Source organism: Photobacterium sp. GSS17 (assembly GCF_028621875.1).
GTDB lineage: Bacteria > Pseudomonadota > Gammaproteobacteria > Enterobacterales > Vibrionaceae > Photobacterium > Photobacterium ganghwense.
The window spans coordinates 3,400,888-3,457,675 of the sequence record NZ_CP117517.1 but is presented as its reverse complement, the minus strand read 5'-3'; the positions used below and the strand labels follow the sequence as shown (position 1 = coordinate 3,457,675).

Sequence of the window (56,788 nt, the reverse complement as noted above, 5' to 3'; positions counted from 1 at the left end):
CTTACTACCATCTGGGCTTCTTCTATTACTTTATTCCGCTGTATTTTGTGGTGCCCTTTTTCCGCTACCTGGTCCAGCATAATGACCGCCTGGCCGTGATTGCGATGACCAGTCTGTGGCTGGGTATTACTGCGTTGTTTTTGTTTAAGATTGACGGGCCGTGGAGCCAGGAGCTGGTGCTTTACAGCGGGTATTTGCTGCTGGGGTACTGCCTGTTTCAGTACCGTTGGCCGCCGGTAGGATGGTTAGTGGTGCTGGGGTGCGTTGCTCTGGTGCTCACGGCTTACATGGTGATCAGCCACAGTTTTGCCAATGGGGAATATACGGTGGGGCGTTGGCTGTCGTATAAAACCCTCAACACGGCGTTGATTGCTGCCATGGTGTTTGCCTTGGGACGGCTGGTTGCGGAGCGGATGAGTGAAGGCTGGCTGGATCGGATAGCGTTTATGAGCCGGTACAGTCTCGGTATCTATTTGTTGCATCCGATCTTTCTGTGGCCGGTCAGGGCGTATGACTGGTACTTTTTCCCGCCGGTGATCATGATTCCCCTGCTGACACTGATCATCACTGCACTGGCGCTGGCGGCGAGCTGGTTGCTGGCCCGCAGTCCGAAAACGGCCTGGCTGGTCCCTTAGGGGACAGCCAGGGCAGGGCATCCCATCATGGCATGGCGGTAAAAACCGAATCAGGGACTCAGTCGCGCTGTAACGCAAAATGCAGAAAAGTCAGCCCTTTATAGGTCATGGTACCGCGGTCTCCGGGATTGAGGGCATGATAGTAATGCACGCCAACCATGAATTCCCGCTTGGGGCCGCCTTGGGTCGGCTGAACGTAAATCCAGTATTCTTCCTGCTCGTCTCCGGGCGGGGCACCAATGATCGGCACACTCTGCTTATCCAGTACGGTGACTTCAATGCTGCGCTCCGGGGCGTGGGCGCCGAGCGTATGGCGGCGGTACGACAAAATGAAATAGCCGACGGCGATGATCAGCAGGGCAATCAGGCCCACAATGACCGAAACAGGCATCCAGAATCTCCATGATAGCGGTGGGATACCCTGCATTATTCCCGATGTTGCCGTAGGCGAGTATGGCGTGGCGGGCAAAGCGTGATCCGCGCCGAAATGTTCATGGCATCAGGCTGTTGGGGAAGGTGTTTGGAAACCTGTGATCCCAAGCCCGCGGGGGAAGAAAACGCGCCCGCCAGGCTTTGTTTTACCGCCAACTCGCGGTAAGTTAAAGCCAGACAGTAAGAGGAAGTGTCTCATATGGCAAATATAGAGTTAGTAGTGACGCGCTCACGGCGAATCGAGCGGTTGCTGCGTGAGCATTATCATGCGGAAGGGAAAGGGCTGCATCAGCTGATTAACAGCTGTGAAGAACGCTTGCCGCATGAAATTGTGCCCAAGCTGCGCTTTATTGCCTCGGTTCGCAATAAGACCGTACATGAAGATGGTTATCAGCTGGATGATAAAAAAGGATTTATCGCGGCGTGCAAGGCGTGTGAAAAAGAGTTGACGCCTCGCAGCGGGCGCTTTGTCTGGAGCGTTGCAGTGTTACTGGTGTTAGGGGTGACGGCGCTGGCGTTGTGGTTCTATTCATTGCATTGGCATCATATTGATTTGACGCCGTGATGGTTGATGATCGGCTTGCGTGATGAGGCAAGCTTGTACAGCGACAGAGCAAGGTTCTGCCTCCGATTCAAATAAAAAAAGGTGCCTTCAGGCACCTTTTTTTATGAAAATTTTCTGCTTAATAAATCACAGGCAGCGTCATTAAACCGACAACCACTGCGATCATCATAAGGCCTTGTTTTTGAGAAGAGGTGAACATGGTAAGGCTCCTTTTTGCTGCTAAGTGAATTTGTATGACTTAGATTAACATCCATTTTATCGATTTCACAAGTGAAATTGTCATATTGTTGTCATAAAAATAATTTATGTAGCCAGGCTTTGGTCTTTATTTGCTAACAAAACGGTGTGTTTTAAGGTGTTTAAAAAACAAACCAAGTGAGGGTGGTGTTTTTAAATAAATATAAGCAATTGATTTTTATTGTGTTGTTATTGGTTTTTTACCGTATGCTGACAGGTTGAATGGGCTTTTTATTAAAAACGTCAGGATATGGCAGATAGGTTTGTCAGGGCTTGGTTAGCGATCTTAATTTTAAGCTTTGTGAGAAAAGTTGAAGCTGGAAAGGCAGACGCTGTATGTATTCTCGCATCTTTGCCAGTAAATTATGCTGGCTAATGGCAACAGGGGAGAGTTTGTCAGGTTAACGTTAGCTGAGCGTGCCTGAGAGACTTTTCTTTGGAGATTTTTTCTTAACAATATGAAAATAATAGAAATTATATTTGTTTTTGATGTGTATGGACACTGTTCAAAAGTCCATTTCTCGGTGATGAAAAATCGTTAACACGTCGCGAATTGTTGCAAAAAACAGGCAAACGTTTGCTAATTCAGCTTGTAATCAAATGGCAAGAAAATGAAAAAAGATGTCCAGTAAGAAGTGTGATAAATATGATTCGGAGCTAGTTATTGACCCTCGCCGCTAGACAATCCCCTTTCAGCTCCTAAACTGTGCCATGCCGTTGACAGGCCCGATGATTTAAAAACATACAACTATAATGACGGTGACTCTATGTGGGTGTGGTTAGCCATTGCTCTTTCAGCGCTTGCGCACATTACTGCTTCATATTACGGCCCTCGCTGGCAGTTTTATTTGTTTAAGCCCTTCACTATTTGCTTGCTTGGCGTTGTAGCCTGGCAATCCGGCGACGGCAGTTTCTACCATGGTGCGATCATGGCCGGACTGATGCTGTCGCTGGTCGGGGATATTTTCCTGATGTTGCCCAAAGATCGCTTTGTGCCCGGTTTGCTTAGTTTTCTTCTGGCGCACTGTGTTTACGCGGCTGGCTTCTGGAGCCAGCTCGATGGCGGTATGGTGTGGTGGTTGCCCGCGATGCTGGCGGCTGCGGGTGTGATCGTGTTTCTGCTTTTACTGCCATCGCTGGGTACCTTGATTGTGCCGGTTGCCGTCTATATCGCGGTGATTGTGATGATGAGCTGGGCGGCCGGGGAATACTGGCTGACAACGCGCAGTTTGCCGGCGATGCTGGCTTTGCTGGGGGCGTTGATCTTCATATTTTCCGACATCTGCCTGGCCATCAACCGTTTTCGCGGCGAGTTCCGTTCGGCGACAACCATGGTGATGACCAGCTATTTTCTGGCGCAGTCGTTGTTTGTCGCGACCTTGATGGTCTGATCCTGCCCTCTCATCATCTATCCTCTTCTTAGCATCCTTTTCTTAGCATCCTTGCCCGCTGGATGAGTTCATCCGGTGGGCAGGGTTGGTTGAATCAACGCGTCAGCTTGACCGGTCTGCTCTCGGTAGAGAGGAGGAAACGATGGACGATATCTGGTGTGAAGTGTACCGCGCGGCCAATGTCCTGGAGGCTCACAGCCTGAAAGGGATGCTGGAAAGTTCGCGTATTCCGGTCCGGTTGCAGGGCGAAAGCCTGAGCGCGGCGGCCGGAGAGCTGCCGGCCGATGTGCTGGAAGTGGGCATTTGGGTGCCGCAGTCATGCTTGATCCCGGCTGCCCGTTTATTGTCTGCCTACGAACAGGCCGAGCAGCCCGGTTGGTGCTGCCCCCGGTGCGGCGAGCAAAACGGGGCTCAGTTCGAACTCTGCTGGCAGTGCGGGCACGATAGAGATGCCTGAGACGGATAAATCAAAAACATTCATTTAAAATGCAATTAATTGTTGTGGGTCAAACAGCCCTTGCTCACCCGGTTTTACAATCAGGCCAGTTCTTACTTTCGGGAGAGTTCCATGACCACCATTCATGCCCATGAAGTCATGCATCTGTTGCTGGATACCGAGACACCTTACACCGAGGAAACCCTGGCTCAGACCGTGCGGAACAAATACGGTGCTGACGTGCGCTTTTACACCTGTAGCCAGCAGGATCTGACGCTGGATGCCTTACTGGCATTCTTGCTGGAACGCCGTAAGGTTCTGCGTGACGGGGAGTTTTTGACGGCCAACCGCGAGCGCATGTGCAATCACTGATCAGATAATTTTGTGAGTGAGGTGGCAAATTTATCGCCACCTTATTGTTCGTTTGTTATACTCTCCGTCCATCGTTCAGCTTTCTGGCTGATCGTTCTGCGTTCTCTTTATTTCTTTCATTAAACACGCTGTCTGAGGTCTGCTCTGTGGAAATTATTTCTGCGGCGGTGATGCTGTTTCTGATCATGGATCCGCTCGGTAACTTGCCGGTGATGTTGTCGATTTTACGACACATCGACCCGAAAAGACGACGCTTCATCCTGATCCGTGAATTGCTAATTGCTCTGTTTATTTTGCTGCTGTTCCTGTTCGGGGGACAGAAGATGCTGAACTTTCTTCACGTCTCTACCGAGACGGTCAGTATCTCTGGCGGGATAATTCTGTTTTTGATCGCGATTCGGATGATCTTCCCGCAACCGGGTGGGGTCACCGGGCTGGCGGCGGGCGAAGAGCCGTTTATTGTGCCGATGGCAATTCCGATGATTGCCGGACCGTCGGTACTGGCGTCGCTGCTGTTGCTGTCGAACCAGGAGCCGGGCCGAACCTTTGACTGGGTCATTGCCGTATTACTGGCCTGGGGAGCCTCGTTTATCATTCTGATGTTCTACGAGGTGTTCAACCGGGTGCTGGGCGAGCGGGGGCTAAAAGCGGTCGAGCGCCTGATGGGCTTACTGCTGATTATGATTTCGACCCAGATGTTCCTGAACGGGATCCGCGAGTTTTTCACACTGTAAGCTCGTCTGAGCCGCGTACCGGACGGACAAAAAAAGCGAGGCGGCGGCCTCGCTTTTTTTATGCTTTTCGCTGTGTCAGATCACACGGAGTCCGCGCGTGCATGGTCTCGAGGCGCTGACAAGCGGTAATCACATCATGTGCTTGCGGCGGATATCCAGCAGCGCAAAGATACCGAAGATGAGGATCGACCATTTTTCCCAGCGCGACATCGAGATTTTATCGCCGAACGCTCCGAGGAAAATCAGCATCTGCAGGCCATGCATCATCAGCAGGAAGCCGGTCATAATATAGAGGGCCATCGCGGCCACACCCGGGAACGGGTAAAAAATGTTCACCAGCAAAACCAGCCAGACGAAACCAATGGCAGCCTTTGCCAGTAAAATCAGTGCTTTCATGCTTCCTCTCTCACAAATAAACGGTAACAGACCTGACCGGCCGTTTTTTCTCGGTGCAAATGCCAGTTTGTCGGAGTCGGCAGTTCACCCAGCTCTTTTTCTGCTTCAATATAAATCATGGCGTGGGGAGCCAGCCATTGTTGTTGCTCGAGCAGCGAAATGACGTCGCTCAGGAGATCTTTGCGAAATGGTGGGTCGATAAAGACCACATCGTACGGCGTTCCCGGCTGCTTGAGGTGGGTCAGGCTGTCGGTCTGCACCACTTTGGCATTGTCGGCGCCCAGTGACTGGCGGTTTTTCTCCAGTTGTTCGGCGGCTTTTTTATCCAGCTCCAGCATGGTGACCAGTTCGGCACCGCGGGACAGGGCTTCGAAACTCAGGCTGCCGCTGCCGGTGAACAGATCCAGACAGCGGGCATCCGGGATATCCGGTGCCAGCCAGTTAAACACCGTTTCTTTGACACGATCGGTCGTCGGGCGCAGCCCCTCAACATCATGCACGGGGAGTTTCCGGCCACGCCAGCGTCCGCTGATGATCCGCACGAAGCCATCGCGGCGGGAAGTGGGCGACTTTTGCCCTGATTGTTGTCTGCGTCTCGTCATAGATTTCTTCGACCGTTGAGAAAATGTTAGTATACCCAAACCCTTTCGCTGTGTGCGCGCAAACGAGCGCCTGCGAACAGGGACAGGGTGAATCAGACCCTGATACGTAGGCCGCAAATTGTACCAATCAAGCGCTAGGATTTGCCAATGGCAGAAAAGAAGAAACGCGGATTATTTTCGTGGCTGGGTTTTGGCTCTGAAGAGCAGACCGAGCAAACAGCACAGCAACAGGAACACCCGTCACACGACGAGGCAGCAAAACAGGCACCTGACGATTCAGTCGAAGCGAAGATTGTCGCTGAACCTGAGAGCGGGACAATAAACGCGGACGCTGACAAAGCGGTAGCGCACGACCATCCGGCCGAGCCGGACGCCGAAGCGGAGAAGCCACGGGAAGCCGCGGCGGCTGAGGCCGTTGCCGAGCAACCGGAGCCGGAAATCGAAGCGGTCGTTGAGCCAGAGGCGGCAGAGCACGCCCCGAAAGCCAGCCCCGATGCCAACGCTGCGCTTGCCGCAGAAGCCGACACCACGGTCGAGGCTGAGTTGCAGGGCGAGCCAGTTGCTGAGACGGCTGCTGAGACAGCGACCGAGCCGGCTCCAGTGGTACTGGAACAGGAGAAGCCAAAGAGTGAAGGCTTTTTTGCCCGCCTGATGCGCGGCCTGAAGAAAACCAAAACCAATTTCGGTTCGGGGTTCTTTGGCCTATTCCGCGGTAAAAAGATTGATGACGACCTGTTTGAAGAGCTCGAAGAGCAGCTGCTGGTCGCGGATGTCGGCATGGACACCACGCTCAAAATTATCGAAAACCTGACCGACAAAGCTGATCGCAAAGATCTGAAAGACGGTGAGGCGCTGTACGGCCTGCTGAAAGAAGAGCTGGCCGACATGCTGACCAAAGTTGAGCAGCCGCTGGTGATTGATACCACCAAAAAGCCGTATGTCATCTTGATGGTCGGCGTGAACGGGGTCGGTAAAACCACGACCATCGGTAAACTGGCCAAGCAGTTCCAGAGCCAGGGCAAGTCAGTGATGCTGGCGGCGGGCGATACGTTCCGTGCCGCGGCAGTGGAGCAGCTGCAGGTTTGGGGTGAGCGAAACAACGTGCCGGTGGTGGCCCAGCATACCGGGGCTGACAGTGCCTCGGTCATCTATGACGCCATCGAATCGGCCCGCGCCAAGCAGGTGGATGTGGTGATTGCCGACACGGCAGGCCGTCTGCAGAACAAAGGCAACCTGATGGAAGAGCTGCGCAAGATTGTCCGGGTGATGAAGAAAGTCGATCCGCACGCGCCGCACGAAATCATGCTGACCGTGGATGCCGGTACCGGCCAGAATGCGATCAGTCAGGCGAAGCTGTTCAGTGAAGTGGCACCGGTCACCGGGATTACCCTGACCAAGCTGGACGGAACTGCCAAGGGCGGGGTGATTTTCGCCATTGCCGACCAGTTCAATATTCCAATCCGCTACATTGGTATCGGGGAAGGGATTGAGGATCTGCGTCCGTTTGCCGCAGACGAATTTATTGAAGCGCTATTTAGTGACGAGGAATAAATTGTGATCCGGTTTCAGCAGGTAAGTAAAGCTTATCGGGGCGGACGTCAGGCCCTGCAAAAGGTCGATTTTCATCTACAGCCCGCAGAGATGGCGTTTTTGACCGGGCATTCCGGTGCAGGTAAGAGTACCCTGCTGAAACTGATTTGCGCCATTGAACGGCCGAGTGACGGCAAAATTATGTTTAACGGGCACGACATTACGCGGCTCGATAACAAGCAAATCCCGTTCTTGCGCCGCAATATCGGGATCATTTTCCAGGATCACAAACTGCTGATGGACCGCAGTATTTACGACAATGTCGCGATGCCGCTGCGGGTAGAGCAGGTCAGTGAAAATGATATCAAGCGTCGGGTTTCTGCCGCACTGGATAAAGTCGGCTTGCTGGACAAGGCACGCTGTCTGCCGGTTCAGCTCTCTGGGGGGGAGCAACAGCGGGTGGGCATCGCCCGGGCGATTGTGAACAAACCGCTGATGCTGCTGGCCGATGAGCCAACCGGTAACCTTGATGCTGCGTTGTCACAGCAAATCATGAACTTGTTTGAAGAATTCAACCGGGTCGGCGTGACGGTACTGATGGCAACCCACGACACTTCGCTGCTGTCGACCCGCAACTATCGCCGCCTGGATTTGTATCAGGGACAGTTGAGGGAGATTCCGTATGGCGCGTAATACCACCGGTTTTTTTGCTGTCCACAAGCAGCAATGTAAGCAGGCACTTACTGATATGATGCGTCGCCCGTTGGGGAACTTCCTGACCCTGGCGGTGTTGGCTTTCGCCCTGACGCTGCCAACCACGTTTTACCTGTTCGCCAAGAACCTGGTATTGGTGGGTCAGGCATGGCAAAACCCGACGCAGCTCACCCTGTATTTGTCGCCGGCCAGCAAAGGCACAGCGGCGGAAAATTTGCGGGATGAACTGGCAAAGTGGCCGGAAATCGCTTCCGTAGACTATATTTCTCCCCAGCAGGGGATGGAAGAGTTTCGCCAGCAGGCTGGCTTTGAGCAGGCACTGAGTCTGCTCGATGATAACCCACTACCTGGGGTGCTGGTGGTGGAGCCGGGGGCGCAGTGGCAACAGCCAGAACAGGCGACGCAGCTGGCTTCCCGTCTGCGGTCGCAGGCCATGATCGATGAAGTGCGGCTGGACAGTGACTGGTTACAGCGGCTGGTGGCTATCAAGCAGTTAGTGGTGACTCTGGCGATGGTGATCTCCGGCCTGATGTTGATGGCTGTGTTCCTGATTGTCGGCAACACGCTGCGGCTGCAGGTGCTGAACCAGCGCGATGAAGTGCAGGTCATGAAATTGGTCGGGGCGACCGACAGCTTTATTTTACGGCCGTTTCTCTATACCGGGGTCTGGTACGGAGTGATTGGCGGCGCGGTGGCATGTCTGCTGACACTGGTGATTACCCTGCTGCTGGATTCGGCGGTCACCTCGCTGGCGGGGCTATACGACAGTCGCTTTCGTCTGGTCGGCCTGGGCTGGGATGAAAGCCTGATTCTGCTGATGCTGGCAGCGTTCCTTGGCCTGCTGGCTGCCCGCTTGTCGGCCGCGCGGCACCTGAAAGAAATTGAACCTGTCTGACATTTTTCGGTCTATAAACTGGGTTAATTGGGCTGCTGACTTGCAATAGTGATCAATTTCTGGGCATTATTGCGTGTTAAAGCTATTTCTCATTGGTAACACACGAGGTTTATTGGATGACACAAGAGATGACATCAATGGCTCTGGTTTCTGCAGATAGTCTGGAAAGTTACGTCCAGAGCGTCAACAGCTATCCAATGCTGACGGCTGAGCAGGAGCGTGAGTTAGCTGAGCGTCTTCACTTTGATGGTGACCTTAACGCCGCGAAGGCGTTAGTTATGTCGCATCTGCGTTTTGTTGTTCATATTGCGCGTGGCTACTCAGGCTATGGCCTGCCAATGGCGGATCTGGTTCAGGAAGGCAACGTCGGCCTGATGAAGGCTGTAAAACGTTTCAACCCGGAAGTGGGTGTGCGTCTGGTGTCGTTTGCCGTGCACTGGATCAAAGCGGAAATCCACGAATATGTGCTGCGTAACTGGCGTATTGTTAAAGTCGCCACCACCAAGGCGCAGCGCAAGCTGTTCTTCAACCTGCGCAAGGCGAAAAAGCGCCTGGGCTGGTTCAATAATGAAGAAGTGAACATGGTTGCTGAGCAGCTGGGGGTTGACGCCAGCGAAGTTCGTGAGATGGAATCCCGCCTTGCCGCTCAGGATGCAGCGTTTGAAATGCCAACCGAAGATGACGATCGCGATACGGCCTACAGTGCGCCGGTTTACTACCTGGAAGACAAGTCTTCAGATCTGGCTCGCAGCTTTGAAGACAACAACTGGGAAGCGCATGCGAACAATCGTCTGTCGACGGCCCTGGCGAGCCTGGATGAGCGCAGCCAGCACATTGTCCGTGCCCGTTGGCTGGATGATAACAAAGCGACTCTGCAGGAACTGGCTGAGCATTACGGCGTTTCTGCCGAGCGGATCCGCCAGCTGGAAAAAAATGCGATGCGGAAACTGAAAGAAGCCGTGGGCGAATTTGCCTGAGGATCCGCAAAAACTATCCACAAAATGTGAGCCACAAAAACCAGCCTCAGGCTGGTTTTTTTATGCCTGAAATCTGGAAGATAGGTCACAGAAAGCTTCCAGGCTGGAATAATTTTCACAAAGTTACCCACAGCTTTTGATCGGATCCGATCTACATATAGTGGATCCTTTTTTGTCAAAACACATTATCAACGCTATTCACAGTTTTTTCCACAGCTGGTGGTAAAGTGTACGATAGCCGGGTGGGCGAAGTGAATGGGGTATCCTCAACCCTTGTGATTGCTGGGGTGGAGCACGGCGGATGCTCCGTAATTACCCTTATTTTTTCGATGGGGTTGTGAGTAACTTGGTGAGGTACAATAGTCGCAGCCGGGTGAGGGGGATGGCGGGATCCCAAACCGGACGATCATCACACTAATTGCGTGACGCGAAGATCCTGCCATCTGATCGTCAATGATAGAGAGACAGTGAACCTTATGGATCAGTTTGAACATATTTCAGTCGAGCAGGCTTTCGAGCTTCTGAATCAGTCTGACAGCAATGCCGTTCTGGTGGATATTCGTGATCCGCAGTCTTTTGCCCTGGCCCATCCGGAGGGCGCATTTCACCTGACAAATGATACAATGGTTGAATTTATGAACCAGGTGGATGTTGAGCAGCCGGTGATTGTGATGTGCTACCACGGGATCAGTAGCCAGGGCGCTGCTCAGTACCTGATCCACCAGGGTTTTGACTGTGTGTACAGCCTCGACGGCGGTTTTGAAGCGTGGCGTCGCCAGTCATATCCGTGTGTGCAGACTGCGTAACGGCGTCATCCGGCCGGCGTAGTATCTGCCCGCGCCGGGGCTTGAACCGGTGCGCCAACTTTGGAGAGTGAGATGCATCGCTTAGCCGGAATCAACAATCCCCGCCAGGCTCAGGCCTTTATTGATTATATGGCCTCCCGCGGTATTACCCTGCTGCTGGCCCCCGAGCCGGAAGGGCAGTTTGCCATCTGGCTGGAAGACAGCCAGCATTTGGTTGAGGCAGAGGCCGAGCTGAATCTGTTTCTGGCCAATCCTTATGATAAAAAATACCTCGGTGCCTCCTGGGATGTTGCAGAAACGCGGACCGCGCGGTTTGATTACCGCAGTCCCAGCATGGTAAAGCTGATCAAATCTCAGGCAGGGCCCTTTACGCTGACGGTGATGGTCGCTTCTATCGGGATTTATATTCTGTGGCTGCTGGGGATGCAGGCACCGCTGTTTTCGCTGATGCATTTCCCGCTGATGCAGGGCGATGAGTGGCAGGTATGGCGCTTTTTCTCCCATGCCCTGATTCATTTTTCCATCCTGCACATTGTGTTTAACTGCCTGTGGTGGTGGATTCTCGGCGGCCAGCTGGAACTGCACAGCGGCAGCAGTAAGCTGATTCAGATTTTCCTGATTTCGGCCTTGGTTTCCGGTTTTGCCCAGTTCTGGTTTCATGGTCCGAATTTCGGCGGGCTGTCCGGGGTGGTGTATGCCCTGATGGGTTACCTGTGGTGGCTGGGCTGGCTGGCACCGGAGCGGGGATTATCGATGCCGCGCTCTTACGTCACTTTCATGCTGGTGTGGCTGGTGCTGGGCTTTGCCGATATGTTCGGCATGTCCATTGCCAATATGGCTCACCTGTTCGGCTTGTTCAGTGGCTGTGCGTTGGCCCTGTTTGATGCCAAGCTGGGGCGCTCGCACGCGCAGTAGCCCCGGATTTTTGCCCCGTCCCAACTAAGGTGAACACCGTCGGTGTTCACCTTTTTTGTTGAAAGCGCAATCAGTGTCATAAAGCGAGAAGAAAATGCTCGTTTTGGTCGGATGTCACGAAGAATAAACCCTCGTATTTGATTTCATTCACATTTTACAACCTTCATTAGAGCAATAATTTGCCTGATTTGAGCGTTATTGAGTATTTTCGCTCACCTTTGTACTCGTTTGTACCCATACCATCGCTAAAACAAGACAATAAGGATCAACTTATGTTTGGGATTTTTAAACCGGCTTTGCATCAGGCGCGATTGCCTGACGCTCAGGTCGACCCCGTATACAAACGCATGCGCTGGCAGCTGTTTGCCGGGATTTTCATTGGTTACGCCGGCTATTACCTTGTCCGCAAAAATTTCAGCCTGGCCATGCCGTACCTGATTGAAGAATATGGCTACAGCCGTGGTGACCTGGGTGTTGCTCTGGCGGCGGTATCTATTGCTTACGGTCTGTCAAAATTCCTGATGGGTAACGTTTCTGACCGTTCGAATCCGCGTTACTTCCTGGCGGCGGGTTTGACGATGTCAGCCATTGTCATGCTGTGCTTTGGCTTTATGCCTTGGGCGACCGGCAGTATCGCGGCGATGTTTATCCTGTTGTTCCTTAACGGTTGGTTCCAGGGGATGGGTTGGCCGGCCTGTGGGCGGACGATGGTGCACTGGTGGTCGCGCAAAGAGCGGGGCGAAATCGTATCGGTCTGGAACGTGGCCCACAACGTGGGTGGTGGCCTGATCGGTCCGATGTTCCTGTTGGGCCTGTGGGCGTTCAACGATGACTGGAGATCGGCGTTTTACGTACCGGCCTTTTTCGCCTTGCTGGTGGCGGCTTTCTCACTGTTGGTAATGCGCGATACGCCGCAATCATGTGGTCTGCCGGCGATCGAAGAGTACAAGAATGATTATCCGGACTCGTACGACGTTTCTCACGAAAAAGAGATGACGGCTAAAGAGATCTTCTTCAAATACGTTTTCAATAACAAACTGCTGTGGTTCATCGCAGTGGCAAACGCCTTCGTTTACCTGATCCGCTACGGCGTGCTGGACTGGGCACCGGTCTACCTCAACGAAGTGAAGCACTTCACCGTGGATAAGTCTTCTTGGGCTTACTTCCTGTATGAGTGGGCGGGTATCCCGGGTACGCTGCTGTGTGGCTGGATGTCGGATAAATTCTTCAAAGGCCGCCGTGCCCCTGCCGGTATCCTGTTCATGGCGCTGGTGACCGTTGCGGTACTGGTGTACTGGTTCAACCCGGCGGGTAACCCGGCGGTTGATATGGCAGCGCTGGTGGCAATCGGCTTCCTGATTTACGGTCCGGTTATGCTGATTGGTCTGTACGCTCTAGAACTGGCTCCGAAGAAAGCGGCAGGTACAGCAGCAGGTCTGACTGGTCTGTTCGGCTACCTGGGTGGAGCCGTCGCGGCGAACGCGATTCTGGGCTACACCGTAGACCACTTCGGCTGGGATGGCGGCTTCATCGTACTGACCGCTTCTTGTGGCCTGTCTATCTTCTTCCTGACCCTGGCGCTGATTGGCGAAAGCCGCCTGCACCGTGAGCGTCTGGCAGAGCAAAACGCGTGATTGCGATCGCCATCATTGGCATCTTGATGGCACCCTAGGTAATATGGCAAGGCTCCGCAGTCGCGGGGCCTTGTTTTTTCCACGCTGAACAGCATAGCGCCCGACCGGAGTGAGATTCTGTTTGGTAAAAGGAGCCGCGTCAGCAGTGAAGCAAAGCAAACGTCATCAGGAAATCATCGATCTTGTGAAAAACCAGGGCTACGTCAGTACCGACGACCTGGTTGAGAGATTCAGTGTCAGCCCACAGACTATCCGTCGGGATCTGAACGAGCTGGCTGCCGAAAATAAAATCCGTCGTCACCACGGTGGCGCTACCATCCCTTCCAGTTCGGTGAACACCTCCTACAGCACACGTAAAGTGATGCAGTTGAATGAAAAAGACAATATCGCTCAGGCGATGGTCCAGCATATTCCGGACGGAGCGACCCTGTTCATTGATATCGGAACCACGCCGGAAGCGGTGGCACGGGCCTTGTTGAACCACAATGATCTGCGGGTTGTTACCAATAACCTGAACGTGGCCAGCATCCTGACCGGTAAAGATGACTTCCGGGTCATTCTGGCTGGCGGTGAAGTCCGTAACCGCGATGGCGGGATTGTCGGCGAAGCCACTCTGGATTTCATTTCCCAGTTCCGTCTTGATTTCGGCATCCTGGGGATCAGCGGCATCGACTTTGACGGCTCGTTGCTTGATTTTGATTACCACGAAGTGCGCGTTAAGCAGGCGATCATTGAGAACAGCCGCTGCGTCATGCTGGGGGCGGACCACACGAAATTTGGCCGCAACGCCATGGTTAACCTGGGCGATATCAGTCAGGTTGATATGCTGTTTACCGATCAGCCGCCACCGGCAGATCTGGCGAAACGGTTAGAAGAGCATGAAATTCATGTCGAAGTCGTGAGCTGATTTTTTCGCTGACTGCGCAAAGGAAAACGGGCTGCCCATTGGCAGCCCGTTTTTTTTCGTAAAAATGCCGTCATGATCATGAATCTGTCATTTATCGAAAACAACAATGATGATCTCGGTCAAACGATCCGCTATTATGTTCGTTATCGAACATTAACGCGCGAATTTGAACTTTTCAGTATTCGGATTGCTCTCCCTAGAGGTGGTGACATGGCAGCAACAACAGAAGTAATGGACCTGATCGTCGTGGGTGGCGGCATTAACGGGGCCGGTATCGCCGCAGATGCGGCAGGACGTGGCCTGAATGTCGGGTTGTATGAAGCGCAGGATTTTGCGTCGGCAACCTCGTCTGCCAGTTCAAAGCTGATCCACGGCGGCCTGCGCTACCTGGAGCATTACGAGTTTCGTCTGGTCGGCGAAGCACTGGCCGAGCGTGAAGTGCTGCTGCGAAAAATTCCGCACATTGCCCGTCCGATGCGCTTTCGCCTGCCACACCGCCCGCATCTGCGCCCGGCGTGGATGATTCGTGCCGGCCTGTTTCTGTATGACCATCTGGGCAAACGTACCACGCTGCCGGCCAGCTGCGGCCTGAAGTTCGGTGCCGAATCTGTTCTGGTACCGGAAATTACTAAAGGCTTTGAGTATTCCGACTGCTGGGTGGACGATGCGCGTCTGGTAATCCTCAATGCGATGGAAGTGGCTGAGCGCGGCGGGGAAGTCCGTAACCGCTGTAAAGTCGAAAAAGCCGTGCGTGAAGACAATATCTGGCGGGTGACCATTCGTGATCAGGTGAGTGGCGATACGTTCGAACGTTGTGCCCGCGCCTTGGTAAACGCTGCAGGCCCTTGGGTGAAAACCTTCTATGATCAGAGCCTGGAAGCGCGTTCACCTCGTAATATCCGCCTGATTAAGGGATCGCACATTGTGGTTCCGCGCGTGCATCAGCAGGAGCAGGCTTACATCCTGCAAAACGAAGATAACCGGATTGTGTTTGTGATCCCTTATCTGGACCGTTTCTCTATCATCGGCACCACCGATGTAGAGTACAACGGCGATCCGCGAGAGGTGGCCATTGATGACAACGAAATCGGCTATCTGCTGAACGTGTATAACAACCACTTCAAACACAAGCTGAAGCGTGACGACGTGGTCTGGACCTACAGCGGCGTCCGTCCGTTGTGTGATGATGAATCTGACTCTCCGCAGGCGATCACCCGCGACTATACGCTGGAGCTGGAGCAAGAAGGGAACGAAGCGCCGCTGCTGTCTATTTTCGGTGGCAAGCTGACGACGTACCGTAAGCTGGCAGAGTCGGCGATGGTGAAACTGGCACCGTTCTTCCCGCAAATGGGTCAGCCCTGGACGGCATCAGCCTGCCTGCCGGGTGGCGAAGCCGGGTTTGACGGCGTGGCACGGGCTCAGGCTCTGCGTCAGCAGTACCCCTGGTTGTCGGCACTGGCGGCAACCCGTCTGGTGACCAATTATGGCACCCGCGTGGTTCATATCTTTGAGGGCGTAAGCAGCGAAGCCGAGATGGGACAGCATTTTGGTGAAGGATTCTACGCCCGTGAGCTGGACTACCTGATGCGCAGTGAATTCGTCCAGCACGCTGAAGATGTCCTGTGGCGACGCAGCAAGCTGGGCCTGTACCTCAGCCGCGAGCAGCAACAGGCTGTGGCGGATTACATCGCCAGCCATGCGGCAGCCAAAGCGGCCTAACCGCGGCTGATATCAGGACGGATGGGCTCAGAGCCAGATTCGTCCCCGAGTAAAAAAGGCGCCTCAGGCGCCTTTTTGTTTGTCGTCATTGGTCTTTGAATCAGCGATCAGCTGCCGACTCCGCTGGCCGACATTACTGGTACAGGTACTTGGTAAACAGTAGTTCGGTCAACAGTTTCTTGTTGGTTTCCATGATCAGCAGCTCATTGACGCGGTTCAGGCATGCTTGGCGAATTGCCTCTCGTCCGGCCAGCGATTTGATTTTGGCCTCCGGCTGCTGGCCGATAATGCTGATAATAGCATCGCGAATCAGCGGGGCGTGATGCTCCACTTCTTTAATATTGGCCGGATCGGCCACCATCAAATCCACCTGCAAGCGCAGATAGCCAATCTTTTTTCCCTGGGTGACGTAATTGGTCGTAATGTCCGGTTCCAGGGTGTAATAGGAATATTGCGGGGTAATCTCAGCCGCTTCCTCAGCGAAGGCCGAGGGCATAAACAGCGGGGAAGTCAGTAGGAACAGGCATCCGGCGCAAAGGGTTTTTAGTTTTGATGACATGGCGTTATCGCTATTTTCAGGCGTTGGTTTGGGATCTTTCGATCGTAACGATATTCGTACCGGTTACAGCTTGCTACAATAGTGTTTCTTCATGGTAATCAATTAACCTGGAACTACCAAGCCCCGCACGGGAAGATTGGCTGGTTTTTATTGGAAAAATGTCGCAATTCAAGCAGTTGTATAAACCCTTATTGGCCAGCGCCCGGTGGCTGGCACCGGCAGACGCCAACATTGAGGACACTGAGTTTGGGCATTGGCTGCTGGAGCCGGACTCATTGTCGCGGCGTTTCGAGCGCCATTGTGAGCAGTTTACGGTGTCGCTGGTGGAGCAGGCACCGATCGATCGTGAACAGTTAACCCCCGACGAGCGTGCGCTGGTTGGCGATACTGCTTGCCTGGTACGTAAGGTTGTCCTTAAAGGGGACGGTGTTCCGTGGGTGTTTGCCCGTACCTTGATCCCGGAATCCACTTTGACCGGGCAAGAGCAAGATTTAGCGCAGTTGGGTGAAATGCCACTCGGTTTTCGGGTGTTCACCGATCAAAGCGCCCGCAGAGATGCCCTGGAAGTGGCAAATGTGGGGACGGAGGCTGAGCCTATCTGGGCTCGTCGTTCTCGACTCTGGATCAACGATAAACCGCTATTGGTCGCGGAGCTGTTTTTGCAGGAAGCACCGATTTATAAGGAGACCGTACCGTGGAAATGACCAAAGCCAGAGCCTATTGGCAGTTGGCGCGTTTTGACCGTCCGATTGGTAGCCTATTGCTGCTGTGGCCGACGCTCTGGGCCCTGTTTCTGGCCGCTGACGGCATGCCGAATTTGCATGTGACGCTGGTGTTTGTGCTGGGCGTGATTTTTATGCGCGCGGCCGGTTGTGTCATTAACGATTATGCCGATCGTAATTTTGATGGTCATGTCAAACGCACGGCGCAACGCCCGTTGCCGTCCGGCGCGCTGTCGGAGCGCGAGGCGCTGGGGCTGTTTGGTCTGCTGGTGCTGGTTTCTTTTCTGCTGGTGCTGACCATGAATTCCCTGACCATTATGTTGTCGGTGGTGGGGCTGTTGCTGGCGGCGGCTTATCCGTTTATGAAGCGCTATACCCATTTGCCGCAGCTGGTGCTGGGAATGGCGTTCGGCTGGTCAATTCCGATGGCGTATGCGGCGCAGTCTGGTGAATTGACACCGCTGGCCTGGGTGCTGTTTGTCGCCAATATTCTCTGGACGATTGCGTACGATACCCAGTATGCGATGGTTGACCGGGATGACGATCTGAACATTGGGATCAAGTCGACGGCGATCCTGTTTGGCCGGTTCGACAAAATGATTATCGGTGTGCTGCAGCTAGGCACTTTGCTGCTGTTGATCGCGGTGGGTGTCATGCAGAACCTGTCGCAGAGCTATTACTGGTTCCTGCTGCTGGCCTCGGCCCTGTTTGTGTACCAGCAAATGCTGATCCGTGAGCGTGAGCGTGAACCGTGTTTCAAAGCGTTCCTGAACAACAACTATGTCGGCATGCTCATCTGGCTCGGCATCGTGATCAGTGTCTGCCTGTAACGCAGCGGCTATAACAACACATCAGTAAGCGCCTTCGGGCGCTTTTTTTGTCTGCGGCAAATGCAGCCAGCCTGGGCGGTTAAAAACGGTCGGGTGAGGAGTGCTCTTTTTCTGTGCCACCGGTCGTAACGGGCACGCTGAAAAAACCAACGCTTGTGGTATCCGCAAGCTTTAGGGCAGCCATAGGCCAATTGCCCGTAAACCTGTGCATGGGATCTCTTCGGGAGATAATCGACCTGTTTACATACATCAGTATGTACACTTAACCAATTGAAATTAAATGTGAATTAGAGAACGTGATCAGCTCGGCAAGCTTTTGGGATATGGGAGCCTAAAAGCTGTACAGTCGTTCAGTTCAGCTGAGTAGATGATTCGGTGTGCGGACGATGAGATCGGTATGGCGATGGCTCAAGTTAAATGAAGGCCATATGGCAGGGGCTTGAATAAACAAAGGCTGCCGAAGCAGCCCTTTCATTTTAATGTGACGTTCTACGTATAGGTCTGGATGGCGCGATGTCCGGTACCGAACATCGCGGTCATTGGCTTAGAGTGTCAGCAGGTTCAGGCACCAGGAGCGGCTTCTTCGATGTCGATACGCTCTTCGCGGTTCATCACGGCCTGAATGGTCAGCTTCACTTCCGGTGACACCAGATTGGTCAGCAGACCGGCGAGCTGGTCAACCGGCTGACTTACCACATGGCAGTCTTCGTTGAGGTAGCCTTCCGCACGCAGGGTTTTAACCAGGGTCGAGAATACCCCTTTGTCGAAAAATTCCGGTGCATTGATACCGTGCAGACGGCTCAGGCGCTGTGCCATCATCTGACTTTGTTGTTCCAGATCGCTCTTCATCAGTTCCGGCTCTGAATTCAGCAGCGTCAGGGCGATGGCATAGCGCTGCAGGGTTTCAGAGATGGTACGGGCCAGCAGATGCAGCGGGCCGATCCGGCTGTTATTGAGGGTAATGACCTCACCGTCACGCAGGATCAGGCGCTGGCGAGCCAGCTCATCCAGCAGTGATTCCACCACGGTTGCCAGCTCTTCCTGCTGATAGCGCAGGAACAATTCGGCTTTCAGGAACGGATACAGTTGCTCAACCTGAGCCAGAATCTCGCGGGTGGTCAGGCGCCCGTGATAAATCACGATATTGGCGATCAGCGACGGCATCGCAAACAGGTGAATGATATTGTTGCGGTAATAGGTCATCAGGATCGCCTGCGGGCGGTCCAGAGACACCATTTCACCCAGGCTGTCGCGTTCGACCACGAATTTGTCCATTTCCATGGCGTGTTTCACCATGGCCTTGGCATCTTCATCCGGAACGGTGAACTGCTCGGAATACGGCACATTGCGCAGCAACTGCAGGTAGCAGTCGATCTGCTGCTCCAGATCTTCGCGGCTCAGGGCGCGCTGACGGGAAGCCAGCAGAGCTACGCCGCAAAGGGTCAGGGCATTGGTGGCTGCCGCATCGTTGATGTGCGTCATCATCTTCACCGCCAGATCGTTCACCACCGGGTTCAGCCATTGCGGGCGCTGTGGTTCAATCGGATCGATACTCTTGTGCCAGTCCGGGACGTGCTCGTTCAGGTAGTGGTTCAGCGGAATCGGCTCACCAAAGTTCACGTAGCCCTGGCCCAGATTACGCAGTTTACGCAGCGTACGCAGAACCTGGCCGACGTTTTCTTTCTCTTTGCGCTTGCCACGTAGCTCTTTGGCGTAAGTGGCCACTTCCATGACGTGTTCATAACCGATGTAGACCGGCACCAGTGTGACTGGGCGATTGAGACCGCGCAGCATGGCCTGAATGGTCATTGACAACATACCGGTTTTGGCCGGCAGCAGTCGGCCAGTTCGGGAACGACCGCCTTCGCTGAAGTATTCAACCGAGTACCCTTTGGCAAACAGCTCAGCCAGATACTCACGGAAGACCGTGGAGTACAGGCGATTTCCCTTGAAGCTGCGGCGGATGAAAAATGCGCCGCCGCGACGGAAAATCGGGCCTGCCGGGAAGAAATTCAGGTTAATCCCGGCGGCAATGTGCGGTGGTACCAGGCCTTCCTGATACAGCACGTAAGACAGCAGCAGGTAGTCCATGTGGCTGCGGTGACACGGTACATAAACGATCTCATGGCCGTCCTGCGCCAGTTTACGTACTTGCTTGGCATTGTGGACGTTCAGGCCCTGGTAGAGGCGGTTCCACAGCCAGCCGAGGAAACGGTCGCCGCGTTTGATCAGGGAATAAGAGAAATCCGCCGCAATCTCTTCCATCATGTCGATGGCTTCCTTGCGCACTTTCTCAATTGGTACATCCCGGCTGGCGGCTTCTTCGGCGACTACTTTTTCAATCGCTTTGGAGGCCAGCAGACGTTTGAACAGCGCCTGACGATCCGGCAGTTTCGGCCCCGAGGCGGCCAGTTGCTGGCGGGAGAAATGGATACGCGCGACCCGCGCCAGCTTGTTGGCGATAGAATCGTCGGTGCCGTGGTTGTCTGCCATGTAACGCAGCGAAACCGGCGGGCTCAGGCGCACCATACAGTCGCGGCCATGCCCCAGCACGGTAAAGAATTTTTCCGGCCCGTTAAGCGGACGCAGAATCGGCTTCTGGTTATCCTCTTTACCCGGTTTCCGGCCCCACAGGATAGACGCCGGCACGACCTGAATGTCGAGCTCGCTGTCCTGTTTATGCTGTTCCAGCAGTGCGGTGAACTGTTCCAGCGATTCCTGAGGCAATTCGCTGTTCGAGCCAAAGACACTCGGGGCGTCAGAAATATAGACATAACGACTGAACTGTTTACCGGCAATGTCCAGCGGTTCAAGCGGATCCGGGAGCCCCAGCTCCAGTGTGCTGCGGCGCAGGGTCATTAAATCGGTGTTGGAACGGAACGGCAGGATGTAGACAATCGGACGTTCCGGGTCGAGCTCCAGATCCGCCACCGGATTGGATGGAATAGAGTGGGTTTTAACCAGCAGAGAAAGCGGCAAATCCAGTATCTTTTGGTAGATTTTCTGCCAACTTGACATATCTTCTTACTCGTCTCGAATTCTTAATGCGCCGCAAGGATAGCAGAAAAAGAGCCGCTAATAGCAGCGAAATAGCACATACTTGCGGTTAAATGACATTTTTATTGTATTTTTAACCGCTTACTTGTTTCAATTTTCCTATCTTTAATTCCGGACATTTCGTACGGCCGAGCTTTTCATCCAAGTGTAGGTGAGGGGGTGGGACGGGGCTGGCGTTTTCTCGCCATAATTGCTGTTTTCATAAACAATTACCTTTTCAAGCGTGTTAACACTGGATATACTCACAGTGAACTGTATAAAAAGACAGGGTGAATGATGAAGCCGTTAACGCCGCGCCAACAAGAAGTCTTTGATTTGATCAAAGCAAAAATTGAAGATACTGGAATGCCGCCTACACGCGCTGAAATAGCCCGTGAGCTAGGCTTCCGCTCGGCTAATGCTGCCGAGGAACACCTTAAAGCTCTGGCCCGCAAGCAGGTCATTGAGATCATTCCCGGTGCCTCCCGCGGGATCCGTCTGATACAGCATGAATCTGGTCAGCAGGAGCAGGGTTTGCCCCTGATTGGCCAAGTGGCCGCCGGTGAACCGATCCTGGCTCAGGAGCATGTCGAAACCCATTACGATGTGGATCCATCGTTGTTCAAACCGCGTGCAGACTTTCTGCTGCGTGTGAACGGGATGAGTATGAAAGACATCGGCATTATGGACGGTGACCTGTTGGCGGTGCATAAAACCCAGGATGTCCGCGACGGTCAGGTCGTAGTAGCCCGCGTTGATGATGACGTCACCGTGAAACGCCTGGAACGCAAAGGCTCGCAAGTGCTGCTGCATGCTGAAAACGAAGAGTTTGCGCCTATCGTGGTAGATTTGAGCAACCAGCACCTGACGATTGAAGGTCTGGCAGTCGGCGTGATTCGCAGCAGCGACTGGATGTAAATTTTCCGGCTTTTCTTACCGTATAAATTTACACCAAAAAGCTTTACAAGTGTTAATGATAGTCATTATCATCTGTTCATGTTATGAAGGAGATGATAATGACCAATTCTGCCCGTTACGACATCCCGCCTGATCTGCTGCAGCCTCTTTGGCTTCGTAGTCGTGAAAGCATGGCAGATGATTGTCTGCTTTATGATCCCATGGCGGCTGTTGCCTGCAGCCAGTGCCATCTCAAACCGGACTGCCTGACCGGTAATGTGTCAGAACAACAGCTGCTTCATGCCAGTCTTGCGCTGCAGTGTGACCGGCAGGTTCAGCATTTCTTGCGCCGCCACCCGAACGGCACCATCATTAATATCGCCGGGGGGCTGGATACCCGATTCTACCGCATTGATAACGGCCGTTGTCGTTGGTTTGATGTCGATGCCAATGAGCATCTGTTGTGGCGCCAGCGCCTGTTTCACCGCAGCGAGCGCTACCGCATGTTACCTGGCTCTATTCAGGATCTCAGTTGGTTGCATTCGCTGCCGCCGCTGATGTCAACCCCGGTTATGCTGCTGTGTGACCAGGCGTTATTGCAGTGTACCGCCGCTGAACTTTCCCGTTTCCTGCAGTCTCTGGCCTGCCATTTTGGTCGGGCGGAGCTGTGTCTGGTCATGGCCGGGGATCGCTGCCACTGGCCGGTAGCCAAAAAAATGGGCGTGGCCCAACCTTATCGGCATGGCTTTCGCAATGCCCTGAGGCAGGTGCTGCAATGGCTGCCGTGGGCCGAACCGGTCGGGCAGTACAGCCCACTGGATAATGCCTGTTCGCGTTGGAGCCACTGGCAACGCTGGCTGGCGAGAACGCCGGGTATGAAATTCAGAATTGTGCCTGTTCTGGTACATATCCGCCTATAAGCCCTCCTAATCGCCGCATTTGGCCACACCTTCATCAATAGTGCTCCGTCGCGCTTATTCCGGCGGGCGACAGATTTTTCCTATCATTTTATTGCGCATTTTTCCTGATCCTGTCCTAAGTTAATTGTAAACAAACTGTTAACTCTTTTATTGCGCTTGAGCCTGCCTGGTTGTTCAGGTGGGCCTGTTACCGAATCATTTTCGTATTGCCATCCGGTGCAGAGTCCGCCCCGGTGTTGTGGCGAGCGGGATTAGGAAGGAGGGAACCGGGTGATGATTCGCCATCTGATGTGCTGTCTGAGTGTTTTGCTGGCTGTGCCGGTACACGCTGATACCCAACCCATGCGCCTGAACATGACACCGGGGGTTACCGAGGTCAGTCAGCGGGTGTTCGATCTCCATATGACCATTTTTTACATCTGCGTTGCCATCGGTTTGGTGGTATTTGGCGTGATGTTCTGGTCTATCATCCATCACCGCCGGTCGAAAGGGGCGCAGGCGGCTTCGTTCCATGAAAGTACCAAGGTCGAAATCGTCTGGACGGTGATCCCGTTCATCATCCTTATCATCATGGCCATTCCGGCTACCCGAACTCTGCTGGCGATGGAAGATACCTCGCAGCCGGATCTAACGGTGCAGATTACTGGCTCACAATGGAAATGGCATTACAGCTATTTCGACGAAGATGTCGGTTTTTATTCTCTTCTGGCCACGACATCGGCCCAAATTGCTAACGAACGTGACAAGCGTGAAAATTACCTGCTGGAAGTGGATCGACCGTTGATTTTGCCGATTGGCAAGAAAATCCGTTTTCTGATCACGTCCCAGGACGTCATCCATTCCTGGTGGGTGCCGGATTTTGCGGTCAAGAAAGATGCGAACCCCGGCTTTATCAATGAAGCCTGGACGCGCATTGATCAACCGGGCATTTACCGCGGGCAGTGTGCGGAATTGTGCGGCAAAGATCATGGTTTCATGCCGATTGTGGTGATTGCCAAACCGCAGGATGAATTTGATGAGTGGCTGCAGGCCACCAAAGTTGCCCAGCAGCAGGCCCGCGAAGAAGAACAGCGTCTGCTGGCGATGGAAATGGATATGGATGAGCTGATGACGCTGGGAGAGCAGGTTTACAACACCCGCTGCGCCATGTGTCACCAGGTGAATGGCCAGGGGTTGCCCGGCGCTTTCCCGGCGTTGGCCGGACAGGGTATCGCCGTGGACCCGTCAGCCAAGCTGGAACATATCAGCGTCGTGGTGCATGGCCGTCCCGGCACGGCCATGCAGGCATTCGGGCCGCAGCTCAGCCTGAAAGAGCTGGCTTCAGTCATTACCTACGAGCGTAATGCCTGGGGGAACAATACCGGGGATACGGTTCAGGCCGCCGAAGTGCAGGCTGTGATCGATGGCAAAGAGCTATAGGGGAGAGTGACGATGACGGACATGTTGCGCGAGCAAACCGGAGTCGAAAGTACCGCGACCGAGCATGAGCATCACGACCATCCTCAGTCCGGTCTGAAACGCTGGCTGCTGACCACGAACCATAAAGACATCGGCTCCCTCTACCTGATGTTCAGCTTTGCCATGTTCCTGATTGGCGGGGCGATGGCCATGGTGATCCGGGCGGAGCTGTTCCAGCCTGGCTTGCAGCTGGTGGAACCGAACTTTTTTAACCAGATGACGACCGTTCATGGCCTGATCATGGTTTTTGGTGCCGTCATGCCGGCATTTACCGGACTGGCAAACTGGATGATTCCTATGATGATCGGGGCGCCGGATATGGCCCTGCCACGGATGAATAACTGGAGTTTCTGGATTCTGCCGTTTGCCTTCACTCTGCTGCTGACGTCGCTGTTTATGGAAGGGGGCGGCCCGAACTTCGGCTGGACTTTTTATGCGCCGCTGTCGACCACGTTCAGTCCGGAAAGTACCGGTTTGTTCGTGTTTGCCATCCATATCATGGGGATCAGCTCCATCATGGGGGCAATCAACGTCATTGTCACCATCGTTAACCTGCGCGCGCCGGGCATGACCTACATGAAGATGCCGCTGTTTGTCTGGACCTGGCTGATCACCGCGTTTCTGCTGATTGCCGTGATGCCAGTATTGGCCGGGGCTGTCACCATGGTACTAACTGACAAGTACTTCGGCACGAGTTTCTTTGATGCGGCTGGCGGGGGCGATCCGGTGATGTTCCAGCACATTTTCTGGTTCTTCGGTCACCCTGAAGTGTACATTATGATTTTGCCGAGTTTCGGCATTATTTCGGCGATAGTCCCTGCCTTTTCCCGTAAGAAACTGTTTGGTTACAGTTCCATGGTTTACGCCACTGCGTCGATTGCCGGGCTCAGTTTTCTGGTCTGGGCGCACCATATGTTCACCACCGGGATGCCGGTCGCGGCGGAACTGTTCTTCATGTATTGCACCATGTTGATTTCGGTGCCGACCGGGGTCAAGGTCTTTAACTGGGTGGCCACCATGTGGCGCGGTTCGCTGAGTTTTGAAGTGCCGATGCTGTTTGCCATCGCCTTTATCGTGCTGTTTACCATCGGTGGTTTCTCCGGCCTGATGCTGGCGATCACCCCGGCAGACTTCCAGTACCACGATACCTATTTTGTGGTGGCGCATTTCCACTATGTGCTCGTGTCGGGCGCGATCTTCTCCATCATGGCGGCGGCGTACTACTGGCTCCCCAAATGGACCGGGCACATGTTCAACGAAAAACTCGCCAAGTGGCATTTCTGGTGCTCGGTGGTGTCGGTCAACATCCTGTTCTTCCCGATGCACTTTCTGGGACTGGCTGGTATGCCGCGCCGGATCCCCGACTATGCCCTCCAGTTTGCGGATGTGAATGCCGTGGTCAGTATCGGCGGCTTTATGTTTGGCCTGTCGCAGCTGATATTCCTGGCGGTCGTGATTAAGTGCGTCCGCGGCGGAGAGAAAGCGGCGGCCAAACCGTGGGACGGGGCGGAAGGGCTGGAATGGACGGTGCCGTCACCGGCGCCGCACCACACCTTCTCGACGCCACCGCGTATCGATTAATCAGGCTGATGAAGGGGGCATGTCATGGACAAGACACCGACACCCGAATCTGACAAATCTGGTGCGACCCAGCGTGATGTGAACAAGCCGGGTGCGAACAGACAGCCGGACCGTCAGAAACGCTCGTTCTGGTCACTGGTCGCGATGGCAGTAGGCATGTTTGGTTTTGCCTTTGCACTGGTGCCACTTTACAACGTGTTCTGCGATATCACCGGCATCAACGGGAAAACCGCCGACACCCCGACAGCTGTCAGTGAACGGGTGGATACCAGCCGTCAGGTTACGGTGGAGTTTGTCGCGTATATCCATCCGGGGATGCGCTGGACATTCGAGCCAGAAGTCCGGCGGATGGTGGTCTATCCCGGCGAAACGCGCACGGTGAGTTTCAAAGCCCATAACCTGACTGCGGTGGAAACCGTGGGGCAGGCCGTGCCGTCGGTCAGCCCGGGGCTGGGCGCACAGTACTTCAACAAAATTGAATGCTTCTGCTTTAACCGCCAGCCGCTCGGGGCAGGGGCAACAGCCAGCCTGCCACTGGTGTTTTATGTGGATCCGGCGTTGCCGGAGGACATTAACACCCTGACCCTGGCGTACACCCTGTTTAATGCCAAGCCGGAAGCGGCGGCCAAAACGCAATGAGGTGAAAGATGGCGAACCCTTACTCTGAGCATGAGCAGTCGGCAACCCCGGGGAGCGAACCCTATTACGTACCGGCTGCCAGTATCTGGCCGATTGTCGGGGCGGTGGCCCTGTTCCTGATTGCAATGGGGGCCGGGGCGACGGTCGGCGGTCTGTTCAACGGTCAGGGCCCCTGGATCCTGATGTCGGGCGTTGGGCTGCTGTTAATCATGCTGTTCGGCTGGTTCCGCGATGTGATTAGCGAATCCATGCGGGGGCTGTACAGCAGCCAGATGGACCGTTCGTTCCGCCAAGGCATGAGCTGGTTTATTTTCTCGGAAGTGATGTTCTTTGCGGCCTTCTTCGGGGCGCTGTTTTATGCCCGGATGATTGCTGTTCCCTGGCTCGGCGGGGCGGGGAACAACGCCATGACCCATGCGGTGCTGTGGCCGGATTTCATTGCCCAGTGGCCACTGCTGATGACCCCGGGCGGTACTGAAACCCAGGCAATGGGAGCATGGGGGCTGCCGCTGTATAACACCATGATCCTGCTGACCTCATCCGTGACGGTGCATATCGCGCACACGGCGCTGGAGCAGGATAACCGCCCGCGCCTGACGTTGTTTCTGTTGCTGACCGTTCTGCTGGGGGCACTGTTTGTTTACCTGCAGGGGGTCGAGTATGCCCATGCCTATGAAGAGATGAACCTGACGCTGGATGCCGGGGTGTATGGCAATACCTTCTTCCTGCTGACCGGGTTTCATGGCATGCACGTGACCCTCGGTACTCTCATTCTGTTCATTGTCTGGCTGCGTATCCTGCGGGGGCATTTTAGTGCGGAGCGGCATTTTGCGTTTCAGGCCGGTGCCTGGTACTGGCACTTTGTGGATGTGGTTTGGCTGTGCCTGTTTGTGTTTGTCTACATTCTCTGACCGAAGCGTGATATTGCTCAGTAAGGGCGGGGATTGGGGGTGATCACCCCGCTCGCCAGTGCCAGCAGCAGGAGCGCAAACAGGATCACTGACAGCAGAATGCGTCGGCCAAGGTAGCGGGACATCGGGTATGCCTGCTTACCTTTGAGCATCACAGGTAGTGCTCTGAACAAGTTGAAGATGATAAAAATCAGCAGGCAAACGATCAGGGCTTTCAGCAACATAGGCCACCTCGGCGGGATAGGGGTCAGTCATGCGAAGGATCGGGTTCATATTGTTTACTGTGGCGGTACTGGTGACGTTGGTCAAGTTGGGTTTGTGGCAAATGTCGCGGGCACAGGAAAAAGAGCAGCTGAACCATGTCCTCCAGTTTCGCAGTGAGCAGATGTATTACAGCATTGCTAGTCTGCCGGCAGACCCTCGCTGGTACAGCCTGACCCTGCGCGGCCAGTTTGATCACAGCCGGGCTGTGCTGCTGGATAATCAGATGTACAGAGGCCAGCCCGGCTATCACGTGCTGTATCCCTTTATGTCGGAAAACAGCTGGGTGATGGTCAATCTGGGCTGGATTGCTGCGCCGCCATATCGCGATCAGATCCCGGTGCTGCCGGAGCTGCACGGGGAAGTCCGGATCAGTGGCATTATCGCCCCGCCGTCAACGTTACTGGAGCTGGCGCCGGAGCAACTGGGGGAGGGGTTTCCCCTGCGGGTCCAGAATATCAACCTGGCAGCACTGAGGGAGCGGACGGGATTGCCGCTGCCGCCTTGGGTGTTGCAGATTGATCCGGACAGTCCGGTGGCGCTGGAGCAGACCTGGATTCCGGTCGTGACCGGTCCGCAGAAGCATTATGCCTATGCCCTGCAATGGTTCCTGATGGCGCTGGCGGTATCCGGGCTGGCGGTGTGGTGGTTAAGACGGAGTAAGGTATGAGTAAACACGGAACGTTGTTGCTGCTCCTGGGGGTGTTTGTGTTGCCGGTGGGCATTGCCAAGCTGGTGCTGGACATGGACTGGTATCACGGTGGGGTAACCAACCGGGGGGATTTACTGGAACAGCCACTGACCTCGGACTGGCTTGGCGAGCGCCATCGCTGGCAGCTGATTTACCTGCTGCCGGATCACTGTGATGACTACTGTCAGGGGGCGTTGTTCAACCTGCGTCAGGTTCCTCAGGCGGTCGGAGCGGATCACTCCCGCCTCGACAGTGTGTTACTGGTGCAGGGCGATGGGCTTGCTGCTCAGCCAGCTGCGATTCGGGCGCAGGCGACGGGCGTGACAGCCCGTCAGGTGCCTGACTATATTGTCGCGAAGCTGAAAGCGCAGGCGCACGGGACCCGGGCGATCTATATCGCCGATCCCATGGGGAACGTCATGATGGCCTATCCGCTGGTCAAAGGACAAACCGCTGTGCTGGCGCAGGGAAAAGACGTCCTGCGCGATCTCAAGCGATTGCTCAAGCTCTCTAAAATCGGCTAAGGAGGCGGCGATGCAACGGAACGGATTCAGACTGTTGGTGCTGGCGGCATTGATACTGTCAGTGTGTGTGATTGGTCTGGGGGCGTACACCCGCCTGACCGAAGCCGGGCTGGGCTGTCCGGACTGGCCCGGTTGTTACGGTTTTGCCGGGGTACCGAAAACCGATGTCCACCAGGAACTGGCTGCTGCCCGCTATCCCCATGCCCCGTTGGAAGTTCACAAAGCCTGGAATGAAATGCTGCATCGCTATGTTGCCGGTACGCTGGGCATCATGATCCTGGCGATTAATGTGCTGGCCTGGCGGCGGCCGGAGCGTCCCCGGGGGTTGCCGGCCTGCCTGCTGGTGACCGTGGTTTTTCAGGCCATGCTCGGGATGTGGACTGTAACCCTTTCGCTGATGCCGGTGGTGGTGATGGGTCATCTGCTCGGAGGCTTCACCACGGCTTCGTTGCTGTTGGTGCTGTGGCTGCGATTGCGGCCGTTACCGATGCCCCGTTCGCCGTCGCGATCCCAGCTGCGTCCATCATCGCCGTTTGCGTCATCAATGGCCTCTGCTGGGGCATTGTCGCTGTTTGCCCTGCTCGGGCTGGCCGTCGTCATCGGCCAGATTGCGCTCGGCGGCTGGACTGCTGCCAATTATGCCGCTGTGGTGTGTACCCAGTTGCCGCTGTGTGAAGTGGACTGGCAACAGAGCTTCGACAGCAGCGCGTTTTCACTGATTCAGCCGGTGCACGACAGCTATCAGTACGGGGTGCTGGATTATCAGCAGCGGGTCACGATTCACGTTACCCACCGGATTGGCGCCGCTGTTACCACACTGGTGCTGTTACTGCTGGCCTGGCAACTGTGGCGGCACCCGGCGTTGCGCCAGCTGGCACTGTTGATGCTGGGGGTGTTGTGCGGCCAGGTTGCGCTGGGCATTACCAATGTTGTGGCCAGCCTGCCGCTGGGTGTGGCGGTGGCGCATAACCTGACCGGGATGGCGTTGTTACTGGTGCTGGTGGCCGTCAATGTGCAGGTGTTCTGGATGCGCCGCCCGACTCGGCACTGGCAGGGCTCTGCCGCCCGGTTGCACTGAATGTGTTGTTTGATGATGTCCCAAGGAAAGGCAAAGGAGGGCAAATATGGCCAAAGCTGAGATTGTTGCCAAACGCAGTACCCGAACCTGGAGTGGACATCGGGTCTGGCAGGATTATCTGACCATGACCAAGCCTAAAGTGGTGGCGATGCTGCTGCTCACGGCTCTGGTCGGGATGTGTCTGGCTGTACCGGGAATTCCGCCGGTCAAAGCGGTGACGCTTGGGTTGTTGGGAATTGGGCTGCAATCGGCCGCAGCGGCGGCTTTTAATCACGTGCTCGATCGGCATTTCGATGCCAAGATGGCGCGTACCTACCACCGGCCGCTGGCGAAAGGCCGGGTGGAGACCTACAAAGCGGTGCTGTTCGCCACGGCGTTGATGGTTGCTGGCTTTGCTGTCCTGTGGCAGCTCAACGCCTTGACGGCCTGGCTGACGTTTGCCAGTCTGGTAGGTTATGCTCTGATTTACACCGTATGGCTGAAGCATGCCACTCCCCAGAATATCGTGATCGGCGGGCTGGCCGGGGCGGCGCCGCCGCTGTTGGGCTGGACCGCCGTCACCGGCCAGTTTGATCCTCATGCGCTGCTGCTGGTGATGCTGGTGTTTACCTGGACACCGCCGCACTTCTGGGCGCTGGCCATTCACCGCCGCGATGATTACGCCAAGGCCGGGATCCCGATGCTGCCGGTCACGCACGGCATCGCGTTTACCAAAACCATGGTGTTGCTGTATACCGTGATACTGGCGCTGGTGGGGCTGCTACCCTGGCTGACGGGCATGAGCGGCTGGCTGTATCTGGCCGGCAGCAGTGTGCTCAATGCCGGCTTTATTGGGTATGCCCTGAAGCTGAAATTTGCGGATCAGCCCGGCCATGCCTGGGCGACCTTCAAATATTCTATCTGGCACCTGCTGGCCCTGTTTGTGGTGTTGCTGGCCGACCACTGGCTGATCAGTCTGCTGGCGCGCTAGTCGCTGTGTGCCTGTTCGAACGCTTTCTGCTGCACATCAGTTTTGCTGCGGGCAGGATGTGCTTGCCATTCCTAAACGCCAAGGCTTCCGCTGACTGAGGCCTTGGCTGTTTCATCTTGTTTTTCCAGGATTGCTCTCCCTGGATTCCTTTACCGTCCGGGTTTCCTCGTATCCCCCTATCATTGGGGCTTGCCGCCGGGTGATCACTGCTGGTAAGCACTTAGCTGATCAGTGGCATAGAGAAGCGTGTGCATGACGGCGCTGACATGCCGGGGCGGCATGCGTTTCAGGCTGAACTCAGTATAATGTGCAGTCTGAATCTAAGGGTCGAGGTGATTGTGCTCAACGCGTTGCGAGATATGTCTTTACACCGCCAGGTTTTTGCCCTGGCGCTTCCTATGGTGCTGTCCAACATCACAGTGCCCCTGTTGGGGCTGGTGGATGCGGCGGTGATTGGTCACCTCGATCAGGCCTGGTATCTGGGCGGTGTCGCGGTCGGCAGCACCATGATTAACGTGACTTTCTGGCTGTTGGGCTTCCTGCGGATGGCGACCACCGGGCTGAGTGCCCAGGCGTACGGTGCATCGGATAAGTCGGCACAGGCCGCTGTGTTCCTGCAAGGACTGGCACTGGCCTGGCTACTGGCACTGGTGCTGATTATTTTCCATAACCCGGTGGCCGATCTGGTGTTCCAGTTCAGTGATGCCAGTGCTGAGGTCAAACAGTACGCGGCGCAGTATTTCTCGATCCGGATCTGGGGCGCGCCGGCTGCGCTGGCCAACTTTGTCATCATGGGTTGGCTGCTCGGCAGCCAGAACGCGCGTCTGCCGATGTGGCTGCTGATCGTCACCAACGTGGTCAATATCGTGCTTGATGTACTGTTCGTGGTCGGACTGAACTGGAAAGTGCAGGGGGCGGCGCTGGCGTCGGTGATGGCCGATTACAGCGGGCTGGCGCTGGGGCTGTGGTTTGTATCCCGGCAATGGCTGGCGCAGGCCCTGCCGCCGTGGCGCGAAAAACTGGGGACGATCTGCGCAGGCACGGGGCGTCTGCTCAAGCTGAACCGGGACATTTTTTTACGCAGCTTGTGCCTGCAGCTGGCCTTTACGTTTATGACGTTTCAGGGCGCAACCCTGGGGGATGATATCGTCGCGGCCAATGCGGTGTTGATGAGCTTTCTGATGCTGGTTTCTTACGCGATGGATGGCTTTGCTTATGCGATGGAAGCGATGGTTGGTAAGGCGATCGGTGCCCGGAACCGACAGGAACTGGGACGCACGCTGGTGGGCACCACTTTCTGGAGCCTGGTGATCTCGCTGCTGCTGACGCTGGTGTTTGCGTTCGGGGGCGGTGCGATTATCGCCCTGATATCTGACATCCCGGCCGTGCAGCAGGAAGCCGCGCTTTACCTGCCGTGGCTGGCGGCGGTGCCGCTGGTGTCGATGTGGTGTTTCCTGCTCGACGGCATCTTTATCGGGGCGACCCGGGGCCGGGAAATGCGCAACAGTATGGTGGTCGCCACCAGCAGCTTTTTTGCGTTCTGGTGGTTGCTGTCTGACTGGGGGAACCATGCGCTGTGGGCGGCGATGCTCGGTTTCCTGGCGATGCGCGGCATTGGCCTGGCTGTAATATTTGCTTACCAATGGCAAAAAAATATTTTCCTGGAACCTTTTAGTGCAAACAAATAGTTAGCTACCACATGTCAAATCAGTTCAATAATTCGGCAAAAAATGCTACCCATGGGCGGGAGTTCATGGTTAAAATGCGAACAATCTTTGCTGTTTAGGAGGATGGATGAGGAAAGCGGTCATTGGACTTTTTTTGACGATTCTGATGCTAGGCTGGGTGGCTCCTGCTTCTGCCAGCATCCAGGGCAAAACCTATAATGTCACCGCCACAGCTTACAATTCAGTGCGCGCACAAACCCAAGGTAACCCGACAGTTGCCGCCTGGGGTGACCGACTTAAACCGGGCATGAAGGCGATTGCGATTTCCCGGGACTTGCTGGGACGGGGTTTTAAGCGAGGCACGAAAGTGAAAATCTCCGGGTTACCGGGTGAGTATGTGGTACTGGACAAGATGGGGCGCCGCTGGCAAAACAAGATTGATATCTACATGGGTAAAGATATCCATGCTGCCAGAAACTGGGGACGTCGAAAGGTCACTATCACAGTGGTGGAAGTGTAGGAACCAGCCACAACCTGAAAAAATAACTGCTCTGCATGCACAATGATACATGATAAAGAACAGCTACTTTTTCAGATTGATGACACAAAAAAGCGAGAGCTCAGGCTCTCGCTTTTTTTATCTAACAATACTTACTCGTGTAAGGCGGAGTAAGATTGCTTAGTAGTAAGAGTGCTCGCCACGGGCGTGCTCAGTGATGTCACGCACGCCGGTCAGTTCGCCTTCGAACTGCGCCAGCAGCTCTTTCTCGATCCCTTCTTTTAGGGTCACGTCAACCATTGAACAGCCGTTACAGCCGCCACCGAACTGCAGAATGGCAACGCCATCTTCCGTAATTTCAGACAGGGACACATTACCGCCGTGGCCAGCCAGCTGCGGGTTCACCTGGGTTTGGATCACGTAATCCACGCGCTCCATCAGTGAAGCATCATCCGACACTTTGCGGATTTTGGCATTGGGCGCTTTCAGGGTCAGCTGAGAGCCCATTTTGTCAGCGACAAAATCGATCTCGGCATCTTCCAGGAATGGCAGGCTCAGCTCATCGATATACGCCGAGAACATACCGAATTTGATTTCGGTGTCTGACGCTTCGATTGCTTCCGGCGGACAGTAGGATACGCCGCACTCAGCACTTTGCGTACCAGGGTTAACCACGAACACGCGGATGTTAGTGCCTTCCGGCTGTTGGGCCAGAAGTTTAACGAAGTGCTCTTGAGCACTTTCAGAAATAGTAATCATAGACACGACGTAATACCTGACTTAATTAGTAAGATTAATTCTATTCTACTCCTTGCTGCTCTTTCTATCACCCCCTAATCGACGTAACTATGATTTCGCCACATAAAACCGTGACTTTGCAGGTTATTTCCCTGCGGGGGTATAGCACAGGCAGTAGATGTCCACACGTTCGACGCCTTCAGCCAGCAGCAGGCGAGTGAGAACCGACAGTGTACTGCCGGTGGTGACCACATCATCCACTAGGGCAACATGGGATGGCAAGGGGCTTGATGGCCGGAAAATGGGCTTTCGTAGGCGAAAAGCATCCCGCAAGTTAGTCTGACGCTGGGCTTTGTTCAGCTGGTGCTGTGCCGGAGTATGCCGTGTCCGCCGCAATAGGCCAGGCTGACACCGGCTGCCGGTGGCCTCCGCAATCGCCGTGGCGAGCAGAGTACTCTGGTTGAAACTTCGGGTCAGCTGACGCCAGGGGTGCAGCGGAACCGGCAACAGCAGAGGGGCTGGGTCGGGGATCGCCTGCGCCAGCAAGGTGCCTAACGGGCGGGCCAACCAGAACTGATGGCCGAATTTGAACTTATGTACCAGCTGGCGCAGTGGAAACCGATATTCGCCCAGCCGGTAACAGCGTTGCCACGGTGGTGGACGGGTCAGGCAGCGACCGCAATACTCAGTCATGGTGAGGGTGGTTGCACCGCAACCGTGGCAGTATGGGGTGCGCGGAAAGCGAGTCAGGCACGGCTGACACCAGTGCTGATCCGGCGTGTCGACCGGCAGCCGGCACAACATACAGCGGTGATGACGGTGCAGAAAGTTGGTGATTTGAAATAATGGCGATACCATCTTGACCATCCCGTGGCGCAACAGAGAAAGGAAGTTTACATGACAGCCAAGCTACACTGGCATACGCAGGGCCAAGGTTCCGATCTGGTTCTCATTCATGGTTGGGGTATGAACGGTGCTGTCTGGCAGCAGATCCTGCCGCAACTGGCTGAGCACTGCCGGGTGCATGTGGTGGATCTGCCCGGCTACGGACACAGCCATGCGCTGCTTGCCGAGCAGATTGAAGAAATGACCGATATGGTGCTGGCCTCGGCCCCCGAGCAGGCCACCTGGCTGGGCTGGTCGTTAGGCGGTCTGGTCGCCAAACAAGCGGCGTTGCGCGCGCCTGAGCGAGTCTCGCGGCTGGTGACGGTGGCCAGCTCCCCCCGGTTTTCCGCCCGGGAAACCTGGCGCGGGATCAAACCGGATGTGCTGGCTGATTTTCGTCGTCAGCTGGATGATGACTTCCATACCACGGTTGAGCGGTTTATGGCGCTGCAGGCGATGGGCAGTCCAACCGCGCGGCAGGATATCAAACGCCTGAAAGAAGCCGTGCTGTCTCGTCCTGCGCCGAATCCGCAGGCGCTGGCCAATGGACTGAAAATTCTGGCAGAGGTGGACTTGCGTGATCAGCTGGCCGATTTGCAGCAACCCTGGCTGCGGTTGTATGGCCGACTGGATGGGCTGGTTCCGGCAAAAGTCGCCCGCGACCTGGACACGCTGGCCCCGCAATCGCAGCGGGAAATCTTCGCGTCGGCGTCACATGCTCCGTTTATTTCCCATCCTGAGGCATTTCTTGAGGTGCTCACCGACTTTTTAGCCGCTAACCACTGATAAGCTGCAACAATGCCGGTGATTCACTGCATTTTTTCGCGTGATGGCCGATAACGGGTAACAAGCGGTTGCTCTTGGTTCCGGAGCGGCCATAATGATAGATGTAACGATAATAAACACAGCCACTTACTTGCGGTTGGCCTGAGTGGGCTGACCGGTGGCATCGTCTAATCACTGGATGGCGGCGCGGTGCTGAAGTGCCGCCCGGCCGTTAATGCCCGGAGCATTGCACCCCGATGATCGTCTCCCCTGTCCAAGTCGGCGCCCCTACGGTCGCGCCGTCTGTGAATCCGCCGACCGAGCAGGTTGCACGGGACAACCGGGTGCGCGAAAAAATTGTGCCGCCGGCCAGTATGGCGGCTGCCGGGCAGGAAAAGCCGGTAACCAGTGAAGAAAAGCAGATGAAAAAGCCGTCCTGGGATCCGAGTGAACACCCGGATTACTCAGACTTGCACGGTTCTGAGCAGCATTACGGTTACCGCGACGAACTGGAGCAGCTGGTGAAAGTGCTGTCGGCAGACCGCTATATGGCGGACAGCAAAGACCTGGGGTATGCCATGCACATCAAATTGCCGCGGGAATTGCTGGAGGCGCTGGCGTTGATCAGCCAGGCGGAACGCACCAAGGGCGTGGTGGCCCATAAATACGCGCAGGCGACGTTGCCCAATCCACCGACGGAGTATCTGGTAAAGATATAGCGACGCAGGCATCCCGCCGCTGATGGACGGAAAAAATAAAAAAGAGCCGACAGGTATGCCGGCTCTTTTGTCGTTTATTGTCGCAGTAACTGGCTGCCGGTAATGGCGTTACTTCTTCTTGGCGTTCGCAAAGGCCGCCGCAAAAGCACCGCCCATGGCGCCATTCGTTGCATTGCCCGCCGCATTGCCTGATGCATTGTGCTGGCCGTTGCCTTGCGACGAACGGGACGGGTTCTGGCGGGGTGACTGGCCTTGCGGTTTACGAGCCGGTTTTTCCTGGCCCGGCTCATCGCTGAGGCGCATCGACATGCCGATCCGCTTGCGCTGCAGATCCACTTCCATCACCTTAACCTTGACGATGTCACCGGCTTTCACCACTTCGCGCGGATCCGCCACGAATTTGTCGGACAGCGCCGAGATGTGCACCAGACCATCCTGATGGACACCGACATCGACAAACGCACCGAAGTTGGTCACGTTAGTGATCACGCCTTCCAGTACCATGCCCGGGATCAGGTCTTTGACTTCATGTACACCTTCGGCAAATGTCGCGGTCTTGAACTCCGGACGCGGGTCACGGCCCGGTTTGTCCAGCTCGCGAATGATGTCAGTGACGGTCGGCAGACCAAACTGCTCATCGGTGTAATCGGCCGGTTTCAGGCTCTTGAGGAAGTCACTGTTGCCGATAATGGCATCCAGCGCCTTGTCGTTCGCAGCGGCGATATTTTTCACCACGGCGTAAGATTCCGGGTGAACCGCCGAGCTGTCGAGCGGGTTCTTACCGTTCATGATACGCAGGAAGCCGGCACACTGCTCAAACGCTTTAGGGCCCAGACGGGCGACTTTCTTCAGCGTGGTGCGGGACTCAAACCGGCCATTTTCATCACGGTAATTCACGATGTTCTGCGCGATCGTGCCGTTCAGGCCAGCCACGCGGGTCAGTAGTGCCGGGGACGCCGTATTCACGTCAACGCCAACGGCGTTTACACAGTCTTCCACCACCGCATCCAGACGCTTGGCCAGCATGCTCTGGCTGACATCGTGCTGGTATTGGCCCACCCCTATAGATTTCGGATCGATTTTCACCAGCTCGGCCAGCGGGTCTTGCAGACGGCGGCCAATTGACACCGCACCACGCAGGGACACATCCAGGTTCGGGAATTCGTTGGCGGCCAGCTCCGATGCAGAGTACACCGAAGCTCCCGCTTCGCTCACCATCACGCTCTGGATCTTCAGGTTGTTGTCTTTCAGCAGGGTCGCGACAAAACTGTCGGTTTCACGTGAAGCTGTGCCGTTACCAATCGCGATCAAATCCACGTTGTGCTTGGCGATCAGGGCCAGTACCGTTGCCGCCGACTGGGCCACCTGACGCTGTGGCTGGTGGGGATAAATGGTCGCGGTATCGAGCAGCTTACCGGTCTGATCGACCACCGCCACTTTACAGCCGGTCCGCAGACCCGGGTCCAGGGCCAGGGTGATGCGCGGGCCTGCCGGAGCAGCCATCAGCAAGTCTTTCAGGTTATCGGCAAATACCTGCATCGCGCCGTCTTCGGCTTTCTCGCGCAGGGCCGCCATCAGCTCGGTTTCCAGGTGCATCAGGATTTTGATGCGCCATGCCCAGCTGATCACCTGTTTGCGCCAGCTGTCTGCCGGTTGGGTACCTGGCTTCACGCCATAATGATCGGCAATGATGACTTCACAGTAAGAGCCGCGTACCCCTTCCTCCTGATTCGGATCGGCGTTCAGGGCCAGTTGCAGCACGCCTTCGTTACGGCCGCGGAACAGCGCCAGTGCGCGGTGGGACGGGATGTTTTTCAGCGGCTCATTGTATTCAAAGTAATCTTTAAACTTCGCGCCTTCGTGCTCTTTGCCTGCCACTACGCGGGAGGTCAGTTCGGCCTGGCCCTGCAGGTGACGGCGGATTTTTTCCAGCAGCGCCGCGTCTTCCGCGAAACGCTCCATCAGAATAGCGCGGGCACCATCCAGGACGGCTTTGCTGTCGGCAAAGCCTTTATCGGCATCAATGAATGCTTCAGCAGCGGTTTCCGGCGTCTGGCTCGGATCTGCCCACAGGCTGTCGGCCAGCGGTTCCAGGCCCGCTTCAATGGCGATTTGACCTTTGGTACGGCGCTTGGGTTTGTAAGGCAGATAAAGGTCTTCAAGGCGGGTTTTGCTGTCAGCAGCACGTAGCTCGGCTTCCAGCTCCGGAGTCAGCTTACCCTGCTCGCCGATAGATTTCAGAATCACCTGGCGGCGGTCTTCCATTTCGCGCAGGTAGCCCAGGCGGGATTCCAGATTACGCAGCTGAGTGTCGTCCAGCCCACCAGTGACTTCCTTACGGTAACGGGCGATAAAAGGCACGGTGTTACCGTCATCGAGCAAGGCAATCGCCGCATTCACCTGTTCCTGGCGAACACTCAGTTCCTGGGCAATCGTCTGGTTGATCGTGTAGCTCATCCGTTGTTTCTCATGTTGTCGTTTAAGGTCCCATTCTACGGGTGAACGGGGCACAGGCAAGGTGTGGCATGTAAGAAGCGTGTCAGTACGTGACGTCAGTGCCGGGTTTACTGATAGCGGATGCTGTTGACGAACCACTCTTTTTTGCCGGTCGGGGTAGTGACTTCGAATTCGTCATCGACTTCTTTCTTGAGCAGGGCTCGGGCCATCGGGGAGTCAATCGAGATGTAGTCATTGCGGCCGTAAATCTCGTCCGGGCCGACGATGCGGAAGGCTTTGACTTCACCGGCCTCGTTCTCAATTTCCACCCAGGCACCAAAGAACACTTTGCCGTCCTGCTGCGGGGAATAGTCCACCACCTGAACCAGCTCCAGTCGCTTGCGCAGGTAGCGTACCCGGCGGTCGATTTCACGCAGGCGTTTTTTGTTGTACTGGTAGTCTGCGTTCTCTGAGCGGTCACCCAGACTGGCCGCCCAGGTCACTTTTTTGGTGACTTCCGGACGTTCTTCTTTCCACAGAAAATCCAGCTCTTGCTTGAGTTTGTTGTAGCCCTCACGGGTGATCAGGTTGGTTTTCATTACCGGCCATGCTCCTGTTGGTTCGCGGCGATGCGGTTGACCTTCAATGCTCTGATCTTCCGTCGCTTGCCTGGGAAGATCAAGGTTCCTGATTCTGAGTTCGTTAGTTTTGGATAGTTCCTTGAATTTCAGGTAGTTTAGGTGGCAGGCATGTCCGGCTGAGCTTGACCATACTAAGTAAAGTGTTGAGCGAGGTTTGCCGGACATAAACGGTAACAATTTTGCGGGTATTTTCGCGGCAAAATTCAGCGAGTCGCAGGGAGGCTCGAGTACACTATGTCCGTGCCTACCGATGTAAGTAAGGTGAGATATGCAGGAAAATTACAAGATTCTGGTTGTTGATGATGATATGCGCCTGCGTGCGCTGCTGGAGCGTTACCTGTCTGAGCAGGGCTTTCAGGTGCGAAGCGTGGCCAACGGCGAGCAGATGGACCGCCTGTTATCACGTGAAACGTTCCACCTGATGGTGCTGGATTTGATGTTGCCTGGCGAGGATGGTCTGTCGATCTGCCGCCGTCTGCGTAATGCCAACAATATGCTGCCGATCCTGATGCTGACCGCCAAGGGCGATGAGGTTGACCGTATCGTGGGGCTGGAAGTGGGCGCGGATGACTACCTGCCGAAGCCGTTTAACCCGCGTGAGCTGCTGGCCCGTATCCGTGCAGTACTGCGTCGCCAGACGGTCGAAGCACCGGGTGCACCGAGTGCTGACAGCAAGATTATCGAATTTGGTGAGTTCCGCCTCAACCTGGGAACCCGTGAAATGTTCCGTGGTGACGAAGCGATGCCGCTGACCTCCGGGGAGTTTGCCGTGCTGAAGGCGCTGGTGACCAATGCCCGTGAACCGATGTCCCGCGATAAGCTGATGAACATGGCCCGCGGCCGTGAGTATTCGGCGATGGAGCGCTCGATTGACGTCCAGATCTCCCGTCTGCGCCGGATGATCGAGGAAGACCCGAGCCGTCCGCGTTATATCCAGACCGTTTGGGGGCTGGGGTATGTGTTTGTACCGGACGGCAATGAGGCGTAAGCCATGCGATTGTCGCCGCGCAGTACCTTTACCCGGACGCTAATCCTGCTGGCTGGCTTGTTAATTGCCAGCCAGATTTTTTCTTACCTGGCCGTGCTGAATTATGCGCTGTTGCCCAGCTTGCAGCAGTTCAACCGCATTCTCGCCTATGAAGTGCGGTTGATGCTCAAAGAAGACGTTGAGCTGGCTGACGGCCATACGTTTCATCTGGATACGCCGTTGCGCCGGCAACTGCTGGAACAGCTGGGGGTAACTCTGCACGCCGAAGACGGCAGTGATCCGATTGCCGATGGTGAGCTGCAGGAGTTCGAGCAGGCCACGGTCATCGAATACCTCAGCGAGGAAATGAGCAACGAGCTGGAATCACCGACTGAGGTGCGGCTGGTGCTCGGGGCTGACAGCTATGTGCTGTGGCTGAAAAGCGATTCGATTCCCGGCTACCTGATGCGGATTCCGCTGTCGGAGTTGCAGGAAGATGACTTTTCACCACTGTTTAACTACAGCCTGATCATTGCCTTTATGGTGATTGCCGGCGGCTGGCTGTTTATCCGTATTCAGAACCGTCCGCTGGTGGCACTGGAGCAGGCGGCGCTGCAGGTTGCCCGCGGTGAGTCGCCGCCGGTACTGCCGGAGCGGGGAGCCTCAGAAATCCGTGCTGTGACCAAAGCCTTCAACCGCATGGCGGAAGGCATCAAGCAGCTGGAAGATGACCGGGCGTTGTTGCTGGCCGGGGTCAGCCATGACTTGCGTACCCCGTTGACCCGAATTCGTCTGGCGACGGAGATGATGTCGCCGGAAGACGGTTATCTGGCTGAAAGCATGATTAAAGACACGGAAGAGTGTAATGCGATCATCAGTCAGTTTATGGAGTACCTCAAATCGACCCAGAAACTGTCTGAGGCTGAAGCGCTGGATCTGAACGGATTGTTGTGTGAAGTGGCCGAAGCGGAAGGCGGTTACGAGCGTCAGATTGAGCTCGCGCTGGACGCGATTCCCGGTGTGGTGCTTGGCAATGGCGTGTCGATTAAGCGCCTGGTGGCCAATCTGGTGGTCAATGCGCTGCGTTATGGCAATGGCTGGGTCAAAATTTCCAGTGGAGCCACTGCGGATCGTACCTGTGCCTGGTTCTGCGTCGAAGATGACGGGCCGGGGATTGAGCCGGATCAGGTGGCCAAGATGTTCCAGCCGCTAACCCGGGGCGATACCGCACGTGGTAATGAAACGGAAGGGACCGGACTGGGGCTGGCGATCGTCAAGCGAATTGTCGATCAGCACGAAGGCAGCATTCAGGTCAGTAACCGCAGTGAAGGCGGATTACGGATTCAGATTGGTTTGCCGCTGGTGATGAAAAAGCACTGATTGCCAGAACCAGAACGAAACGCCAGCCGAGTGTGAAACCGACACTCTGGCCCATAAAAAAGCGAGCCCCGTTGGGGCTCGCTTTTTTTGTCTCCAGTGTTATCTGCAGGCGTTGTCAGCGTCAGGCTCTTTTCAGTTCTTGCGCTCAGTGCTTTTCTTCCGGCAAAACCAGATTCAGCACAATCGCGGTGATACCACCTGCAGCCATTCCGGAAGACAGGATGCTCTTAACGATATCTGGCATGAACTGCAGGATTTCCGGCTTCTGGGCGATCCCCAGACCCATGGAGAACGACAGCGCCATGATCAGGATGGCACGGCGGTCCAGCTCGCAGCGTGAAATGATGCGCACGCCAGAGGCCGCGATGGTGCCGAACATCACGATGGTGGCACCGCCCAGTACCGGTTCCGGGATCAGCTGCACCAGATTGGCAACGCCCGGCAGCAGACCCAGCAGGATCAGCATGCCAGCCACAAAGTAACCGATATAGCGGCTGGCTACGCCAGTCAGCTGGATAATGCCGTTGTTCTGGCTGAATGTGGAGTTCGGGAAGCTGTTCAGCACTGCAGCCAGGGCGGAGTTGATGCCGTCTGCCAGTACGCCGCCTTTGATGCGTTTGAGGTACACCGGCCCGGCAACCGGCTGCTCAGAGGTTTCTGATGTCGCCGTGATATCCCCGATGGCTTCTAGTGAGGTGATGGCAAAGACAATCACCAGCGGGATCAGCAGTCCCCAGTCAAAGCCCAGGCCGTACTGCATTGGCATTGGAATGGCCACCAGATCGGTTTCAGCCATACGGCTGGTATCGACCATCCCGCTCATCCAGGCCAGCAAGGTACCGGCAGCCATGGCGAGCACAATGGATGAAACGCGCAGGTATGGGTTTTTCACCCGGTTGAGCAGCACAATCAGACCCAGAACGGTCCCGGCCAGCATCAGGTTATCCAGGCTGCCGAAGCTGCCACTTTCAATTGCGGCATAGCCGCCGCCCATTGAGGTCAGGCCAATCTGAATCAGGGTCAGGCCAATCAGGGTCACGACAATGCCGGACACCAGCGGGGTGATAATACGCTGGGCATACTGCAGCACCCGCGAGATGAATACTTCGGTCAGCGAGGCCAGCAGAATCGTACCGAAAATGGCGGCCATCATGGTCGGGATATCGGCGCCACCGGCTTTCAGTGCCAGGCCGGCACCGATAATCGGACCGAGAAAGTTGAAGCTGGTGCCCTGGATGGACAACAGGCCGGAACCGACCGGACCAAAGGTGCGGATCTGGATAAACGAGGCAATCCCCGAGGCGAACAATGACATGCTGACGATGGTGTTGGTATCGCTGGCCGGCAGCCCGAGTGCCTGACAGATGATCAGCGACGGGGTGATCACCGCCACAAACATGGCCAGCAGGTGCTGGGTTGCGGCGAACAGAGTTTGGGGAAGCGGCGGACGGTCTTCCAGTCGATAAATCAGATCAGATTTACGCGGCGTCTCAATAGCGCTGTGTTGGCGTGTCATGGCCCTTGGGTTCCTGTGCTGGGTTGCTGTTTTCCCGCCGGTAACGCTGAATGGGTTACCCGCTGTGTGGTTCGGATACTTTCTGTGATTGCTGTTAGTCAGAACCGAAATCCCACAGGGAATCAGAGGATGAATAAAAGTTGGCCGCTATTGTAGAGATCTCTCACTAAAAAGCAAACGTTTGCGCAGTTGCCAAAGGAAACGGCGAACAGAAATGGCGGAACAAAAATGCAAAAGTGAAGTGCAACAGCGTTGTGCAGAAGGAAAGGGCGGCAAGGATTAACGTTGGACACGGTCAGACGGTGGCTGGGCCAGTTGTCAGCGCCAGTTGTCAGCGATTAGCGACTGCGCTGGGTGGCTATGATTGATGACTATGAATGGAAGCCGTGCTCGGGGACAGGGTTTGGGGGCACTGGTCGGAAGGGGGAACGGGTGCCGGGGCAAGCCAGGCACCAGCTATGATCAGGCGTTGGAGTAATTTTCCCGTTGTCCCAGCCAGCGGTCGATAATGGCCTTGGCATTCTCCGGGTAATGGTCGTGCAGGTAGCGCGCCAGCCGCTGAACCTCGGGGATCAGATGCTGATCGCGGACTAAGTCGGCGACTTTAAAGTCGGCAATGCCGGTCTGTTTAGTTCCCAGCAGTTCACCGGGGCCACGGATTTCCAGATCGCGCTGGGCAATCACAAAGCCATCACTGCTTTCCCGCAGGACGCCGAGGCGCTTCTGGGCGGTTTTTGACAGCGGAGCATGGTAGAGCAGCACACAATGGCTGGCGACGCTCCCCCGGCCGACCCGTCCCCGGAGCTGGTGGAGCTGAGCCAGACCGAGCCGTTCGGGGTTTTCGATGATCATCAAGCTGGCGTTGGGGACATCGACGCCGACCTCAATCACCGTGGTAGCCACCAATAAGTGCAGCTCACCGTCTTTAAAGCGCTGCATCACGGCTTGCTTCTCGGCTGGTTTCATCCGGCCGTGCACCAGCCCGATGTTGAGTTCCGGCAACTGGGCCGTCAGCTCATCGGCGGTGTCGGACGCCGCCTGGGCTTCGAGCACTTCTGATTCGTCGATCAGGGTACAGACCCAGTAAGCCTGACGCCCTTCACTGAGGCAGGCGCCCCGAATCCGGTTGATGATGTCGGCGCGGCGTGAATCGGGCAGGGCGACGGTTTGGATTGGAGTACGTCCTGGCGGCAGTTCGTCAATGACCGAGGTTTCCAGATCGGCGTAGGCCGTCATGGCGAGAGTACGCGGAATCGGGGTCGCGGTCATGATCAACTGGTGGGGATAACGGCCCTGGTGGGCCCCTTTTTCCCGTAGTTCCAGTCGCTGGTGCACGCCGAAGCGGTGTTGCTCATCGATGATCACCAGTGCCAGGTTGTGAAACTGGACTTGCTCCTGGAACAGAGCGTGGGTGCCGACCACCATTTTGGCCTCACCGCTTTCAATCCGGCTCAGCTCGCTGTCGCGGGCCTTGCCCTTGAGCTTGCCCGCTAGCCAGCCCACCTCAATCCCTAACGGATTGAGCCAGCTGGCAAAGTTAATAGCGTGCTGCTCGGCCAGCAGCTCGGTCGGGGCCATGAGTGCGACCTGAAAACCGTGCTCGATTGCCCGCAGGGCAGCCAAGGCTGCGACCAGGGTTTTGCCAGAGCCGACATCCCCCTGAACCAGACGCATCATCGGGTGAGGCTGGGCCATATCCCGCTCAATGTCTGCCACGACCCGCTGTTGGGCACCGGTCGGGCTGAACGGCAGTCCGGCCAGCAGTTGTTGCTTCAGGGTATCTTGCGTGGCTAATGGCCAGGCAGCATGGCGCTGGCTTTTCTGGCGCACCGCCAGCATCGACAGGTTCTGGGCCAGCAGCTCTTCGAGGATCAGCCGTCGCTGGGCCGGGTGTTTTCCCTCTTCCAGTTGGTCAAGCGAGACATCCGGTGTCGGACGGTGCATCACATGGAGTGCCTGCGCCAGTGTCATCTGGCGGTCGTACAGCCCTTCCGGCAGCAGCTCGCGTACCGCGGCTTTGTCGAGCAGGCCTAGAGCCTGATCGGTCAGGCTGCGCAGGGTCAGTTGGCGCAGGCCGTCGGTAGTGGGATAGACCGGGGTGAGGGTCTCTTCCACACTCAGCTCGGTAGGCTCGGAGAAGACCCGGTAATCCGGATGAATGATTTCCAGTCCGTACTTGCCGCGTTTGATTTCGCCGTAAGCTTTCACCTGCTTGCCGTCAGCCAGGCTGTTTTTCATCGCGGCATTGAAATTGAAAAAACGCAGGGTGGCGGAGCCGGTCTGGTCGCTGATTTTCACCGTCAGCATTTTGCGTTTGCCGAAGGTGATGTTGCTGTTCAGCACCTCGCCCTGAATTGTCAGGTACTGGCCGGGCATGGCACTGGCAATCGGCCAGATCCGGGTACGGTCCTCATAGCGGAGCGGTAGGTGAAACAGTAGGTCCTGCACTGTGCGCAGACCTATCTTGTCCAGTTTTTCGGCCATTTTTGCCCCGACACCGGAAAGTTCAGTCAGGGCGATGGTATCTAATAGTTGTCCGCTCATCGCTGGGTCCGTCTCAGATCATTGGCGTTTTTTGCGTTTCGGTTCAATCGCCTGAATTTTCTGCCACCAGGCTTCATCGGCCACAATCTGGCCGTCTTCATCCAGGGGCGGGTATGGCATGCCTTTGCGCTGTGCCACCTTGGCCAGCACCGGGTGACCCCGTTCAAACAGAATGCGGTGTACCACGTCGTCAGGCAACAGGGTGGTGTCGCGATCATACATCCCGGCCTGCTGGCGCTGGCGTTGGGCTTCATACAGGATGAGTGCGCTGGCGACCGATACGTTCAGTGACTGTACCATACCTACCATAGGGATGATGATATCCTGATCGGCAAGCGCCAGGGCTTCCGAGGTGATCCCATTTTTTTCGCCGCCGAGGATAATGGCAGTCGGTTTGGTGTAATCCACCTCACGAAAGTCGATGGCGGTGTCAGACAGGTGGGTGGCCAGCACCTGCATGCCCTGGCCTTTGAGGGCAGCAATGGCATCGACCATGGTGTCATGCGTTTCCAGCTCAACCCAGTTGCGGGCACCGGCTGAGGTGTGGCTCAGTACGCGCATGTTTTCTTGCGGCCACACGGCGTGCACCTTATGGACCCCGACGGCGTCGGCGGTGCGGATGATGGCGGAAACGTTATTGGGTTTGTGGACTTCTTCCATGCACACCGTGAGATCCGGCTGGCGGGTGGCAAGGACTGTCTGGATGCGTTGGAAGCGATCTGGTGTCATGGTATTGGTGTCTGTTTAAAGAAAACGCCCGGAAGCGGGCGTTTTACAGTTTATCGGGTTCACAGAACCGGCTCAGTTTTTCTGTCGCGAGACGCGGACCACGTTCGGCATGACCCGGATCCGGCGCATGATATTGGCCAGGTGGATACGCCCCTTGGTCGTCAGGCGTACTGTAATGGTGTACAGGCGGCCGTCTTTCTCTTCGGTTGACAGTCCCTGAATGTTGGAACCGGTCGCAGCAATGGTGTTGGTCAGATCCGCCAGGGCACCTTGATGGTTCTGCATGTCCACTTTCAGGATGGTGACAAACTCCTGCTCGAACTCGTCACTCCACTCCACCGGCATGTATTTGTCCGGCTCTCTCTGGTAACCACGGATGTTGGCACACTCTTCACGGTGAATCACCAGCCCTTTACCCGGGCTGACATGCGCCATGATCGGGTCGCCGTGAATCGGGTGACAGCAGTTGGCAAAGGTCAGCAGAATACCGTCGGCCCCGCGGATTGGCAGGCGCTTGTTGTTCGCCCCACCGCTGACAGCTGGGTCACCGGCTTCTGACGGCTCTTCGACATTGCCCAGCAGGCGGCGGGCAATCACGACGCTCATCAGTTTACCCAGACCAATTTCGGCCAGCAGTTCTTCGCGGTTGTCCAGACGCAGATCGGTCAGTACCTTGTGCAGGTTTTCCGGCTCAATCTGATCAATGTTCAGCGCGCCCAGCGCGTGATTGAGCAAGCGACGGCCGAGAATAATGGACTCTTCCCGACGCATGGTTTTCAGCACTTGACGAATCTTGGTGCGGGCCCGAGAGGTCACTACATAGTTGAGCCAGGCAGCGTTCGGGCGGGCTCCCGGCGCGCTGATGATCTCCACGGTCTGGCCGTTTTTCAGCGGTTTGCTCAGTGGGTATGGCTGACGCTCTACCCGGGCACCGACACAGGCGTTACCGACATCGGTATGCACGGCATAGGCGAAATCGACCGCTGTGGCACCAACCGGCAGTTCAACGATCCGGCCTTTCGGGGTGAAAACGTAAATCTCATCCGGAAACAGATCGGATTTTACGTTCTCGATAAATTCAAAGGAGCTGCCAGCGCTTTGCTGCAGTTCGAGCAGGCTTTGCATCCAGCGCTGGGCTTTGACCTGCGCAGTGGTGCCGGAGCTTTCGCCGTCTTTGTACGCCCAGTGAGCGGCGACCCCTTTGTCGGCCATCTGATCCATATCTTCGGTACGGATCTGCACTTCCACCGGCACCCCGTGCGGGCCCACCAGTGAGGTGTGAAGCGACTGGTAGCCGTTGGCTTTCGGGATGGCGATGTAGTCTTTCATCCGGCTCGGACGCGGCTTGTACAGGTTATGCACCTGACCCAGTACGCGATAGCAGGTATCGAGATCTTTCACCAGCACCCGGAAGGCATAGATGTCCATGATGGAGTGGAAGCGCTGCTCCTTGTTCTTCATCTTGTTGTAGATGGAGTACAGGTTCTTCTCGCGTCCCAGCACCTTGCCATTGATCCCCGCGTCTTCGAGGCGACCCTCGATTTCGGCGTGAATCTTGTTGATCATTTCTTTACGGTTGCCACGCGCGGCTGCCACGACTTCTTTCAGCACGCGGTAGCGGTTCGGGTACAGGGCTTCGAAACCCAGCTCTTCCAGCTCGGTTTTGATGTTGTGAATACCCAGGCGGTGTGCCAGCGGAGAGAAAATCTCCAGGGTTTCGCGGGCAATGCGGCGACGTTTGTCAGGGCGCAGGGCACCCAGGGTACGCATGTTGTGCGTCCGGTCGGCCAGCTTGATCAGGATAACGCGGATGTCATGGGCCATGGCCATGATCATCTTGCGGAAGTTCTCGGCTTGCGCTTCTTTGCGGTCACGGAACTTCAGTTTGTCCAGCTTGGAGACGCCATCCACCAGTTCGGCCACGGTACAGCCAAAACGGCTGGCGAGGTCTTCTTTGGTGACATCGGTGTCTTCAATCACATCATGGAGAAGGGCGGCCATCAGGGTTTCGTAGTCCAGGCGCATTTCGGCCAGGATACGAGCGACAGCAATAGGGTGGATGATGTAAGGTTCGCCGCTGGAGCGGGTTTGCCCTTCGTGGGCATCACGCGCAACGAGATAGGCCTGCCTGAGAGCCTCAATCTGAGTCTCAGGCAGGTATTCAGTTACGACTTCTTTCAGGCTATCAAAAAGATACAATGCGCCCGGTTCCCTGAATTAACGGTTGTCGCCGGCAATAGCGCTAACTGCGGCTAGCTCTGCTGCTTCCTGCTCTTGAATTTCCTGACGCTCACGGGCATCCAGGATATCTTTAGTGATCAGGCCTTCTTCGATTTCACGCAGTGCGATCACTGTGTACTTGTCGTTTTCTTCCGGAACCAGTGGATCCTTACCGCCAGTTTGCATCTGACGAGCGCGGCGTGCCGCAATTTGAATGAGATCGAAACGGTTGCCAATTTTATCAACAGCGTCTTGAACGGTTACGCGTGCCATGGAGGACTCCAGTGGTAATTAAGTAAAGATGGAAAATTGTACAAAAATAGTTACTGTTCTGCCAATAGGGCATTGAGCATGCTGTTATATTTAGCAGCTTGCTTATCTTGCTTCAATCTTTCAGCACGGATAATGGCTTTAAAATCCATCAAGGCAACGTCGAAATCATCGTTAACGATCACATAATCGTATTCGTTGTAGTGCGAGATTTCAGAACGGGCTTCCTGCATCCGGCGCTCAATAATGGCAGCACTATCCTGGCCACGGGCATTCAGGCGACGCTCCAGCTCTTCTTTCGAAGGCGGCAGGATAAACAGGCTTTTTGCTGCTGGCATTTGCTTACGGATCTGACGGGCACCCTGCCAGTCGATGTCCAGGAATACGTCGATTCCCTTGTTCAGCTGCTCTTCAATCCAGAGACGGGAAGTGCCATAGAAGTTGCCAAACACTTCGGCATGCTCCAGAAACGCACCTTGCTCGGCCAGCTCGGTAAATTCTTCTACGCTAACGAAATTGTAATGAACACCGTGGTTTTCCCCTGGGCGCATGCCACGCGTGGTGTGCGACACGGATACTTTCATGTCATAGGTCGGGTTGGTTTCCAGCAGAGCGTTGATCAAACTGGATTTGCCTGCACCACTCGGCGCCGACACGATGTAAAGAGTACCTTTGCTCATTGCCTGTTTTCACTCAGTGATAGAAGGGCGCGCAGATTATCATGAACTGCGGCTAATTGAAATTGGCGGGCTGCTTGAAAAATCATCTTTTTCTGATCTGAACCGCTTCTTATTAATCCTAGATGGCTTTTGCTAAAAAAGGGGAGGTGGCCGGGCTGCGACGTGACAGCCCGGTGTCCGGTGAAGGGCGCGTATGGTGAAGAGGACGAGCCTCCTTCTACTGATACGACGGTGCGAAAGGCCCGCTGGCGTTACCTGTGTTCACCTGGCGCTACAGTGGCACGGTGTCGGCAGACCCGGCCGGAGACGACGCGGCAGCACCCGAGCGGTCAAGCCGCAAGGTCAGTAACCCGAGCGCGGCAATGGCGACCCCGACCCACATGGGGGCGTGGAGGCTGAAGCCCCATTCCAGAACCTGCCCGCTGGCAAAGCTGCCGAACATGATTCCGAGGGTGATCACCGAGGCGTGCACGGTGTTGACCAGCGGCCGCTCGCCGTTCGGGACCTGCATCACCCGGCTGACCATCGCCGGATTCATGCTGATTCCGGTCAGGCCGAGTCCGAGTATGGCGCTGACGGCTGCCCAGGGTTGATGGACCAACAGGGCCAGCAGCATCAGAAACAGACTCTGCAGCACCAAGCCGCCAGCGAGGATGCGCAGGTTACGTTTGCCGGCCAGTCGGGCAACGAGGTGATTGCCCATCAGCATGGCGATCCCGTAGGCAAACAGCAGCAAGGTGACGCTGTGGTGGGTAAAACCGGCCAGCTGGGTCAGGATGGGGACGAAATAGCTGAACGCGGCATAGGTCGTACCAATGACACAGAAACTGGTAGCAAAGACGGCCCAGAGTTGGCGGTTGCCAAACGCCGCCAGCTCCTGACGCAGGCCGATTTTGGGGGCGGCGGGTAAGACGGGGAGCAGTACGGCAGTGCCCAGCGCCGCTAGCATGGTCAGAACGACCACGAGCCAGAAACTGGCGCGCCAGCCGTAGTATTCGCCGACCAGACTCGCCAGCGGCAGGCCCAGAATGGTCCCGACCATGATCCCGGCCAGCACGATGGCGACGGCGCGGATGCCCAGTTCGGGCACCACCAGGCGGTGGCAGGTGCCCAGTGCGGTACCGAAGAAGGCACCGGACACTGCACCGGTGATCAGCCGGGAGACGATCAGCTGCGGATAGCTCTGCGCCAGCGCCCCCAGCACTTCGCCGATGATAAAAAGCGCAAACAGCAGGTAGAGGATTTTCTTCGGTGGTTGGGTTCCCAACCCGAGGGTGAGCAGCGGGCCCCCGAGGGCCATGGCGGCGGCATAGAGAGAGACCAGATAGCCGACCTGAGAGAGGCTGATATCCAGATCCCGGGCCATTTGCGGCATCATGCCGAGTACCTGCAGTTCGCAGTTGATCATGGCGAAAATGCCCAGAGCCAGGACATAAACGGAAACCGGCATGTTCGGCTTGGCAGAGGTGTGCATAAGCGATCCTTGTGATGAAGTTGATGTCACTTGCGTCAGTATCACTTATGCAATAAGTTTGATTAACCCTCTCACTCTCCTTTCAGTAATGAATAAAATCATGGATCTCAATGCTATCCGCCAGTTTCTCAAGGTCGCCGAGTGCCTGAGCTTTACCGATGCGGCGGCCCAGCTCGGGGTAACCCAATCCGGGGTCTCGCGTGCGGTCAGTCGTCTGGAGCAGCAGCTCGGGGTGCGTCTGCTGCACCGCAATACCCGCCGCCTGAGCCTGACTCCGGACGGCATCGTGTTTTATGAGCGCAGTGCACCGCTGCTGGGTGATTTGGAGGCACTCGGCCAGGAACTGCAGGATCGCCGCAGTTCACCATCGGGGGTGCTGAAGGTCAGTGCGCCGTCGGCGTTTGGCCGGGTGGTGCTGATGCCGATCCTGGCGCGGCTGCTGGCAGCGCATCCGCAACTCAATATTGAAGTGGTGATGAGCGATCGCATTGTCGATTTAGTGGAAGAAGGGTTTGATGCCGTACTGCGTACGGGGGAGATCCGGGACCAGCGCCTGATTGCCCGACCGTTGGCGCCGCTGACCTGGCAGACGGTCGCTTCGCCGGACTATCTGGCCCGTCACGGCATGCCGGCGCATCCGGATGATCTGGCGGCGCATAATTGCCTGCAGGTGCGCAACCCGCATACTGGGCGCCCGGTACGCTGGCGTTTCACTGAAGCAGATCAAGAGAAAATGTTGGATGTGGACGGTAATCTGGTGTTCGACCACGGCGATCCGCTGCTTGATGCCGCGCGGCTCGGGGTCGGGGTGGTGCAGGTGATGACATTCTTTGCCCGTGAGGCGATCGCCCGCGGCGAGCTGCAACCTGTCCTGACCGAGTTTAATCCCCCGGCTTACCCGTTGTCGCTGGTTCATCAGCCCTCAAAGCTGCATTCGGCTAAACTGCGGGTGTTCAAGGACGCCTTGCAGGCGGAGTGGGGCGAGGCCGGTGCCGAAACGTATTCAGAAGGCAGCAACAGCCCGCAAATAAACAAGCCCTGAAGGTTCAGGGCTTGGGGCATCGGGTTGCACGTCGATAAGCGGGCTTATTCGATGTTTTGGATCTGCTCACGCATCTGCTCGATCAGTACCTTCAGCTCGACGGCCGCGGCAGTGATTTCGGTATTGATGGATTTCGACGCCAGGGTGTTCGACTCGCGGTTGAACTCCTGCATCATGAAATCCAGACGACGGCCACAGGCTCCGCCTTTTTTCATGATTTTCTGCGTTTCTTTGACGTGCGAGTCCAGGCGGTCCAGCTCTTCGGCGACATCGCTCTTTTGGGCCAGCATGATCAGCTCTTGTTCGACGCGGTTGGCATCCAGCTCGACTTTGGCTTCTTCCAGGCGGTTCAGAATGCGTTCGCGCTGCCAGGTCAACACTTCCGGCATCATGCTGCGTACCATGGCGGCTTCGGTGGAGATGGCCTCCAGACGCTGCTCGATCAGAGCCTGCATATTTGCCCCTTCGCTGGCACGGGCGGCAATGAAGTCGTCAATAGCGGCATCAAAACCGCTCAGCAGGTCCTGATTGATGATATCCAGATCCTGCTCCGGCGCTTCCATGACACCAGGCCAGTTCAGGACCTGGAACGGACCGATATTGCCTTCGCCGGCAGCATTCTTCACCCATTTGGCCGCCTTGATAACCTGATGCGCCAGGTCTTCGTTGATGGTCAGCTCAGTGTTGGTGGCCGGGTTAACATCAAAACGCAGGCTGCACTCAACCTTACCGCGGGCCAGACGCTTGCGAAAACGCTCGCGCAGTACCGGCTCCAGGCTGCGGAACTGCTCTGGCAGACGCAGGTATGTTTCGAGGTAACGTTGGTTAACCGAACGGATTTCCCATACGGCTGTACCCCAGTCGGCTTTGATTTCGCGACGGGCGTAGGCGGTCATGCTGTGAATCATTGGCTGATGGCCTCTAATGTAGAAAGAAGAAAACTGCTTCAGGACGGACAATCCGGAGGCTGTCGGTCCGGTGAATATGGTACGGCGCAGTGTTCGTGGTGCTTTGATTATACTGACCCCTGCGCATAAAAGAAATCTGACGGCCCGGTTCGTCCTCGGGCGATGCGGTCTCAGGGGGCAGATTGCGATGCTGTGCGGGGTTTCGCGTGCACTGGCAGCCAGATGTGGCTATAATCGCCGGTTAATATCAGCCAGCCAGAGGGAACCCCGATGCGTCCAAGCGGAAGAAATGCCAACCAGGTGCGTCCTATTACTATTACCCGTAACTTCACTGCCCATGCCGAAGGCTCAGTATTGGTGGAGTTTGGGAACACCAAAGTCATTTGTACCGCCAGTGTTGAAGAAAGCGTTCCGCGTTGGCTGAAAGGCAAAGGCCAGGGCTGGGTTACCGCCGAATACGGCATGCTGCCGCGCGCGACCCATTCCCGCAACCGCCGTGAAGCGGCCAGCGGCAAGCAGGGTGGCCGTACCATGGAAATTCAGCGTTTAATTGCCCGCAGCCTGCGTGCCGCCGTGGATCTGGAAAAGCTGGGCGAACAAATGGTGACAGTGGACTGTGATGTGATTCAGGCTGACGGTGGTACCCGCACGGCGTCGATCACCGGTGCCATGGTTGCGCTGGTGGATGCCATCAATTACATGCTGGCAAAAGGCCTGATCAAAGAAAACCCACTGAAAGGCATGGTGGCGGCGGTATCGGTAGGGATCTACAACGGTGAGCCGGTGTGCGATCTGGAGTACCTGGAAGACGTCGCAGCGGAAACGGACATGAACGTGGTCATGACGGAAGACGGCAAGATGATCGAAGTGCAGGGCACGGCGGAAGGCGAAGCGTTCAGTCATGAAGAATTACTGGCAATGCTGGCTCTGGCGAAAGAGGGCATTGCCGACATTATCAACGTGCAGAAGCAGGCGTTGAGCAGTTAATGATTTTGAGCGGTTCCTATTGGAGCCGCTTTTTTTTGGGCTACGTATCGCCCTGAGTCCGTGCGGACGCGCACGGGCGTGAGTAAATAGCTATGACAAGGAGAAACCATGAAAGCATATCAGCGTCAGTTCATTGAATTTGCCCTGGAGAAAGGTGTTCTGAAATTCGGTGAGTTCACACTGAAATCTGGCCGTAAGAGCCCGTACTTCTTTAATGCGGGACTGTTTAATACCGGGCGTGATCTGGCTCGTCTAGGCCGTTTTTATGCTGAAGCTTTGGTGGATGCCGGTATTGAGTACGATGTGCTGTTTGGTCCGGCTTACAAAGGTATCCCAATTGCCACGACGACGGCGGTTGCGCTGGCGGATCAGCATGACATCGACACCCCATACTGCTTTAACCGTAAAGAAGCCAAAGACCACGGCGAAGGCGGTAACCTGGTGGGCAGTGCGCTGGAAGGCCGTATCATGCTGGTGGACGATGTGATTACCGCCGGGACGGCGATTCGTGAATCGATGGAAATCATCAAAGCGAATGGTGCGGATCTGGCCGGCGTGCTGGTTGCGATTGACCGTCAGGAAAAAGGGAAGAGCGAGCTGTCGGCAATTCAGGAAGTCGAGCGTGACTTTGGCTGCGCGGTCATCTCGATTGTGTCACTGGGTGATGTGGTGAGCTTCCTGGAAGAGCAGCCGGGTATGGAACAGCATCTGGAAGCGGTGAAAGCGTACCGTGCTGAATACGGCGTGTAAGCGTTACCGCCTGAGCGAATGCCGCAAAAAAGCGAGGGTATCCCTCGCTTTTTTTATTGGGTTGTCCGGTAACTGCCGGTTCGACAGTGGCCGTTAGCCCAGCTGGGCGCTCAGCAGGCGCCAGTAGTCGTCGAAATTAGAGGTCGGCTTGTGCTTAAAACTGGAACGAACAAAACGATTTAGACTGCCTTCCACCTGGCCCAACAGCTGTGCGGCCAGAATATTCTCATCGACCGGAAACCCTTTTCCCTCACGCAGTTTACGCTCACGCAGGATTTGACGCAGCTGCGTTTCAATCCGCTCAAACAGCTGGTTGATGCGGGACTGGAGACGGTCTTGTTCGAACATCAGGGCGTGGCCGGTCATGATGCGGGTCAGGCCAGGGTTGCGCTCGGCAAACCCCAGGATCAGCTGTAGCACCATGCGCAGGCGGTTCAGGGTATCTTTTTCGTCATCAAGGATGCGGTTAATGCGGGTGGTGATCGAATCTTCAATAAACTCAATCAGACCCTCGAACATGCGCGCTTTACTCGGGAAGTGGCGGTAGAGTGCCGCTTCCGAAACACCCACCTGGGCGGCCAGCTTGGCGGTCGTAATACGTTGACTACCTTGAGCAGACTCCAGCATTTGCGCCAGGGCCTGCAAAATCTCTTCGCGGCGGTTGTTTTTCTTGTTGCCAGCCATGAATAACCGTTCCTTTTCAAAATGAGACTGTCACCGGACAGCGTGAAACCCGCCTATCTTAGCTGTGGAGTGGGATTGTGAAAAGCGTTGCGGGTAGATACTGTTTTCTATATCGACAAAAAAAGCCCAACCTTAAGGAATGGGCTTTATATTTGATCTTATTCGCTTAATTCGTCTGCATTTTCAGCACCATGACGGCGGGCTGGAAACGGTCAGGCCGACTCGTGGGTGCGGTACAGTGCCACAATTTCGGCCATCAGCTGCTGGCCTAATTCGGCTTTGCTGCACAGTGGCAGGGCTTTATCACCGTTCGGCCAGTACAGGTGCAGGGCGTTTTGATCGCTGTTGAAGCCTTGGTCCTGCTGAGAAACATCATTGGCGCAGATCAGATCCAGGTTTTTACGCTGAAGTTTATCCTGGGCATACTGGGCCACATCCTGCGTTTCGGCGGCAAAGCCGACAGTAAACGGACGCTGTGTGGTCAGGGCCGCCACGCTGGCGATGATGTCCGGGTTTTTCACCAGCCGCAGCACCATCTCGTCTTCACCATCCTGTTTTTTCATTTTTTGCCCGGCAGCCTCTACCGGGCGGAAATCTGCCACCGCGGCACACCCGATGAAAATCTGGCTGCCCGGTGCATGGGTCAGTGCAGCTGCGTGCATCTGCTCGGCGCTGCTGACATCAATGCGCTCAACCCCAGCCGGGGTGGCCAGGTTGGTCGGGCCGCTGATCAGGGTCACTCTGGCACCGCGCTTGGCAGCTGCTGCTGCAATGGCATAGCCCATTTTGCCGGAGCTGTGGTTGGTCAGGTAACGCACCGGGTCAATGGCTTCGCGGGTCGGACCGGCGGTGATGGTCAGGTGAAGATCCTGCCAGTCAGCCGGTTGGAAAAAGGTTTCAGTCAGTCCGACCAGCTGCATAGGCTCCAGCATGCGGCCGGGGCCGACATCGCCACAGGCTTGCTCACCGCTGGCCGGGCCCCAAATCTGGCAGCCGCGGCGTTGCAGGGTGGCAATGTTTTCCTGCGTGGCGACGTGACGGTACATTTGCTGGTTCATGGCCGGGGCAACGGCAATCGGGGCATCGGTCGCCAGACAGAGGGTGGTCAGCAGGTCATTACCCATGCCTGCCGCCATACGGGCGATTAGATCGGCTGTTGCCGGTGCCAGCAGCACCAGGTCAGCCCATTTGGCCAGCTCGATATGACCCATGGACGCCTCGGCGGCCGGATCCAGCAGGCTGTCAGAGATCGGCTTGCCGGACACCGCCTGCATGGTCAGGGGAGTAATAAACTCCTTGGCTGCCGGGGTCAT

General features: G+C 55.9%; 56 protein-coding genes (2 of these 56 running past the window's edge). 36 read left to right on the top strand and 20 right to left on the bottom strand.

Features of this window, described 5'->3' with window-relative positions; all coding sequences use genetic code 11:
* Positions 1-635, top strand: the 3' portion of a protein-coding gene (locus PGW97_RS15835; protein ID WP_047887279.1) for an acyltransferase. The gene continues 370 nt to the left of window position 1, outside the view; only the last 635 of its 1,005 coding nucleotides appear in the window; the start codon falls outside the window, past its left edge; it ends in the stop codon at positions 633-635.
* 58 nt (positions 636-693) lie between these two features.
* Here PGW97_RS15835 and PGW97_RS15830 read toward each other — a convergent pair whose 3' ends face one another.
* Positions 694-1,026 (bottom strand): DUF2500 domain-containing protein, encoded by a 333-nt coding sequence (locus PGW97_RS15830; protein WP_273857956.1) that lies wholly within the window; start codon positions 1,024-1,026, stop codon positions 694-696.
* Positions 1,027-1,266: 240 nt separating this feature from the next.
* Between PGW97_RS15830 and PGW97_RS15825 the strand changes: the two genes are divergently transcribed.
* The 5 genes from PGW97_RS15825 to PGW97_RS15805 all read left to right on the top strand — a co-directional run bounded on the left by PGW97_RS15825 (position 1,267) and on the right by PGW97_RS15805 (position 4,802).
* A complete protein-coding gene (locus tag PGW97_RS15825; RefSeq protein WP_047887277.1) occupies positions 1,267-1,632 on the top strand; it encodes a hypothetical protein in 366 nt (121 codons plus the stop codon).
* Between the two features lie 1,004 nt (positions 1,633-2,636).
* Positions 2,637-3,260, top strand: coding sequence for a lysoplasmalogenase (locus PGW97_RS15820; protein WP_047887276.1), 624 nt, complete (start codon positions 2,637-2,639; stop codon positions 3,258-3,260).
* Positions 3,261-3,402: 142 nt separating this feature from the next.
* Entirely contained in the window at positions 3,403-3,717 is a 315-nt protein-coding gene (locus tag PGW97_RS15815) for a putative signal transducing protein (RefSeq protein WP_047887275.1), read from the top strand.
* A 111-nt stretch (positions 3,718-3,828) separates the two neighbouring features.
* Entirely contained in the window at positions 3,829-4,068 is a 240-nt protein-coding gene (locus PGW97_RS15810; protein WP_273857953.1) for a YecH family metal-binding protein, read from the top strand.
* A gap of 146 nt (positions 4,069-4,214) precedes the next feature.
* Positions 4,215-4,802, top strand: coding sequence for a YhgN family NAAT transporter (locus tag PGW97_RS15805; RefSeq protein WP_047887273.1), 588 nt, complete (start codon positions 4,215-4,217; stop codon positions 4,800-4,802).
* 129 nt (positions 4,803-4,931) lie between these two features.
* Here the strand turns inward: PGW97_RS15805 and PGW97_RS15800 are convergent, their stop codons facing one another.
* Both PGW97_RS15800 and rsmD read right to left on the bottom strand, forming a co-directional pair.
* Positions 4,932-5,198, bottom strand: a complete 267-nt coding sequence (locus tag PGW97_RS15800; RefSeq protein WP_047887272.1) for a DUF1145 domain-containing protein — start codon at positions 5,196-5,198, stop codon at positions 4,932-4,934.
* Positions 5,195-5,800, bottom strand: coding sequence for a 16S rRNA (guanine(966)-N(2))-methyltransferase RsmD (gene rsmD, locus PGW97_RS15795; RefSeq protein ID WP_273857950.1), 606 nt, complete (start codon positions 5,798-5,800; stop codon positions 5,195-5,197). Before rsmD ends, PGW97_RS15800 begins: the two co-directional genes overlap by 4 nt.
* Positions 5,801-5,947: 147 nt before the next feature.
* Here rsmD and ftsY point away from each other — a divergent pair, with 147 nt between their 5' ends.
* The 9 genes from ftsY to glpD all read left to right on the top strand — a co-directional run bounded on the left by ftsY (position 5,948) and on the right by glpD (position 15,897).
* Positions 5,948-7,351, top strand: a complete 1,404-nt coding sequence (ftsY, locus tag PGW97_RS15790; RefSeq protein WP_273857948.1) for a signal recognition particle-docking protein FtsY — start codon at positions 5,948-5,950, stop codon at positions 7,349-7,351.
* A 3-nt stretch (positions 7,352-7,354) separates the two neighbouring features.
* Entirely contained in the window at positions 7,355-8,023 is a 669-nt protein-coding gene (gene ftsE, locus PGW97_RS15785) for a cell division ATP-binding protein FtsE (RefSeq protein WP_207103422.1), read from the top strand.
* The gene (gene ftsX, locus PGW97_RS15780) at positions 8,013-8,939 is read left to right on the top strand and encodes a permease-like cell division protein FtsX (RefSeq protein WP_047887268.1); all 927 of its coding nucleotides are present in this window, start codon (positions 8,013-8,015) and stop codon (positions 8,937-8,939) included. The genes ftsE and ftsX overlap by 11 nt, the downstream gene beginning before the upstream one ends.
* A gap of 116 nt (positions 8,940-9,055) precedes the next feature.
* Positions 9,056-9,916, top strand: a complete 861-nt coding sequence (gene rpoH, locus PGW97_RS15775; protein ID WP_047887267.1) for an RNA polymerase sigma factor RpoH — start codon at positions 9,056-9,058, stop codon at positions 9,914-9,916.
* Between the two features lie 476 nt (positions 9,917-10,392).
* Positions 10,393-10,722, top strand: coding sequence for a thiosulfate sulfurtransferase GlpE (gene glpE / locus PGW97_RS15770; RefSeq protein ID WP_047887266.1), 330 nt, complete (start codon positions 10,393-10,395; stop codon positions 10,720-10,722).
* A 72-nt stretch (positions 10,723-10,794) separates the two neighbouring features.
* Positions 10,795-11,637, top strand: a complete 843-nt coding sequence (gene glpG, locus PGW97_RS15765; RefSeq protein ID WP_273857942.1) for a rhomboid family intramembrane serine protease GlpG — start codon at positions 10,795-10,797, stop codon at positions 11,635-11,637.
* Positions 11,638-11,909: 272 nt separating this feature from the next.
* Entirely contained in the window at positions 11,910-13,271 is a 1,362-nt protein-coding gene (gene glpT, locus PGW97_RS15760) for a glycerol-3-phosphate transporter (RefSeq protein WP_047887264.1), read from the top strand.
* A gap of 145 nt (positions 13,272-13,416) precedes the next feature.
* Positions 13,417-14,178, top strand: a complete 762-nt coding sequence (locus tag PGW97_RS15755) for a DeoR/GlpR family transcriptional regulator (protein ID WP_047887263.1) — start codon at positions 13,417-13,419, stop codon at positions 14,176-14,178.
* Between the two features lie 210 nt (positions 14,179-14,388).
* Positions 14,389-15,897: a glycerol-3-phosphate dehydrogenase gene (gene glpD / locus PGW97_RS15750; RefSeq protein ID WP_273857938.1), complete on the top strand. Its 1,509-nt coding sequence runs from the start codon at positions 14,389-14,391 to the stop codon at positions 15,895-15,897.
* A 133-nt stretch (positions 15,898-16,030) separates the two neighbouring features.
* On the opposite strand, the gene PGW97_RS15745 is transcribed toward glpD, so the two are convergent.
* Positions 16,031-16,456, bottom strand: a complete 426-nt coding sequence (locus tag PGW97_RS15745; protein WP_217392416.1) for a flagellar basal body-associated protein FliL — start codon at positions 16,454-16,456, stop codon at positions 16,031-16,033.
* Positions 16,457-16,614: 158 nt separating this feature from the next.
* Between PGW97_RS15745 and PGW97_RS15740 the strand changes: the two genes are divergently transcribed.
* Together PGW97_RS15740 and ubiA are read left to right on the top strand one after the other, a co-directional pair.
* Positions 16,615-17,160 (top strand): chorismate--pyruvate lyase family protein, encoded by a 546-nt coding sequence (locus PGW97_RS15740; protein WP_273857936.1) that lies wholly within the window; start codon positions 16,615-16,617, stop codon positions 17,158-17,160.
* Positions 17,157-18,008, top strand: a complete 852-nt coding sequence (gene ubiA, locus PGW97_RS15735) for a 4-hydroxybenzoate octaprenyltransferase (RefSeq protein WP_084712686.1) — start codon at positions 17,157-17,159, stop codon at positions 18,006-18,008. The genes PGW97_RS15740 and ubiA overlap by 4 nt, the downstream gene beginning before the upstream one ends.
* 561 nt (positions 18,009-18,569) lie before the next feature.
* Here the strand turns inward: ubiA and plsB are convergent.
* Positions 18,570-21,026, bottom strand: a complete 2,457-nt coding sequence (gene plsB / locus PGW97_RS15730; RefSeq protein ID WP_207103423.1) for a glycerol-3-phosphate 1-O-acyltransferase PlsB — start codon at positions 21,024-21,026, stop codon at positions 18,570-18,572.
* A gap of 315 nt (positions 21,027-21,341) precedes the next feature.
* On the opposite strand from plsB, the gene lexA reads away from it, so the two are divergent.
* From lexA to PGW97_RS15700, 6 genes are all read left to right on the top strand, one after another.
* On the top strand, positions 21,342-21,962 hold the full coding sequence (gene lexA, locus PGW97_RS15725; RefSeq protein WP_047887331.1) for a transcriptional repressor LexA: 621 nt from the start codon (positions 21,342-21,344) through the stop codon (positions 21,960-21,962).
* Positions 21,963-22,060: 98 nt separating this feature from the next.
* Positions 22,061-22,861, top strand: a complete 801-nt coding sequence (locus tag PGW97_RS15720) for a class I SAM-dependent methyltransferase (RefSeq protein ID WP_047887259.1) — start codon at positions 22,061-22,063, stop codon at positions 22,859-22,861.
* 273 nt (positions 22,862-23,134) lie between these two features.
* Complete coding sequence (gene coxB / locus PGW97_RS15715) at positions 23,135-24,280, top strand: cytochrome c oxidase subunit II (RefSeq protein WP_207103667.1); 1,146 nt, start codon at positions 23,135-23,137, stop codon at positions 24,278-24,280.
* A 12-nt stretch (positions 24,281-24,292) separates the two neighbouring features.
* Positions 24,293-25,900, top strand: a complete 1,608-nt coding sequence (ctaD, locus tag PGW97_RS15710; protein ID WP_047887257.1) for a cytochrome c oxidase subunit I — start codon at positions 24,293-24,295, stop codon at positions 25,898-25,900.
* 144 nt (positions 25,901-26,044) lie between these two features.
* On the top strand, positions 26,045-26,539 hold the full coding sequence (locus tag PGW97_RS15705; RefSeq protein WP_273859677.1) for a cytochrome c oxidase assembly protein: 495 nt from the start codon (positions 26,045-26,047) through the stop codon (positions 26,537-26,539).
* A gap of 8 nt (positions 26,540-26,547) precedes the next feature.
* The gene (locus tag PGW97_RS15700) at positions 26,548-27,450 is read left to right on the top strand and encodes a cytochrome c oxidase subunit 3 (protein ID WP_047887256.1); all 903 of its coding nucleotides are present in this window, start codon (positions 26,548-26,550) and stop codon (positions 27,448-27,450) included.
* A 17-nt stretch (positions 27,451-27,467) separates the two neighbouring features.
* Here the strand turns inward: PGW97_RS15700 and PGW97_RS15695 are convergent, their stop codons facing one another.
* Positions 27,468-27,674: a DUF2909 domain-containing protein gene (locus tag PGW97_RS15695; protein ID WP_047887255.1), complete on the bottom strand. Its 207-nt coding sequence runs from the start codon at positions 27,672-27,674 to the stop codon at positions 27,468-27,470.
* 29 nt (positions 27,675-27,703) lie between these two features.
* Here PGW97_RS15695 and PGW97_RS15690 point away from each other — a divergent pair, with 29 nt between their 5' ends.
* From PGW97_RS15690 to PGW97_RS15665, 6 genes are all read left to right on the top strand, one after another.
* Positions 27,704-28,381, top strand: a complete 678-nt coding sequence (locus PGW97_RS15690; protein ID WP_047887254.1) for an SURF1 family protein — start codon at positions 27,704-27,706, stop codon at positions 28,379-28,381.
* Complete coding sequence (locus PGW97_RS15685; protein WP_047887253.1) at positions 28,378-28,926, top strand: hypothetical protein; 549 nt, start codon at positions 28,378-28,380, stop codon at positions 28,924-28,926. The genes PGW97_RS15690 and PGW97_RS15685 overlap by 4 nt, the downstream gene beginning before the upstream one ends.
* A 10-nt stretch (positions 28,927-28,936) precedes the next feature.
* Positions 28,937-30,004: a COX15/CtaA family protein gene (locus PGW97_RS15680; RefSeq protein ID WP_273857931.1), complete on the top strand. Its 1,068-nt coding sequence runs from the start codon at positions 28,937-28,939 to the stop codon at positions 30,002-30,004.
* Positions 30,005-30,050: 46 nt separating this feature from the next.
* Positions 30,051-30,974, top strand: a complete 924-nt coding sequence (gene cyoE / locus PGW97_RS15675; RefSeq protein ID WP_273857930.1) for a heme o synthase — start codon at positions 30,051-30,053, stop codon at positions 30,972-30,974.
* Positions 30,975-31,312: 338 nt separating this feature from the next.
* Positions 31,313-32,662 (top strand): MATE family efflux transporter DinF, encoded by a 1,350-nt coding sequence (gene dinF / locus PGW97_RS15670; RefSeq protein ID WP_273859676.1) that lies wholly within the window; start codon positions 31,313-31,315, stop codon positions 32,660-32,662.
* Positions 32,663-32,768: 106 nt separating this feature from the next.
* The gene (locus PGW97_RS15665; protein ID WP_047887250.1) at positions 32,769-33,161 is read left to right on the top strand and encodes a 3D domain-containing protein; all 393 of its coding nucleotides are present in this window, start codon (positions 32,769-32,771) and stop codon (positions 33,159-33,161) included.
* 159 nt (positions 33,162-33,320) lie between these two features.
* On the opposite strand, the gene nfuA is transcribed toward PGW97_RS15665, so the two are convergent.
* Together nfuA and PGW97_RS15655 are read right to left on the bottom strand one after the other, a co-directional pair.
* The gene (nfuA, locus tag PGW97_RS15660; protein WP_047887249.1) at positions 33,321-33,899 is read right to left on the bottom strand and encodes a Fe-S biogenesis protein NfuA; all 579 of its coding nucleotides are present in this window, start codon (positions 33,897-33,899) and stop codon (positions 33,321-33,323) included.
* 123 nt (positions 33,900-34,022) lie between these two features.
* Positions 34,023-34,736 (bottom strand): ComF family protein, encoded by a 714-nt coding sequence (locus tag PGW97_RS15655; protein WP_273857928.1) that lies wholly within the window; start codon positions 34,734-34,736, stop codon positions 34,023-34,025.
* A 39-nt stretch (positions 34,737-34,775) separates the two neighbouring features.
* On the opposite strand from PGW97_RS15655, the gene bioH reads away from it, so the two are divergent.
* Together bioH and PGW97_RS15645 are read left to right on the top strand one after the other, a co-directional pair.
* The gene (gene bioH, locus PGW97_RS15650; RefSeq protein WP_273857927.1) at positions 34,776-35,549 is read left to right on the top strand and encodes a pimeloyl-ACP methyl ester esterase BioH; all 774 of its coding nucleotides are present in this window, start codon (positions 34,776-34,778) and stop codon (positions 35,547-35,549) included.
* Positions 35,550-35,785: 236 nt separating this feature from the next.
* Positions 35,786-36,247: an ATP-dependent Lon protease gene (locus tag PGW97_RS15645; RefSeq protein WP_273857926.1), complete on the top strand. Its 462-nt coding sequence runs from the start codon at positions 35,786-35,788 to the stop codon at positions 36,245-36,247.
* A gap of 108 nt (positions 36,248-36,355) precedes the next feature.
* Here the strand turns inward: PGW97_RS15645 and PGW97_RS15640 are convergent, their stop codons facing one another.
* Positions 36,356-38,704, bottom strand: a complete 2,349-nt coding sequence (locus PGW97_RS15640; protein WP_273857924.1) for a Tex family protein — start codon at positions 38,702-38,704, stop codon at positions 36,356-36,358.
* 107 nt (positions 38,705-38,811) lie between these two features.
* Positions 38,812-39,282 (bottom strand): transcription elongation factor GreB, encoded by a 471-nt coding sequence (greB, locus tag PGW97_RS15635; RefSeq protein ID WP_047887244.1) that lies wholly within the window; start codon positions 39,280-39,282, stop codon positions 38,812-38,814.
* Between the two features lie 310 nt (positions 39,283-39,592).
* Here greB and ompR point away from each other — a divergent pair, with 310 nt between their 5' ends.
* Both ompR and envZ read left to right on the top strand, forming a co-directional pair.
* Positions 39,593-40,312, top strand: a complete 720-nt coding sequence (gene ompR / locus PGW97_RS15630; RefSeq protein WP_047887243.1) for an osmolarity response regulator transcription factor OmpR — start codon at positions 39,593-39,595, stop codon at positions 40,310-40,312.
* Between the two features lie 3 nt (positions 40,313-40,315).
* A complete protein-coding gene (envZ, locus tag PGW97_RS15625) occupies positions 40,316-41,671 on the top strand; it encodes a two-component system sensor histidine kinase EnvZ (protein WP_047887242.1) in 1,356 nt (451 codons plus the stop codon).
* A 145-nt stretch (positions 41,672-41,816) separates the two neighbouring features.
* Here the strand turns inward: envZ and PGW97_RS15620 are convergent, their stop codons facing one another.
* The 7 genes from PGW97_RS15620 to PGW97_RS15590 all read right to left on the bottom strand — a co-directional run bounded on the left by PGW97_RS15620 (position 41,817) and on the right by PGW97_RS15590 (position 51,104).
* Positions 41,817-43,187, bottom strand: coding sequence for a uracil-xanthine permease family protein (locus tag PGW97_RS15620; RefSeq protein ID WP_047887241.1), 1,371 nt, complete (start codon positions 43,185-43,187; stop codon positions 41,817-41,819).
* Between the two features lie 462 nt (positions 43,188-43,649).
* Positions 43,650-45,731 carry an ATP-dependent DNA helicase RecG gene (gene recG, locus PGW97_RS15615; protein ID WP_273857920.1) on the bottom strand — a complete coding sequence of 694 codons (2,082 nt, stop codon included), beginning with the start codon at positions 45,729-45,731 and terminating at the stop codon, positions 43,650-43,652.
* Positions 45,732-45,749: 18 nt separating this feature from the next.
* A complete protein-coding gene (gene trmH, locus PGW97_RS15610) occupies positions 45,750-46,460 on the bottom strand; it encodes a tRNA (guanosine(18)-2'-O)-methyltransferase TrmH (protein ID WP_273857919.1) in 711 nt (236 codons plus the stop codon).
* Positions 46,461-46,532: 72 nt separating this feature from the next.
* Complete coding sequence (spoT, locus tag PGW97_RS15605; protein ID WP_047887238.1) at positions 46,533-48,659, bottom strand: bifunctional GTP diphosphokinase/guanosine-3',5'-bis pyrophosphate 3'-pyrophosphohydrolase; 2,127 nt, start codon at positions 48,657-48,659, stop codon at positions 46,533-46,535.
* A gap of 18 nt (positions 48,660-48,677) precedes the next feature.
* Positions 48,678-48,953, bottom strand: a complete 276-nt coding sequence (gene rpoZ, locus PGW97_RS15600; RefSeq protein WP_047887237.1) for a DNA-directed RNA polymerase subunit omega — start codon at positions 48,951-48,953, stop codon at positions 48,678-48,680.
* A gap of 50 nt (positions 48,954-49,003) precedes the next feature.
* Positions 49,004-49,630, bottom strand: a complete 627-nt coding sequence (gene gmk / locus PGW97_RS15595) for a guanylate kinase (protein ID WP_047887236.1) — start codon at positions 49,628-49,630, stop codon at positions 49,004-49,006.
* Positions 49,631-49,901: 271 nt separating this feature from the next.
* Positions 49,902-51,104, bottom strand: a complete 1,203-nt coding sequence (locus tag PGW97_RS15590) for an MFS transporter (protein WP_053061931.1) — start codon at positions 51,102-51,104, stop codon at positions 49,902-49,904.
* A 100-nt stretch (positions 51,105-51,204) separates the two neighbouring features.
* Between PGW97_RS15590 and PGW97_RS15585 the strand changes: the two genes are divergently transcribed.
* The gene (locus tag PGW97_RS15585; RefSeq protein ID WP_273857916.1) at positions 51,205-52,146 is read left to right on the top strand and encodes a LysR family transcriptional regulator; all 942 of its coding nucleotides are present in this window, start codon (positions 51,205-51,207) and stop codon (positions 52,144-52,146) included.
* A gap of 44 nt (positions 52,147-52,190) precedes the next feature.
* Here PGW97_RS15585 and PGW97_RS15580 read toward each other — a convergent pair whose 3' ends face one another.
* Positions 52,191-53,054 carry a YicC/YloC family endoribonuclease gene (locus PGW97_RS15580; protein ID WP_047887234.1) on the bottom strand — a complete coding sequence of 288 codons (864 nt, stop codon included), beginning with the start codon at positions 53,052-53,054 and terminating at the stop codon, positions 52,191-52,193.
* Between the two features lie 270 nt (positions 53,055-53,324).
* Between PGW97_RS15580 and rph the strand changes: the two genes are divergently transcribed.
* Both rph and pyrE read left to right on the top strand, forming a co-directional pair.
* Positions 53,325-54,041, top strand: coding sequence for a ribonuclease PH (gene rph, locus PGW97_RS15575; RefSeq protein ID WP_047887233.1), 717 nt, complete (start codon positions 53,325-53,327; stop codon positions 54,039-54,041).
* A gap of 108 nt (positions 54,042-54,149) precedes the next feature.
* Positions 54,150-54,791 carry an orotate phosphoribosyltransferase gene (gene pyrE, locus PGW97_RS15570; protein WP_047887232.1) on the top strand — a complete coding sequence of 214 codons (642 nt, stop codon included), beginning with the start codon at positions 54,150-54,152 and terminating at the stop codon, positions 54,789-54,791.
* Positions 54,792-54,884: 93 nt separating this feature from the next.
* On the opposite strand, the gene slmA is transcribed toward pyrE, so the two are convergent.
* Together slmA and coaBC are read right to left on the bottom strand one after the other, a co-directional pair.
* Positions 54,885-55,475, bottom strand: coding sequence for a nucleoid occlusion factor SlmA (slmA, locus tag PGW97_RS15565; RefSeq protein WP_047887231.1), 591 nt, complete (start codon positions 55,473-55,475; stop codon positions 54,885-54,887).
* A gap of 212 nt (positions 55,476-55,687) precedes the next feature.
* Positions 55,688-56,788, bottom strand: partial view of a bifunctional phosphopantothenoylcysteine decarboxylase/phosphopantothenate--cysteine ligase CoaBC gene (coaBC, locus tag PGW97_RS15560; protein ID WP_273857913.1) — the 3' portion only. It continues 117 nt past the right edge of the window; only the last 1,101 of its 1,218 coding nucleotides appear in the window; its start codon lies beyond the right edge, outside the window; it ends in the stop codon at positions 55,688-55,690.

Coding starts and splice junctions, on each gene's coding strand:
- PGW97_RS15830 (WP_273857956.1), bottom strand. CDS start 1,026: ATGCCTGTTTCGGTCATTGTGGGCCTGATTGCCCTGCTGATCATCGCC.
- PGW97_RS15825 (WP_047887277.1), top strand. CDS start 1,267: ATGGCAAATATAGAGTTAGTAGTGACGCGCTCACGGCGAATCGAGCGG.
- PGW97_RS15820 (WP_047887276.1), top strand. CDS start 2,637: ATGTGGGTGTGGTTAGCCATTGCTCTTTCAGCGCTTGCGCACATTACT.
- PGW97_RS15815 (WP_047887275.1), top strand. CDS start 3,403: ATGGACGATATCTGGTGTGAAGTGTACCGCGCGGCCAATGTCCTGGAG.
- PGW97_RS15810 (WP_273857953.1), top strand. CDS start 3,829: ATGACCACCATTCATGCCCATGAAGTCATGCATCTGTTGCTGGATACC.
- PGW97_RS15800 (WP_047887272.1), bottom strand. CDS start 5,198: ATGAAAGCACTGATTTTACTGGCAAAGGCTGCCATTGGTTTCGTCTGG.
- rsmD (WP_273857950.1), bottom strand. CDS start 5,800: ATGACGAGACGCAGACAACAATCAGGGCAAAAGTCGCCCACTTCCCGC.
- ftsY (WP_273857948.1), top strand. CDS start 5,948: ATGGCAGAAAAGAAGAAACGCGGATTATTTTCGTGGCTGGGTTTTGGC.
- ftsX (WP_047887268.1), top strand. CDS start 8,013: ATGGCGCGTAATACCACCGGTTTTTTTGCTGTCCACAAGCAGCAATGT.
- rpoH (WP_047887267.1), top strand. CDS start 9,056: ATGACACAAGAGATGACATCAATGGCTCTGGTTTCTGCAGATAGTCTG.
- glpE (WP_047887266.1), top strand. CDS start 10,393: ATGGATCAGTTTGAACATATTTCAGTCGAGCAGGCTTTCGAGCTTCTG.
- glpG (WP_273857942.1), top strand. CDS start 10,795: ATGCATCGCTTAGCCGGAATCAACAATCCCCGCCAGGCTCAGGCCTTT.
- glpT (WP_047887264.1), top strand. CDS start 11,910: ATGTTTGGGATTTTTAAACCGGCTTTGCATCAGGCGCGATTGCCTGAC.
- glpD (WP_273857938.1), top strand. CDS start 14,389: ATGGCAGCAACAACAGAAGTAATGGACCTGATCGTCGTGGGTGGCGGC.
- PGW97_RS15745 (WP_217392416.1), bottom strand. CDS start 16,456: ATGTCATCAAAACTAAAAACCCTTTGCGCCGGATGCCTGTTCCTACTG.
- PGW97_RS15740 (WP_273857936.1), top strand. CDS start 16,615: ATGTCGCAATTCAAGCAGTTGTATAAACCCTTATTGGCCAGCGCCCGG.
- ubiA (WP_084712686.1), top strand. CDS start 17,157: ATGACCAAAGCCAGAGCCTATTGGCAGTTGGCGCGTTTTGACCGTCCG.
- plsB (WP_207103423.1), bottom strand. CDS start 21,026: ATGTCAAGTTGGCAGAAAATCTACCAAAAGATACTGGATTTGCCGCTT.
- lexA (WP_047887331.1), top strand. CDS start 21,342: ATGAAGCCGTTAACGCCGCGCCAACAAGAAGTCTTTGATTTGATCAAA.
- PGW97_RS15720 (WP_047887259.1), top strand. CDS start 22,061: ATGACCAATTCTGCCCGTTACGACATCCCGCCTGATCTGCTGCAGCCT.
- coxB (WP_207103667.1), top strand. CDS start 23,135: ATGATTCGCCATCTGATGTGCTGTCTGAGTGTTTTGCTGGCTGTGCCG.
- ctaD (WP_047887257.1), top strand. CDS start 24,293: ATGACGGACATGTTGCGCGAGCAAACCGGAGTCGAAAGTACCGCGACC.
- PGW97_RS15705 (WP_273859677.1), top strand. CDS start 26,045: ATGGCAGTAGGCATGTTTGGTTTTGCCTTTGCACTGGTGCCACTTTAC.
- PGW97_RS15700 (WP_047887256.1), top strand. CDS start 26,548: ATGGCGAACCCTTACTCTGAGCATGAGCAGTCGGCAACCCCGGGGAGC.
- PGW97_RS15695 (WP_047887255.1), bottom strand. CDS start 27,674: ATGTTGCTGAAAGCCCTGATCGTTTGCCTGCTGATTTTTATCATCTTC.
- PGW97_RS15690 (WP_047887254.1), top strand. CDS start 27,704: ATGCGAAGGATCGGGTTCATATTGTTTACTGTGGCGGTACTGGTGACG.
- PGW97_RS15685 (WP_047887253.1), top strand. CDS start 28,378: ATGAGTAAACACGGAACGTTGTTGCTGCTCCTGGGGGTGTTTGTGTTG.
- PGW97_RS15680 (WP_273857931.1), top strand. CDS start 28,937: ATGCAACGGAACGGATTCAGACTGTTGGTGCTGGCGGCATTGATACTG.
- cyoE (WP_273857930.1), top strand. CDS start 30,051: ATGGCCAAAGCTGAGATTGTTGCCAAACGCAGTACCCGAACCTGGAGT.
- PGW97_RS15665 (WP_047887250.1), top strand. CDS start 32,769: ATGAGGAAAGCGGTCATTGGACTTTTTTTGACGATTCTGATGCTAGGC.
- nfuA (WP_047887249.1), bottom strand. CDS start 33,899: ATGATTACTATTTCTGAAAGTGCTCAAGAGCACTTCGTTAAACTTCTG.
- PGW97_RS15655 (WP_273857928.1), bottom strand. CDS start 34,736: ATGGTATCGCCATTATTTCAAATCACCAACTTTCTGCACCGTCATCAC.
- bioH (WP_273857927.1), top strand. CDS start 34,776: ATGACAGCCAAGCTACACTGGCATACGCAGGGCCAAGGTTCCGATCTG.
- PGW97_RS15645 (WP_273857926.1), top strand. CDS start 35,786: ATGATCGTCTCCCCTGTCCAAGTCGGCGCCCCTACGGTCGCGCCGTCT.
- PGW97_RS15640 (WP_273857924.1), bottom strand. CDS start 38,704: ATGAGCTACACGATCAACCAGACGATTGCCCAGGAACTGAGTGTTCGC.
- greB (WP_047887244.1), bottom strand. CDS start 39,282: ATGAAAACCAACCTGATCACCCGTGAGGGCTACAACAAACTCAAGCAA.
- ompR (WP_047887243.1), top strand. CDS start 39,593: ATGCAGGAAAATTACAAGATTCTGGTTGTTGATGATGATATGCGCCTG.
- envZ (WP_047887242.1), top strand. CDS start 40,316: ATGCGATTGTCGCCGCGCAGTACCTTTACCCGGACGCTAATCCTGCTG.
- PGW97_RS15620 (WP_047887241.1), bottom strand. CDS start 43,187: ATGACACGCCAACACAGCGCTATTGAGACGCCGCGTAAATCTGATCTG.
- recG (WP_273857920.1), bottom strand. CDS start 45,731: ATGAGCGGACAACTATTAGATACCATCGCCCTGACTGAACTTTCCGGT.
- trmH (WP_273857919.1), bottom strand. CDS start 46,460: ATGACACCAGATCGCTTCCAACGCATCCAGACAGTCCTTGCCACCCGC.
- rpoZ (WP_047887237.1), bottom strand. CDS start 48,953: ATGGCACGCGTAACCGTTCAAGACGCTGTTGATAAAATTGGCAACCGT.
- gmk (WP_047887236.1), bottom strand. CDS start 49,630: ATGAGCAAAGGTACTCTTTACATCGTGTCGGCGCCGAGTGGTGCAGGC.
- PGW97_RS15590 (WP_053061931.1), bottom strand. CDS start 51,104: ATGCACACCTCTGCCAAGCCGAACATGCCGGTTTCCGTTTATGTCCTG.
- PGW97_RS15585 (WP_273857916.1), top strand. CDS start 51,205: ATGGATCTCAATGCTATCCGCCAGTTTCTCAAGGTCGCCGAGTGCCTG.
- PGW97_RS15580 (WP_047887234.1), bottom strand. CDS start 53,054: ATGATTCACAGCATGACCGCCTACGCCCGTCGCGAAATCAAAGCCGAC.
- rph (WP_047887233.1), top strand. CDS start 53,325: ATGCGTCCAAGCGGAAGAAATGCCAACCAGGTGCGTCCTATTACTATT.
- pyrE (WP_047887232.1), top strand. CDS start 54,150: ATGAAAGCATATCAGCGTCAGTTCATTGAATTTGCCCTGGAGAAAGGT.
- slmA (WP_047887231.1), bottom strand. CDS start 55,475: ATGGCTGGCAACAAGAAAAACAACCGCCGCGAAGAGATTTTGCAGGCC.